Origin of the sequence: Vibrio sp. ED002 (genome assembly GCF_023277445.1) — a bacterium.
In the GTDB taxonomy this organism is placed as follows: domain Bacteria; phylum Pseudomonadota; class Gammaproteobacteria; order Enterobacterales; family Vibrionaceae; genus Vibrio; species Vibrio jasicida.
Genome location: NZ_CP080239.1, coordinates 1,785,746 through 1,843,416, shown reverse-complemented (window position 1 = coordinate 1,843,416; position 57,671 = coordinate 1,785,746). Strand labels below are relative to the sequence as shown.

At 46.0% G+C, this 57,671-nt stretch carries 51 protein-coding genes (1 of these 51 cut by a window edge); 20 read left to right on the top strand and 31 right to left on the bottom strand.

What is annotated here, in order from left to right:
* Positions 1 to 1,007 carry the 5' portion of a sodium/glutamate symporter gene (gene gltS, locus ITG12_RS24840; RefSeq protein ID WP_038869865.1) on the bottom strand. 229 nt of this gene lie to the left of the window's left edge, so 1,007 of the gene's 1,236 nt are visible here — the first part of the coding sequence; it begins with the start codon at positions 1,005 to 1,007; the stop codon falls past the left edge of the window.
* A gap of 564 nt (positions 1,008 to 1,571) precedes the next feature.
* A complete protein-coding gene (locus ITG12_RS24835; protein ID WP_038880065.1) occupies positions 1,572 to 2,204 on the bottom strand; it encodes a CatB-related O-acetyltransferase in 633 nt (210 codons plus the stop codon).
* A gap of 215 nt (positions 2,205 to 2,419) precedes the next feature.
* Between ITG12_RS24835 and ITG12_RS24830 the strand changes: the two genes are divergently transcribed.
* From ITG12_RS24830 to ITG12_RS24815, 4 genes are all read left to right on the top strand, one after another.
* Positions 2,420 to 3,193 carry a DUF4344 domain-containing metallopeptidase gene (locus tag ITG12_RS24830; RefSeq protein ID WP_248874401.1) on the top strand — a complete coding sequence of 258 codons (774 nt, stop codon included), beginning with the start codon at positions 2,420 to 2,422 and terminating at the stop codon, positions 3,191 to 3,193.
* Between the two features lie 41 nt (positions 3,194 to 3,234).
* Positions 3,235 to 3,621, top strand: a complete 387-nt coding sequence (locus tag ITG12_RS24825; protein ID WP_038869868.1) for a DUF393 domain-containing protein — start codon at positions 3,235 to 3,237, stop codon at positions 3,619 to 3,621.
* Positions 3,622 to 3,796: 175 nt separating this feature from the next.
* Positions 3,797 to 5,458, top strand: coding sequence for a methyl-accepting chemotaxis protein (locus ITG12_RS24820; RefSeq protein WP_038880061.1), 1,662 nt, complete (start codon positions 3,797 to 3,799; stop codon positions 5,456 to 5,458).
* Positions 5,459 to 5,579: 121 nt separating this feature from the next.
* Positions 5,580 to 6,074 carry a peptidylprolyl isomerase gene (locus ITG12_RS24815; protein ID WP_005448882.1) on the top strand — a complete coding sequence of 165 codons (495 nt, stop codon included), beginning with the start codon at positions 5,580 to 5,582 and terminating at the stop codon, positions 6,072 to 6,074.
* A gap of 117 nt (positions 6,075 to 6,191) precedes the next feature.
* Here the strand turns inward: ITG12_RS24815 and ITG12_RS24810 are convergent, their stop codons facing one another.
* The 9 genes from ITG12_RS24810 to ITG12_RS24770 all read right to left on the bottom strand — a co-directional run bounded on the left by ITG12_RS24810 (position 6,192) and on the right by ITG12_RS24770 (position 14,539).
* Positions 6,192 to 6,827: a DUF2268 domain-containing putative Zn-dependent protease gene (locus ITG12_RS24810; protein ID WP_038880057.1), complete on the bottom strand. Its 636-nt coding sequence runs from the start codon at positions 6,825 to 6,827 to the stop codon at positions 6,192 to 6,194.
* Between the two features lie 68 nt (positions 6,828 to 6,895).
* Positions 6,896 to 7,693, bottom strand: coding sequence for a LytTR family DNA-binding domain-containing protein (locus ITG12_RS24805; protein ID WP_038880054.1), 798 nt, complete (start codon positions 7,691 to 7,693; stop codon positions 6,896 to 6,898).
* A gap of 15 nt (positions 7,694 to 7,708) precedes the next feature.
* Positions 7,709 to 8,731 (bottom strand): sensor histidine kinase, encoded by a 1,023-nt coding sequence (locus ITG12_RS24800; RefSeq protein WP_038880051.1) that lies wholly within the window; start codon positions 8,729 to 8,731, stop codon positions 7,709 to 7,711.
* The gene (locus ITG12_RS24795) at positions 8,732 to 10,078 is read right to left on the bottom strand and encodes a hypothetical protein (RefSeq protein WP_248874398.1); all 1,347 of its coding nucleotides are present in this window, start codon (positions 10,076 to 10,078) and stop codon (positions 8,732 to 8,734) included. It lies immediately after the preceding gene.
* A 45-nt stretch (positions 10,079 to 10,123) separates the two neighbouring features.
* Positions 10,124 to 10,909, bottom strand: coding sequence for an outer membrane lipoprotein-sorting protein (locus ITG12_RS24790; RefSeq protein ID WP_038880046.1), 786 nt, complete (start codon positions 10,907 to 10,909; stop codon positions 10,124 to 10,126).
* Positions 10,902 to 12,170: an ABC transporter permease gene (locus ITG12_RS24785; RefSeq protein WP_038880043.1), complete on the bottom strand. Its 1,269-nt coding sequence runs from the start codon at positions 12,168 to 12,170 to the stop codon at positions 10,902 to 10,904. The genes ITG12_RS24790 and ITG12_RS24785 overlap by 8 nt, the downstream gene beginning before the upstream one ends.
* Positions 12,158 to 12,856, bottom strand: coding sequence for an ABC transporter ATP-binding protein (locus ITG12_RS24780; RefSeq protein ID WP_005374479.1), 699 nt, complete (start codon positions 12,854 to 12,856; stop codon positions 12,158 to 12,160). The genes ITG12_RS24785 and ITG12_RS24780 overlap by 13 nt, the downstream gene beginning before the upstream one ends.
* A gap of 9 nt (positions 12,857 to 12,865) precedes the next feature.
* A complete protein-coding gene (locus ITG12_RS24775; protein ID WP_017189795.1) occupies positions 12,866 to 13,534 on the bottom strand; it encodes a hypothetical protein in 669 nt (222 codons plus the stop codon).
* Between the two features lie 84 nt (positions 13,535 to 13,618).
* The gene (locus ITG12_RS24770; RefSeq protein WP_038880040.1) at positions 13,619 to 14,539 is read right to left on the bottom strand and encodes a LysR family transcriptional regulator; all 921 of its coding nucleotides are present in this window, start codon (positions 14,537 to 14,539) and stop codon (positions 13,619 to 13,621) included.
* 119 nt (positions 14,540 to 14,658) lie between these two features.
* Here ITG12_RS24770 and ITG12_RS24765 point away from each other — a divergent pair, with 119 nt between their 5' ends.
* The 3 genes from ITG12_RS24765 to rodA all read left to right on the top strand — a co-directional run bounded on the left by ITG12_RS24765 (position 14,659) and on the right by rodA (position 18,127).
* The gene (locus tag ITG12_RS24765; protein WP_038880037.1) at positions 14,659 to 15,708 is read left to right on the top strand and encodes an HlyD family secretion protein; all 1,050 of its coding nucleotides are present in this window, start codon (positions 14,659 to 14,661) and stop codon (positions 15,706 to 15,708) included.
* Between the two features lie 10 nt (positions 15,709 to 15,718).
* Positions 15,719 to 16,729, top strand: a complete 1,011-nt coding sequence (locus tag ITG12_RS24760) for a DUF2955 domain-containing protein (RefSeq protein ID WP_038880034.1) — start codon at positions 15,719 to 15,721, stop codon at positions 16,727 to 16,729.
* Positions 16,730 to 17,044: 315 nt separating this feature from the next.
* Positions 17,045 to 18,127: a rod shape-determining protein RodA gene (gene rodA, locus ITG12_RS24755; protein WP_038869887.1), complete on the top strand. Its 1,083-nt coding sequence runs from the start codon at positions 17,045 to 17,047 to the stop codon at positions 18,125 to 18,127.
* A gap of 84 nt (positions 18,128 to 18,211) precedes the next feature.
* On the opposite strand, the gene ITG12_RS24750 is transcribed toward rodA, so the two are convergent.
* From ITG12_RS24750 to ITG12_RS24740, 3 genes are all read right to left on the bottom strand, one after another.
* Positions 18,212 to 18,928: a YebC/PmpR family DNA-binding transcriptional regulator gene (locus tag ITG12_RS24750; protein ID WP_038880031.1), complete on the bottom strand. Its 717-nt coding sequence runs from the start codon at positions 18,926 to 18,928 to the stop codon at positions 18,212 to 18,214.
* A gap of 135 nt (positions 18,929 to 19,063) precedes the next feature.
* On the bottom strand, positions 19,064 to 19,273 hold the full coding sequence (locus ITG12_RS24745; RefSeq protein ID WP_038880029.1) for a DUF3283 family protein: 210 nt from the start codon (positions 19,271 to 19,273) through the stop codon (positions 19,064 to 19,066).
* 91 nt (positions 19,274 to 19,364) lie between these two features.
* A complete protein-coding gene (locus ITG12_RS24740) occupies positions 19,365 to 21,293 on the bottom strand; it encodes an ATP-binding protein (protein ID WP_038880027.1) in 1,929 nt (642 codons plus the stop codon).
* Between the two features lie 68 nt (positions 21,294 to 21,361).
* On the opposite strand from ITG12_RS24740, the gene ITG12_RS24735 reads away from it, so the two are divergent.
* Positions 21,362 to 22,117 carry a transporter substrate-binding domain-containing protein gene (locus ITG12_RS24735; RefSeq protein ID WP_038880024.1) on the top strand — a complete coding sequence of 252 codons (756 nt, stop codon included), beginning with the start codon at positions 21,362 to 21,364 and terminating at the stop codon, positions 22,115 to 22,117.
* A 96-nt stretch (positions 22,118 to 22,213) separates the two neighbouring features.
* Here the strand turns inward: ITG12_RS24735 and ribA are convergent, their stop codons facing one another.
* Together ribA and ITG12_RS24725 are read right to left on the bottom strand one after the other, a co-directional pair.
* On the bottom strand, positions 22,214 to 23,272 hold the full coding sequence (ribA, locus tag ITG12_RS24730) for a GTP cyclohydrolase II (RefSeq protein ID WP_081634998.1): 1,059 nt from the start codon (positions 23,270 to 23,272) through the stop codon (positions 22,214 to 22,216).
* 167 nt (positions 23,273 to 23,439) lie between these two features.
* Entirely contained in the window at positions 23,440 to 23,637 is a 198-nt protein-coding gene (locus ITG12_RS24725) for a hypothetical protein (protein WP_038869893.1), read from the bottom strand.
* A gap of 361 nt (positions 23,638 to 23,998) precedes the next feature.
* On the opposite strand from ITG12_RS24725, the gene ITG12_RS24720 reads away from it, so the two are divergent.
* Genes ITG12_RS24720 through ITG12_RS24710 form a run of 3 tightly spaced genes read left to right on the top strand, consistent with a single transcriptional unit; the run spans position 23,999 to position 26,249 of the window.
* Positions 23,999 to 24,853 (top strand): ABC transporter ATP-binding protein, encoded by an 855-nt coding sequence (locus ITG12_RS24720; RefSeq protein ID WP_038869895.1) that lies wholly within the window; start codon positions 23,999 to 24,001, stop codon positions 24,851 to 24,853.
* Positions 24,850 to 25,782, top strand: a complete 933-nt coding sequence (locus tag ITG12_RS24715; RefSeq protein WP_038880020.1) for an ATP-binding cassette domain-containing protein — start codon at positions 24,850 to 24,852, stop codon at positions 25,780 to 25,782. The genes ITG12_RS24720 and ITG12_RS24715 overlap by 4 nt, the downstream gene beginning before the upstream one ends.
* Positions 25,782 to 26,249 (top strand): hypothetical protein, encoded by a 468-nt coding sequence (locus tag ITG12_RS24710; RefSeq protein ID WP_038880016.1) that lies wholly within the window; start codon positions 25,782 to 25,784, stop codon positions 26,247 to 26,249. Before ITG12_RS24715 ends, ITG12_RS24710 begins: the two co-directional genes overlap by 1 nt.
* A gap of 310 nt (positions 26,250 to 26,559) precedes the next feature.
* Here the strand turns inward: ITG12_RS24710 and ITG12_RS24705 are convergent, their stop codons facing one another.
* Positions 26,560 to 28,530, bottom strand: a complete 1,971-nt coding sequence (locus ITG12_RS24705) for a replication initiator protein RctB domain-containing protein (protein WP_038880013.1) — start codon at positions 28,528 to 28,530, stop codon at positions 26,560 to 26,562.
* Positions 28,531 to 29,774: 1,244 nt separating this feature from the next.
* On the opposite strand from ITG12_RS24705, the gene ITG12_RS24700 reads away from it, so the two are divergent.
* The 4 genes from ITG12_RS24700 (at position 29,775) to ITG12_RS24685 (ending at position 36,235) form a co-directional block, all read left to right on the top strand.
* Positions 29,775 to 30,992, top strand: coding sequence for an AAA family ATPase (locus ITG12_RS24700; RefSeq protein ID WP_038871606.1), 1,218 nt, complete (start codon positions 29,775 to 29,777; stop codon positions 30,990 to 30,992).
* Positions 30,993 to 30,999: 7 nt separating this feature from the next.
* A complete protein-coding gene (locus ITG12_RS24695) occupies positions 31,000 to 31,974 on the top strand; it encodes a ParB/RepB/Spo0J family partition protein (RefSeq protein WP_012130357.1) in 975 nt (324 codons plus the stop codon).
* Positions 31,975 to 32,089: 115 nt separating this feature from the next.
* On the top strand, positions 32,090 to 34,108 hold the full coding sequence (locus tag ITG12_RS24690) for a GNAT family N-acetyltransferase (protein WP_248874396.1): 2,019 nt from the start codon (positions 32,090 to 32,092) through the stop codon (positions 34,106 to 34,108).
* A gap of 447 nt (positions 34,109 to 34,555) precedes the next feature.
* Entirely contained in the window at positions 34,556 to 36,235 is a 1,680-nt protein-coding gene (locus ITG12_RS24685; protein ID WP_248874394.1) for a FapA family protein, read from the top strand.
* 65 nt (positions 36,236 to 36,300) lie between these two features.
* On the opposite strand, the gene ITG12_RS24680 is transcribed toward ITG12_RS24685, so the two are convergent.
* Positions 36,301 to 36,954, bottom strand: a complete 654-nt coding sequence (locus ITG12_RS24680) for a CatB-related O-acetyltransferase (protein ID WP_248874392.1) — start codon at positions 36,952 to 36,954, stop codon at positions 36,301 to 36,303.
* Positions 36,955 to 37,046: 92 nt separating this feature from the next.
* On the opposite strand from ITG12_RS24680, the gene ITG12_RS24675 reads away from it, so the two are divergent.
* On the top strand, positions 37,047 to 37,949 hold the full coding sequence (locus ITG12_RS24675; RefSeq protein WP_045406532.1) for a LysR family transcriptional regulator: 903 nt from the start codon (positions 37,047 to 37,049) through the stop codon (positions 37,947 to 37,949).
* Here the strand turns inward: ITG12_RS24675 and ITG12_RS24670 are convergent.
* The 4 genes from ITG12_RS24670 to murQ all read right to left on the bottom strand — a co-directional run bounded on the left by ITG12_RS24670 (position 37,946) and on the right by murQ (position 42,015).
* Positions 37,946 to 38,194: a hypothetical protein gene (locus ITG12_RS24670; protein ID WP_020197822.1), complete on the bottom strand. Its 249-nt coding sequence runs from the start codon at positions 38,192 to 38,194 to the stop codon at positions 37,946 to 37,948. The two genes, ITG12_RS24675 and ITG12_RS24670, sit on opposite strands and share 4 nt — an antisense overlap.
* Before the next feature lie 224 nt (positions 38,195 to 38,418).
* On the bottom strand, positions 38,419 to 39,477 hold the full coding sequence (locus ITG12_RS24665) for a porin (RefSeq protein ID WP_104026176.1): 1,059 nt from the start codon (positions 39,475 to 39,477) through the stop codon (positions 38,419 to 38,421).
* Positions 39,478 to 39,629: 152 nt separating this feature from the next.
* Positions 39,630 to 41,084 carry a PTS N-acetylmuramic acid transporter subunit IIBC gene (gene murP / locus ITG12_RS24660; protein WP_042605086.1) on the bottom strand — a complete coding sequence of 485 codons (1,455 nt, stop codon included), beginning with the start codon at positions 41,082 to 41,084 and terminating at the stop codon, positions 39,630 to 39,632.
* Positions 41,085 to 41,112: 28 nt separating this feature from the next.
* A complete protein-coding gene (gene murQ, locus ITG12_RS24655; RefSeq protein ID WP_039973895.1) occupies positions 41,113 to 42,015 on the bottom strand; it encodes an N-acetylmuramic acid 6-phosphate etherase in 903 nt (300 codons plus the stop codon).
* 243 nt (positions 42,016 to 42,258) lie between these two features.
* Between murQ and ITG12_RS24650 the strand changes: the two genes are divergently transcribed.
* Positions 42,259 to 43,110, top strand: a complete 852-nt coding sequence (locus ITG12_RS24650) for an SIS domain-containing protein (RefSeq protein ID WP_038871584.1) — start codon at positions 42,259 to 42,261, stop codon at positions 43,108 to 43,110.
* A gap of 20 nt (positions 43,111 to 43,130) precedes the next feature.
* Here the strand turns inward: ITG12_RS24650 and mpaA are convergent, their stop codons facing one another.
* A complete protein-coding gene (gene mpaA / locus ITG12_RS24645; protein ID WP_081634997.1) occupies positions 43,131 to 43,841 on the bottom strand; it encodes a murein tripeptide amidase MpaA in 711 nt (236 codons plus the stop codon).
* Between the two features lie 171 nt (positions 43,842 to 44,012).
* Between mpaA and ITG12_RS24640 the strand changes: the two genes are divergently transcribed.
* Positions 44,013 to 45,638 (top strand): ABC transporter substrate-binding protein, encoded by a 1,626-nt coding sequence (locus ITG12_RS24640; RefSeq protein ID WP_104026174.1) that lies wholly within the window; start codon positions 44,013 to 44,015, stop codon positions 45,636 to 45,638.
* 60 nt (positions 45,639 to 45,698) lie between these two features.
* Here the strand turns inward: ITG12_RS24640 and ITG12_RS24635 are convergent, their stop codons facing one another.
* Together ITG12_RS24635 and ITG12_RS24630 are read right to left on the bottom strand one after the other, a co-directional pair.
* Entirely contained in the window at positions 45,699 to 46,283 is a 585-nt protein-coding gene (locus tag ITG12_RS24635; protein WP_248874390.1) for a flavodoxin family protein, read from the bottom strand.
* Positions 46,284 to 46,416: 133 nt separating this feature from the next.
* Positions 46,417 to 47,004: a mechanosensitive ion channel family protein gene (locus ITG12_RS24630; protein WP_038871578.1), complete on the bottom strand. Its 588-nt coding sequence runs from the start codon at positions 47,002 to 47,004 to the stop codon at positions 46,417 to 46,419.
* Positions 47,005 to 47,212: 208 nt separating this feature from the next.
* On the opposite strand from ITG12_RS24630, the gene ITG12_RS27750 reads away from it, so the two are divergent.
* The gene (locus tag ITG12_RS27750; RefSeq protein WP_009706678.1) at positions 47,213 to 47,347 is read left to right on the top strand and encodes a hypothetical protein; all 135 of its coding nucleotides are present in this window, start codon (positions 47,213 to 47,215) and stop codon (positions 47,345 to 47,347) included.
* Between the two features lie 52 nt (positions 47,348 to 47,399).
* On the opposite strand, the gene ITG12_RS24625 is transcribed toward ITG12_RS27750, so the two are convergent.
* The 6 genes from ITG12_RS24625 to ITG12_RS24600 form a co-directional block, all read right to left on the bottom strand.
* Positions 47,400 to 49,514 (bottom strand): type I secretion system permease/ATPase, encoded by a 2,115-nt coding sequence (locus tag ITG12_RS24625; RefSeq protein ID WP_038871576.1) that lies wholly within the window; start codon positions 49,512 to 49,514, stop codon positions 47,400 to 47,402.
* 18 nt (positions 49,515 to 49,532) lie between these two features.
* Positions 49,533 to 51,446 (bottom strand): LapD/MoxY N-terminal periplasmic domain-containing protein, encoded by a 1,914-nt coding sequence (locus tag ITG12_RS24620; RefSeq protein WP_038871616.1) that lies wholly within the window; start codon positions 51,444 to 51,446, stop codon positions 49,533 to 49,535.
* A 5-nt stretch (positions 51,447 to 51,451) separates the two neighbouring features.
* Complete coding sequence (locus tag ITG12_RS24615; protein WP_038871574.1) at positions 51,452 to 52,135, bottom strand: transglutaminase-like cysteine peptidase; 684 nt, start codon at positions 52,133 to 52,135, stop codon at positions 51,452 to 51,454.
* A 113-nt stretch (positions 52,136 to 52,248) separates the two neighbouring features.
* Positions 52,249 to 53,640 (bottom strand): HlyD family type I secretion periplasmic adaptor subunit, encoded by a 1,392-nt coding sequence (locus ITG12_RS24610; RefSeq protein ID WP_038871570.1) that lies wholly within the window; start codon positions 53,638 to 53,640, stop codon positions 52,249 to 52,251.
* A 113-nt stretch (positions 53,641 to 53,753) separates the two neighbouring features.
* Positions 53,754 to 54,980, bottom strand: coding sequence for a response regulator (locus ITG12_RS24605; protein WP_248874388.1), 1,227 nt, complete (start codon positions 54,978 to 54,980; stop codon positions 53,754 to 53,756).
* On the bottom strand, positions 54,973 to 56,856 hold the full coding sequence (locus tag ITG12_RS24600; protein WP_248874386.1) for an ATP-binding protein: 1,884 nt from the start codon (positions 56,854 to 56,856) through the stop codon (positions 54,973 to 54,975). Before ITG12_RS24600 ends, ITG12_RS24605 begins: the two co-directional genes overlap by 8 nt.
* Before the next feature lie 127 nt (positions 56,857 to 56,983).
* Here ITG12_RS24600 and pdxH point away from each other — a divergent pair, with 127 nt between their 5' ends.
* A complete protein-coding gene (pdxH, locus tag ITG12_RS24595; RefSeq protein WP_038879963.1) occupies positions 56,984 to 57,619 on the top strand; it encodes a pyridoxamine 5'-phosphate oxidase in 636 nt (211 codons plus the stop codon).
* Positions 57,620 to 57,671: the final 52 nt, after the last annotated feature.

The following is a 57,671-nucleotide window of genomic DNA, read 5'->3' as shown; positions in this document are numbered from 1 at the left end:
TAGTAGGTAAAGATAGCCAGAATCACCGATTGCACGCCCAGAATCACCAAGAATGGGATCGCTAGGTCGAAAATGTTCCACAGTTTCAGGCTCATCAATGCCATTGCCAAGAACAGAGACAACGATACCGTACCTAGCATATCGACCGTTTCTGTATCTAACTTACGGACTTTAGTTACTTCCAAGAAGTTAGTGATGATCACACCAATGAACAATGCGTAGACGAAGTCTGGAATCATCAGCCATTGAATATCGTAAGTGCTCACCCATTGCTCTACGTACTTAGCGCCTGTCACACAGATCAATAGGAAGAACAATTTCTCAACCACTTTTTTCGCGGTTACTTTGTCTTCTTCGTATTCGTTGTACGTCACCAATTCTGGGAATTTTTCGTGGGTTTTGGCATCTCTGCCCCCAGGACCATACTCAGATTCGATCTTGTTCTTTTCGATCAATCGCTGAGCAACCGGACTACCGATGATACCACCGATGATCAAACCGAATGTTGCTGACGCCATCGCGATTTCCAACACGTTATTTAATCCATACACGTCTTGGAACGTTTGTGACCATGCCGCACCTGTGCCGTGGCCACCTGAAAGAGTAATCGAACCTGCGATAAGCCCCATCAGCGGATCTAAACCCAATGCCGCCGCTAATGAAACACCGACACCGTTTTGTATGATGATGTAGAACGACGCGACCGCTAAGAAGATAAAGACCTTCGCGCCCCCTTTCATCAACTGAGTGTAGTTTGCTGCTAAACCAACAGTAGCAAAGAACATCAGCATAAATGTGTTCTGCAACGGCAAATCGAATTCCAGATCGATACCGTTGAAATGAAGAGCAGTAATGGCGCAGGCGACTATCAAGCCCCCTACAATCGGCTCAGGTATGTTGAATTTCTTTAAGATCGGTAGCTTAGCATTAATGAAATGCCCCAAAAAAAGCACACTGATCGCAACCAAAAAGGACTCCAGTGCACCTACAGATATCAAATGATTCATATCGCCTCTTATTATTGTTCTCTTCATCCTCCGTAATGATTGAGTGTTAGTTTAACCTTCGCTCAATAGCAAATTTTCTCGCTATATTTTTTCGAAAATACTCAAAAGGTTGTGTTAAATGCGCCTTAGGCTAGTTTAAGGGACGGTCGTTAAGCGATGTTCTGATTTATGCGCTATTCGCAAGCCCTAAAATGTAAAAGGAGCCGATTAAGCTCCTTCTTATCCGGTTCACATTCCAAGCAAAAATGACTGCTTGATGTGGATGGACATATAGTGTTGTGAGTATTGTCCGAGAGAGACTTTCTGAACCGCTATCGGGCTCCCTTACTTAAACAGAAAGTCATCCTCACTATTGGGCAAAGTTCCTTCCCGTTATAACGAATAGAGCGCCGTGGTGGCGCTCTAACATCTGGGTTTGCTTGTATCCTATCGTAGTTCAATAACTCTGACTCATGATGATTAAAACGAGCCGAATCCAAGGAAATTCTCAAGCTTGCAACAAGTGTTCTCGTTACAACGGAGCGAGATTATAACATATCGCTGAAAATTTTCCTCATTTCAGTGCTATTCGCCACTTTTATACTTTTCTTCTGCAATGATTAACTGTTCTATATCATTGTTGCAGACGAAAGAGCGAAGCGCCTCAAACTTATCTTCATCCCACGTGTAGATTTGCAGCGCGAGCAGCTTATCGATGGTGTCTTGCTCAAAGCGAAGCTTAACAGGCTTTGCCGGAGATCCTGCCACCACGGTGTACGGTGGAACATCTTTAGTCACGACGCTGTTTGCGGCAATCACTGCGCCTTCCCCAATTTTGACACCAGGCATGATCATCGCGCGCATACCAATCCAAGCCGCGTCACCAATCACGGTATCGCCTTTGCCTTGGTAAGATTGCTCAATGTCATCAAGGAACGGATACAGACAGAACCAGTCAGTCCTGTGATTGTGGTTGCCGCCCATCAAAATCACCACTTCAGCCGCGATACAAACGTAATCACCGATGTAGAGTTGATCGACTTCCCACCTCGGCTGCCACGCTTTACTGATTTCATCGCCATGCAGATAACGCACGACCGAATCTTCAAAGCCGTTATCCCAACAATCGCTGTAATAACTGTGGGTGCCTTTGATGTGGATGTTTTGGTTTTGCACCACTTGGTGCAGGTACTGAAATTTGGACCAATGTTTTTTCATGGCAATTACCTCAATAGAGTAAATGTATGCCACGGAACGATTTCTCGTGGCGTTGTTGCTGCGTTCTCAGTCAACGACGCCTATTGGATGCGGGGCTGCAGTAATAATGGATTGTTCATATACCTAAGTATCCTCAACATGCAGAGTTCAGCGTGCACCCTATAAAAACCATGTATAATTTTCAAGCAAACCAAACAAATAACAAGATTCCGAAAATGAAAAGTCACTCTGCCTTTGCCTCTCTGCTGCTGTTTGCTGCCACAGTGTCTGCGAGCGAAAACATTAAAATCGAATACCTTCCAGCGGAAACTGCCGACGATCGCTTTGCTGCGCAAGTGATTGAAAGCAGTGAAGTGAGCGACATCTTTGTCCAGCTTTCTGATAATTACTTCCCGTTTGATAACCCACTAACACTGACCTACGGTGGCGAAGACGGTCCACTTTACGATCCAGAAACCCACACCATCCATATTCCCTACACCTTCTATCTGGAATCATTCAACTACTTCACCAACAACAAATACCAAGAACGTTACGGTAAATCACCGAAAACGGGCGCGCTCGATACTTTGCTGCACACGCTATTGCACGAAGCCGGACACGCTTACATTGCCGATCAAAACATTCCGGTACTAGGCAAGGAAGAAGATGCGGTCGACAACTTCGCTAACATTTTGTTGATTGATTACGTTGATGAAGGTGCCAATGTGGCGATCAGTGCTGCGGACATGTTCGCATTCGAATCCGATGACAGACCGGACTACTACGATTTTGGCGAATACATTGACGAGCACAGTTTCGATCTACAGCGTTACTTCTCTACCCTGTGTCTGGTCTACGGCAGCGATCCAGAGCAATACAAAGCCTTATTAGATGAAGTAGAAAAAGATTACTTACGCGATCGTAAAGAGTTCTGCCAATTCAATTACGGCAACATCCGTGATAATTGGCTGCATTACTTGCAAGACAATGAACTAAAAGAAAAATAATCGCGTAAAAGGGATAAGAACCGCCAATAATGAGCTCAATCATGACCAAACTGACCGTATTTTACGATGGCACTTGTCCCTTGTGCGCCAAAGAGATGAAGGCGTTAAAACAACGCGATGCCAAGCAACAAATCAAAACCGTCGACATCTACAGCGAGGCGTTCGTCGCTTATCCGCAGATCGATCCGGAGCAAGCCAACACCATTTTGCACGCCCTCAACGATAAGGGTGAGCTGCTGCTTGGGTTGGACGTGACTCATCGTGCATGGCAACTGGTCGGTCGCGGTTGGTTGTATGCACCGCTGCGTTGGCGCGCTGTCAAACCTGTTGCGGATTGGCTTTACCTCAAATTTGCCAAAAACCGTTACCGCGTCTCCTACTGGTTAACGGGCACTTCTCGCTGCAATAACGGTTCGTGTTCACGTTAATTGTGATCCTGCTTAAAAATGCTACGACCTTAGTCTAAATTTATAAACTTCCAGTACTTCTGATTGATTAACTCGGTTAATCTCTAAGCATTACAACAATAAGTATTAATAATTTTATCAGGCAAGCTTATTCAGCTTGTCACTTGTAACGCTGCGCCGAGAGAAGGACGTCTCTATGAATCTGACGATCAGAAAACGACTATATATCCTTTCAATAATTCCAATTCTAACCATGGCAGTAGGCATGATGTGGTTCACCTATCTACAAACCACAGCCTACAACGAACACGAGATTGAGCAGACTCGAAGTCAAATGATGGAGATGAAAAAAGCCGAGCTCAAAAACTACGTCCAAATGGCGCGCTCCGCCGTCGAGCCACTACTCGCTCAAAATGCCTCGCTTGAAGAAGCACTGCCTATCTTGAAACAGTTGGAGTTTGGCCAATCCGGCTACATCTTCGGTTACGATTCAAAAGGCGTGCGTGTCGTGGTGGGTAAAAACACCAAAGGCATCGGAGAGAACTTCTATAACTTGCAGGACAAGAAAGGCAATTACCTGATTCAGGATTTGATCAAAAATTCCAAAACAGGTGCGTTCACGACTTATTATTTCCCGAAACTCGGTCAGAGCGAAGCGCTACCGAAACTGAGCTACTCGGTCTTTATTCCTGAATGGGATTTGATGTTGGGAACGGGTTTCTACACTGACGATATCGACGCCATTGTGGCAAACATGGAAGAAGCAGCGCATCAGGCCCTCAACACCACACTGACGGCAATTGCTCTGTTCTGTGTCTCGATTGCTGCGATCGTCGCGGTCTTCGCGGTGTTTGTTAACCGCAGCATCATGAAGCCTATTGAGCAGTTTGATGCTTCAATTCACTCTTTCGCGCAAGGCGATGCAGACTTAACCGCGCGGATGGAAGAATCAAGCGTGCCGGAGTTCACTCAGTTGAGCCGTAACTTCAATATCTTCGTTGAAAGCCTGCAAGGCATCATCAAGAGCGTTAGCCATGTCGGGCAAGAAGTGGTTTCAGAGACCAACGACATGTCACAGCGAGCATCGCAAGTGGACGAGTTGGCTTCAGGTCAACGTGAAGAAACCGAACAGGTCGCTGCGGCAATGACCGAGATGACAGCAACGGCGCACGAGATTTCCAGCAACGCTAACCAAGCGGCGCAATCCGCCAAAGACGCCGATGAAAATTCACAGCAAGCGAAACACATTGTTGATTCCGCAGCGAACTCCGTCGAAGCGCTCGCGCTAGAGGTGTCGGAAGCCAGCACGGTGATTTCTCGCTTAGAAAGCGATGTACAAAACATTTCTTCTTCGCTAGAAGTGATTCAAGACATCGCCGAGCAAACCAACCTATTGGCACTGAACGCAGCCATTGAAGCAGCCCGTGCAGGCGAACAAGGCCGCGGCTTCGCAGTCGTTGCCGATGAGGTTCGTAAACTGGCGAGTCGCACTCAAGACAGCACAGGCGAAATTCACCAAATGATTGAGCAGTTGAAGTCTGGTTCGGATGCGGCAGTGAAAGCCATGGGTTCAAGCCAAGCGCGCGGTGAAGCAACGGTTGAGGAAGCACGAGCTGCCTCTGCCGCACTGCAAGAAATCCAAGCCGCAATTGCTAACATCATGGACATGAACACCCTGATCGCAACGGCAACCGAAGAGCAAAGCCAAGTTGGGCAAGAGATTTCACAACGCATCGAGGTCATCTCTCAACAAAGCAGCCAATCGGCGCACCTTGCGAATCAAAACCGCGCAGGCAGTGGCAACCTAAACCACAAAGCTAACGAGCTGTACGACTTGGTCGGTCGCTTTACGGTTTAAAGCTTTCCTCACCCTTACATCATGCAAACAGCGACGACAAAACGTCGCTGTTTTTATTTCTGCTATCCTCAGAAGTCTTAGCTATAATGCCGCCAACTAAGCACCTACAAGGGCAAACCAGATGATTATTATGACCACCAATTTCGGTGACATCGAGATTGAACTGAACCTAGAACGAGCGCCGGTTAGCTCAAAGAACTTCAAAAAATACTGTGAAGATGGCTTCTACAACGGCACCATTTTTCACCGCGTTATCGACGGCTTTATGATCCAAGGTGGCGGTCACACCGAAGACATGGCAGAAAAGCCAACGCGCGCCCCTATCGCGAACGAAGCAAACCGTGGTCTTAAAAACCTTGTTGGCACTATCGCAATGGCACGAACCGACGCTCCGCACTCTGCAACAGCACAGTTCTTCATTAACTTGGAAGACAATGATTTTCTAGACCACACCGCAACCACCAACCTAGGTTGGGGCTACGCCGTGTTTGGTAAAGTGACCGCGGGTATGGATGTCGTAAACCGCATCGCGAAAGTAAAAACGACCTCTAAGCTTGGTCACGATGATGTGCCATGCGATCCAATCATTATCGAGAAAGTGACGGTCAGCGAATAAACCCATTCATCTCTTCGGAGAAATCGTCGCTATAAAACGACAAAAGCGCCTAACGTCATGTGACTTAGGCGCTTTTTGTTTTTATGACTCAGCCGATTAGTTTGGCTTGTGTCGGAGTTATTGATAGAAAAGCTCGGCTTTTGCTCCGACTAAATCAAGCTCAGAGCCTTGAAAATCAGCCAGATATTCAGCAACAAGGTTGTACCCAACCCAATACCCCATGTATTTCGGCCAGCAGCTTTCATCGCTGCCAAGAAAGTAAGCGTCGAAGTTGTAATCTAAGCTGGTCAATTTGTCTTTCATCTCAGCGTAGAAAGGACGCCAATCTTGATCTTTGATTTGCTCAAACAAGCTCGGAGTGACGCCGCCATTCATCTTACGTTCGAAATGACAAGCTAACCCTTCCATAATCAGCACATCACCAAGTGCAACGCCATTCTCTCCGGCTCGCATACGGAACAGGTGATGCGACTCATGCGCTAACACCGCAGCCAGTTCTTTCTCAATAACGTTTTTAATATCAGCACGTTGGGTATCAAGCAGAATCTCTACACGATAGGCACTTAAGCAATAGCCACCAATCCCTGTCTGCGGTACGTCATTGCGATCAAACGGGCTAACGGTCAGGTCAATGTTACTCAAATCAAAGTAACTAGAAAGCTGTGAGCTCAGATCATCAAGTTTCTGATGCAAATACTCAGAGATTGGAGACAACTCTCCTGTCGCATTTAACAGGGTTACGCGATAACTCATTTATCTTCCTTGATAATTTGGGTTAAGAGTAGCGAGTTTACAGTGTAAAGAGTGAGCAGTTCTAGCGATTACATCCCTTTGAACAAACTTTGAGATGCACGGCTCACAGCGAGCTTAGTTTCTCCAACGTGAACAAACATTCTTCCAGCAAAGTCTTTGTTTACTTTGCTAATTTTGCACACTTGCACAACGCTTGAACGGTGTACTTGCCAGAACTGTTCTGGGTTAAGCTGCACTATCAACTCTTTCAACGATGTGCGAATCAAATACTCCTGCACTTTGCCCTGTCCTTGTTGGGCATACACAGAAACGTATTTTTCTTCCGCTTTGAAATACAACACATCAGACGTGGCGATCAGATGAATGTCTTCCCCTTGCGTCGCTTTGATCCACTGAAGATATTGCGGCGTTTGTGGCGCGGATAATTGTTGTAACTGTTCTAACAGGCTGCTCATCTGCACATTACTGCTTTCTTGCTCTCGCTTGGCAAGGCGTGCTTTCACTCTTTCACACGTCGTCAGGAGGCGCTCATCTGAAATAGGCTTGAGCAAATAATCGGCGGCATTTTGTTCAAAGGCTTTGATGGCGTAATCATCGTACGCAGTGACAAACACAATCAAAGGTGGATTGGCGAGTTGATTGAGTTTTTGCGCTAGTGTCATGCCATCCAGAACTGGCATACGAATATCAAGAAACGCAATGTCAGGTTGGTTTTGGTTTTGCTCAATGGCTTGCAACGCTTGTTCACCATCGGCGACTTTGGCTATTACCTCTAGCTCTGGCCACACTTCAGCTAGGCTTTTATCAAGATGACGCCTCAATAGCGGCTCATCATCAGCAATAATGGCAGTAAACCCTGTATTCATTCCTTTCTTCCTTGATTACGATTCCATTGGCCAGCTCAGGCGAACACAAACGCCACCCTGAACAGACTCACTGATAGAGACCTCTCCTTGCCCTGCGAACAAAGCTTCAACTCGCTGCTTGAGATTACTTAGACCCACGCCAGAGCCCATGTGCCCACTAACGTGATTCAAGCCAACACCCGTGTCTCTGACTTCAATCTTCAAGTTCTGTTGTTCGCGCTTAATGAGTAAGCTGACTTCGCCACCTTCTCGCTTCGGCTCAATACCATGGATGATGGCGTTTTCGATTAAAGGTTGGAGCATCATCGGCGGTAATTCGGTTCTGCCTAACCCCTCTTCCACCTCAATCTTGTAACTGAGTCGATCACCCAAACGAGTTTGTTGGATGCCTAAGTAAGCCTCAAGTAACGCCGTTTCATTGTCTATGGTGGTGTGTTCTTCGCGTGAGCTTTTAAGCGTTGCACGCAGTAGCGCGGTTAACTGTTCTAGCATGAGCTTGGCTTTATCGACATCTTGCGACATGAGCGCACTGATATTTGCCAAAGTATTGAATAAGAAATGCGGTTCAATCTGACTTTGCATCTGCTTAAGCTGGCTCAGCAACAGCGCACGATCTTGCTCTGCTTTCTCGCGTCTGATGGCTTCCAACTCTCGTTGAGCGATTGCATGTTGCTCGCGTGAGTAGAAATAGAAAAAGCACATGGCACTGAATAACAACCCCATGAGACCAACCGACAGCATACTTGAAATACCGAAGTATTCCCCAAGCCAAAGCTGGGCGTTCACCACACCAAACAATAGGCAAGCCGTCAGCGAGATAGCCACTTCCGCCAAACGAGGAATGGTAGGAAACAGGCGGTCGACAAGCCATGAGAAGAAGATAGCCGAATAGCCAAATCCAAAGCTAACCGCTACATGAATGTAAAATGGACCGCCCCAAACAGAAAGCGTCATTGCTGCGATAAAGAGACAAAATGCCGTGGTCACTAATAAGCTACGCGGCCATCCACTTTTCACCACTGATTTTGCTGAACACATTTAGAATTTCCCTTTGATGTTAAATACAATCATATGCTTATCATTGATTTGTGCGTAAGCAGATTGGTCGTCTCCGGTTAAAAAGCGTGCGGCAACTTCCACTTCTACACTTTGATCGCCAGTATCAATCCATTGGTAGTTAAGCCACTGCGTGACAATCACACCACCATCTTGGGGCGACAACATCACATCCAACGTGGGGGTTACATCACTTAGCCAGCCCATATCCGCTTTACCGTTCCATGCAGCCCACGCTTCCACATCCCAACTCCAGTGCAGCATTACGTTATGCTGAACGATATTAGCGTGCTGAAACCCTTGGGCGTAGCTTGTCGCAAGTAGAGCGCTGCTAGCCAACAGAGAGTTGTTAGGATCAGGGATCTGAGAGAGTAATTCTCCACGCTCTATTGCTTGTTGCCATTCGTTTTTCGACCATGCTCGGCTGTCGTACCAATATTCAGCAATCACGTTGTGTCCGGCTTGGTTTGCCCAGTTCAATCCAATTAAGGCTTGGAATGCGCTGCCCTGCTCCTCAACCGAAACGGGTTGGTAAAGATCATCCTGCTGAAACTGATACCCAACACTTTGCTTTTGCCACAGCATGGAACCGTGCATGGTGATGGATTCATCCCACACCGCAATGGCACTGGCTCCGAGTAAACCTCGGCGCACATCATCGTAATAACCAATAAGTTGATACTCGGTGTCCCCCACCAGCGCGTATCGACGAATACCAACACCTTGCTGCTCTGCGGCTTGATCCAGTGCACTTTGGTCTTGTTGCCCCCAACTTGAATCCGTTGCAATCACCGTCCACTCGCCTGCCATATCGTAGTGTGAGAGTGAAAACACACCCGCACCTTCTTCTGCTACTAAGCCAACAGGATTTTGTCGATAAGGCTTAAACAGATCCAAAGGTCGGTAGCCATAACCCACGCCCCAATCTACGCGCAACTTACCCAAACTCACATCAAGAGTGGTGTCACCGACTTGCCACTCTCCTAGCCAAGCAAGCTCTCGAATCAACAGTTGGTTATCAGCGTCACTCCACCAATCACTCTTTCCTTGTTGATTGAGGTACAAACCTTGGCTATACAGAGCGAACAAACCACTGAAGTTCTGATAATTCACCTGCACATCCAACAGTGCATTAAGTGAATCACGAGAACTGCCCTGCGCCTGCATAAATGCGCTGTCACGTTGCTTGGCCGTTTCGTAACTGACAGCCCAATCCCACTCAAAACTCAGTTCATCATTGGCAAAAACTGGGGCTGATGCGCCCACACACAATGAGGCAGCAATCAATAGACTGGTGCTTTTGTTAAGATTAGGCTGGCGCAATTTCATGTGTCTTCCTTGCTCGTTTTCATGGTTCTATTTACGGAGTTCAGGTTAAAGCTGAGTCGTATTGGCTTTCGGCAAATAGCTTGGGTTGTAGAACTTGTTATCCAGCTGCCAAGGCACGATCTCTTGATACTCGATAACAGTTTTTTTGCTCGGCTGAATGCTATCAAGCAAGGTCATCTCACTGACGTAGTCTTCACCGTTGTCGCTTGCACGTCCGTATTGCGCTTGCTTGGCGAGTTTGCCTGAGCGCAAGTAGAGATCGGCTTTAATTGGGAACGCATCTTGCTCAGACAACCATAAATCGATCTTCTGATAACTCGCCCCTTTGGTTTTCGCGGTTAAGGCAAGGTGATAAGCCGCAACACTTTCTCCATTCACCGAAACAGTTTCTGTCGCTTTCCATTCACCTTGATAATCTTGGCTCCACGTCAGGGTTGAGATGTCGCCGATAGACGCTTCACCAAGCAGCTTTTGCATTGGCGTAATTCGAATAGGCCGACGGCTCTTTGGCATTTGCAGCCAGTAGTTATCGCCCATCATCAACATCTTTTGCCCTGCTTCAACCGCCGATTTGAATACCACCAGCGATTCACGATTTGGACGCGTGTACACGTGGTAAAGGCGGGTTTTATCTAACTCTTGGTCTTGATATAAGCGCACCAGTGACACCACTTTGGAAGAATCATCGTGCAAGCGGTAGCTGTCGGCTTTTTCAATCAATTGCGCGACTTGCTGTGCATCTAACGCTGTTTCATTCGCACTGACATTCATGCTTGCAACGCCAGTTACCGTTAGCAATGCAATTGGTAATAGTGATTTGAAATTAAACATAAATCAGTGCCTCCGTAATTGGCTTGTTCACCCCTTTGCGTGCCGAGAAAAACGCCGCAACCAAACAAATCATCAATACTGCAAATCCTGCTATAGCTACCAGCTCCCAAGAGAAGTAAATCGTTAATGGGTAACCTTCTGTGCGTCCTGGCGGTGGCGGCATTTGCACATCCACGACCATCAGTAAGACGGTGACTAGCGCCGTAAACAAAGCACCGATTAAGCTGCCAATCACGGCAAGTAACACTGCTTCGCGCAAGAACCCAGCAATAATTTCGCGAGGGTAGCTACCAAGTGCTGACAAGGTGCCAATTTCACGTGTGCGTTCCGTTACCGACATGGTCATGGTGTTAAACAGCGCGACAAAGACTACCAACGCCATTACTGCGCCCATGATACCGAAGATGCGGTCGTACAAATCTTTCACTTTGAGATAGAAGAACGCGCGCTCTTGCCAAGGCGTAATCTCAATATCTTGGTCGCCAAAGTTCTGCTTTTGCTTACTCAGGACCGAAGCCACTTGTTGCTCGACTTGGTTAGTTAAACTGGTATCGAACAGGAAGACCGATAACGCACTGACTTTGTCTGAACCGAGCAGCGATTGCGCGCTGTTGATGTGTACGTAAAGCTGGCGTTTATCAAGCTCAGGCACGCCTGTTGAGTAGATGCCTCGTACTTTGAAGTCATACGCATTCAATGCGCCATCGGTAGTGGTCGCCAGCAAGGTAATCCAATCGCCAACGTGCACGCTTAGGTTGTTCGCCAAATCAACGCCAAGCATCACTTCTGGCTCTGCTGGGTCATAACGCGATGCATGAATGTTGGACAGCGTTTGCCCTTCGCGCACATCCAAAAACGGTCCTTTCATATCGAATTCGCGCTCGTTCACGCCAATACCGATAAAGATCGATGATTTGTTGCCGTTGGAAATCAAACCACTGAACTCAACTCGTGGTTGCACGCCTCGCACTTCGTTTAAGCCAATCAATTGCTTGGTGATATCGTCGGCGTGAGTTAAACCGTTACTCAGTGGCATCTCTTCTTCTTTAGCGAAGTAACCCGGAGTGGTTAACGTCAGATGCCCCGTGTCACGCGCTGTCGATTCTTTCAAACTATCGTAGGTGTATAGCCCAAAACCACCCGCACTGGTTAACGCAAACACGGCAATGGCAATGATCAGCATCGACAACAAACTGCGACGGCGATTGCGTTGCAGGTTCAACCAAGCAAGGCGAACGGAAACTGGAATTAGCTTGCCCATGAAACCTCCTCCACACTTGCGTGCGTTTGGGTAATTTTGCCGTCCACCAACTCAATGGTTCGATCGCAGCGAGATGCCATACGAGGGTCGTGCGTAGCAACAATAAAAGTGGTGCCTAGCTCGTGTCCGAGCCCTTTCATAATGTCGATAACCTTATTGGCAGTTTGGCTATCAAGGCTTGCGGTAGGTTCATCGGCAATCACCAACGCCGGTTTGTGCACTAAGGCGCGCGCAATTGCCACGCGTTGTTGCTGACCGCCTGATAGGTTATCGGGCATGTGATGAATAAACTCGCCCAAACCAACGTGTTCTAGCATTTGCGTAGCGAGCTCGGTTTGCTCTGCTTTTGAAAAGCCGTTGAGGTGTAACGGATAAGCCACGTTCTCCAACGCCGTCATCACAGGCACAAGGTTGAATTTTTGGAACACAAAGCCAAGCTTTTCACGACGCATTTTCGCCGCCTGCATTTGTCCGGTTGGGTATGGGCTGCCTGCAAATGTCACCTGACCTTGGTATTGAGTATCCAGCATGCCAAGCACGTTAAGTAAGGTGCTTTTGCCTGAGCCAGACGGCCCGCACAGTGCCACCATTTCGCCAGCAAACACTTCACCAGAAACGTCTCGCAATGCACGTACGGTTTGGCTGCCAAGGGCGTAATCGCGGCTAAGTTGATTAAAAACGATCATGACGCCTCCCTAATATTTCGCTAGCAGCGCTTTCGCGGTTTGCGTTTCTAGATTGCTGTCGCCCAATTGCTCCATTTGCGCTAACCATGTTTTGGCTTGTTGAACATCTTCTGCGCGCAGTGCAGCTTCAATGGCGTAGCGATAAATCCAAGACGTTGCGGCGAAAGGTTGTTGGCTAAAACTCGGCTCATCGAGCAATGAAAGGTACAGCTCGTAGCCACGCTCAAAGTGATTGAACATGTCAGGTAGAGAAGTAAAGGTGGTGGCTGCCATGGCGGTGGCTAATTGGTATTCCGGCAAGCCTTGTAAGCGTTGTTGCTCTTGCAGTGGTACTGGCTGATTCGCCATTAAATCCAAACCTTTTTGGATTGTGGCAAGACCGCGCTCGGTGAACTTCATCTTGTTCCAAGGCATAAACGCCTCACGACCTTGCAACGTCTCCGCACTGCCCAAGTAAACCAAGGTCACCGGCGTTGCGCCCTGCTCTTCGAGTTGTTTGGATAATTCACCGTAAACGGTATCAACTAAACCAGAGTCACCCTGCGCCGCTTGGTTGAATTGACTGAGTGTGCGCTCGCTTGGGTTAGCCAGAGCCAGATTGCTGCTGAGTGCAAATGCGGCGATAAACGTACTTGCGAGTTTAAGAGCTTTAATTGAGCGAGATTGAGAAACCATCATGTACTGTCCTTAGTTGAACGTGATTTGATGGTTTCAGATTAAGGGAGAAAATCGCACGCTGCTTTTGCATGCGACCAATGGCAGTTATGTGGAGTGAATGGTATTGAGAGAGGATGAATGGTTTCGCTCCTCTGAAGCCAGCAAAATCGCTTCGACCATTAAGGTCAGCGCTTTAGGCTGATAGTTACGCTGACGATAAACCAAATAGGCTTCGCGATCCCCGCGGCTGTAGGATGTTGCGACGCGCACGAGATTCAATTCAGGCTTAACGTGGCGTAATGGGATCGACGCAATTCCCAAACCGTTTTCCACCGCTTTGATCACCGCGGTGATGTCATTGACCACTAAACGCGGCTTGCAGTTGAGCATGTCCACCAGCTTGTCTTGCTGATAGATAGGCACTTGTGTGGTGTGTGTGCTGGCTACCCAGTCTTGCTTGGCTAAATCTTGTAAGGTTTCAATATTGCCGCCCGCTTGCGCTAGATATTCAGGGCTAACAAAGAAAGCGTGCTCTACTTTAAACAATGGGCGCGCGATCATATCGTCCAAACCATCCAAATCGAACGTCACCACCAGATCGCGATCGGTTTCTGGAATCGAATTCACTTGGCTAAGCAATAGATCAATGGTCACTTTTGGATAGGTTTTGATGTAATCCTCAACCACCTTGTCGACCAAGTCATTGTAGAAGCGGCTTGGCATCACCAATCGGATTCGCCCCTCCACTTCTTGGCTTTGCTGATTGAGCTGCAAGATGCCGGATTCAATCTGAGACATCGCACTGCTGAGCTGATCAAACGCCTGTAAACCTGTCTCGGTTGCCACCAACTCACGTCCTTTCTTCTCCAGCAATCTCAATCCTAGTCGCGCTTCCAGCGCCGATAAACGACGAGACATAGTAGAGACCGGCAGTTCGAGCTTTTTCGCCGCCGCGAGCAGAGAGCCTTGCTCAACCACTGAGCAAAACAGGTACAGATCATCAACGTTTCCAAATATGGAATTCATACTTCTTCCATTGGTTATTTTTTCCAATTTTAGATGAGTATAACCTAGCCCACGTAGAAAAGAGACCCGAATATGCCGTGAACGCGGCGCGTACTAACGAATGAATACTAGGTACAGACGTGAAAGAAAATTTTTATAAATACGCGATATACACTGTTTTTTCAGCGGCAGCTTTATTCTCCGCTTTTTTAGTCACCTCAGACAATGTTTCTCCTTTCACCACCCAAGCGACACTGCATCGTAATGTCGCAACCATTGCGCCGGAGGTATCTGGCGTAATCACAGATGTGATGGTGAATAACGGTGAATTGGTTGAAAAAGGTCAGCCACTGTTTGCTATCGATGCCAGCAGCTACCAATTGAAAGTGGCACAAGCCAAAGCCGAACTGCGCCAAGCACGTGAATCAGATTCCGCGAAATGGCAACAATTGGCAGCAGCGAAACAAACCCAAAGCCAACGCGAGTTCGAATACTATAACGCGAAGCAAAAACTGACGCGTAACCAGAAACTTCGCAATAAAGGGCTAGCAACTGAGCAAGAGCTGGATGACGCGATCACTAATACACAAGTCGCCAGCAGTGCGGTGGAAGCAGCGAACGCAGAAGTGAAGCGCATTGAGGCAGAGCTTTCTACTCAAGACCGTACGGCAGCTATCGAGTTGGCAGAAGCAAAACTTGCCAGTGCGGAGCTGGATTTAAGCCACACCCAAATCGTGGCGCAAACCGAAGGCGTGGTAACGAACTTGCAACTGCAATCAGGCAGCTACATCACACAAGGCACAGCGTCATTGATGCTGGTGGACGAAGCTCATGCGTGGATCAGTGCAGACTTCAACGAAAAAGGCATTGATAAGCTAACGAATGGTCGCGAAGTGTTGGTGTCCTTCGATGCGCTACCAGGCAAAGTATTTACTGGTGAAGTCAGCAGCCAAGAGCGTGCGATTTACGATACCAACAATGCTAATGGACAGCTTTCTAGCGTAACCAATGATACTCGTTGGATCCGTGAGCAACAGAAAGTGCGTACTCGCATTACAGTTAACGAGCTGGATCCTTCGATGATTTCTGGTTCACGAGCGAGCGTGATCGTTGAAAGCGGCAATCCAATCATGGATGTCATTGGCTCAGCTTGGATTCACTTAGTGGCGATGTTCCGCTACATCTACTAGGGGGTGAACCATGTGGACCTTCGAAAGCTTGTTTCAAAGTCGTTCTGAACGCAATGAAGCATTGCGTGTTGCCCTTACTGTGACAATTTGTATGGTGCTGGGCAAACTGCTGAACCTTGATTCTCCGGTTTATCTGGCGCTGTACCCAACCATCATCATGACCAAAAACAAAGACTACTCTTGGCTTGGTTTGATCCGCACTTTCTTACCTACTGTGGCGGCAGCAAGTGCAGCGCTGGTGGTGACCGAAGTGTTTTCACAGCATCCGTTTGTGGTGTGGACCATTAGCTTGTTCTTCTTCGACTTTATGCGCCGCAGAGCGACCACGCCGCCGAAGAAAGGTCAGATGTTAATGCCAACTTTCAACTGGATTCTGATTGTGGTGTTTGCTCAGCACACCACCATGGACATGCCAATGCGCATTCATGAAATCTTGCTATCGATGCTGATTACCATGATCGTCGCAAAAATCATGGTGACTCTGTTCCCTGTTGAACGTGGCGGCAAACCACCAGCATTTGAAGAAGAGCCTGTTACGTTTGAGAACCGAGCGATCTCACTCGCGTTGATTGGTCTTGGTGTGGCGTTCTTGATGATTGTCGACATCATCTCAGCAACGTTTTGTTTGGTGCCTGTGATTGCCGCAGCAACGCAAACCACACACAAAAGCTTTATCGACGTGGTTGACCGCCGTTTTCAAACTCAGGTGGGCGGCTGTGCATTGGCTGTAGTGTTCACCTTACTGATGGCTGGGCATCAATCCACGTTCGGTTACTACACCATCGTATTGGGTCTGCTTGCCTTTATGATCACCGCATCAATGGCAAAAGCGAAAGGCCCAGCCAAAGACGTCCATGCCGATGCGTTATTGGCGACCATGTTGCCGATTCAACTGTACATGACCAGCAATGAACTGGGCTTGGAGAGCACCTTCCTCCGAGCTTGGGAGCTTACCGTGACTTTATTTGTGCTGTGGGCGTTATACCATTTCACGCACAAACCAGAAAAAGCTCAAGCCTAAGCGTGCCATCGCCTTAAGAACCCAATACTTAAGGCGCCCTTGTTCTTATCGCGCTCATTTCATTGCGCTGTCTGTACCAATTTCTATTTCACCCTTATAAAAAGTGTGGCGCAAAACCTCAGCCTGGTGTATTTATCCATCCCACGACTTTCCAGGTCAGCTTACCCATAACAGACGGCGTCGCACACTCCTCTCTTGCACACCTTTGCGTGGTGTCTGTTATTTCCAAATAGGATTCTTAGCATCGGAATAGTTTGAGCTCGCAGAGTTCTGGTTGTTTTCGCCCCGAGTTGGGGCGTTTTTAGGTTGTAGAAGATGAACAAGCGTTTCTTCCCTAGGATTGATTTGCCATTGCTAATGGCGATCATTCCGATCATGCTATTGAGTTCGCTCACTCTCTGGAGTGCCAGTGGATTTAATGAAGCTATGCTATTTAAGCACCTCGCTCGATGCGGTTTGACGCTGGTGTGTATTTTGGTCATGTCGTCGATTCCAGCGTCCAGCTATCAACGTGCAGCGCCTTATTTGTATCTGGTTGCGGTTTCGCTCTTGGCGGCAGTTGCCCTATTTGGCGATAGCACCAATGGCTCGCAGCGTTGGCTCGATATCGGCTTCTTCCGCTTCCAGCCTTCGGAACTTATCAAGCTTTCAATCCCCATTATGATCGCGTGGATGCTGCATCTAGAAGGTGGCCGACCAGACATTCGCAAAATTGCTTTCTGTTTGCTGATCACCTTTGTGCCTGCGGGCTTGATTGCCTTACAACCAGACTTGGACGGTGCTATCTTCACGGTGATCTACGCGTTGTTTGTGCTGTTCTTTGCTGGCATGAGCTGGAAGATAATTGGCGGCTTTTTGGTGAGTATTCTAACGCTGGCACCAATACTTTGGTTCTTTGTGATGGAAGCGTATCAAAAAAGCCGTGTAACGCAGTTCTTGCACCCTGAATCGGATCCATTGGGTTCGGGCTACCAAATCATCCAATCATTGATTGCGATTGGTTCTGGCGGCATGAAAGGTAAAGGCTGGATGAATGCCACTCAAGGTACACTAGGCTTTATCCCTGAAAGCCATACTGACTTCATCTTCTCGACCTACGCAGAAGAATGGGGCTTTATTGGTTGTGTGGTGTTGTTAGCGCTGTATTTGTTCATTACGGCACGTGTGATGCTGCTGGCGTGCCAATCTGAGCATTTCTTCAGTCGCTTAGTGAGTGGCGCATTGGCAATGAGCTTCTTCCTTTATGCCTTCATCAACACAGGTATGGTCAGTGGTTTATTGCCAGTAATGGGGAGTCCACTGCCATTCTTTAGCTACGGTGGTACGGCGATGCTGACTCAAGGCATCTGTTTTGGCGTGATCATGTCGCTGTGTTATTCCAAGTACCGAAACACCTAAACGCTAGTCACAATAGAAAAGACAAACAACACGATCAAAAAAGGCTTCCCTCGGGGAAGCCTTTTTTACAACTGGAGAACCGAATTACAGTTCGCCGTTGTGGTATACCTGCTGAACGTCGTCACAGTCATCTAGAAGGTCTAGGAACTTCTGGAATTTCTCTGCATCTTCACCCGCTACTGGCGTGTGAGTTTGCGGAACGAATGTGATTTCTTCAACGTCGATCACGAGATCTGGGAATGCTGCGTTAAGTGCAGTTTTCGTTTTGAAGAACTCTGTATGAGGAGCAAATACAGTGATCACGCCGTCTTCTAGTTCAACGTCAGTAACATCAACCTCGTCCATCATTAGCGTTTCAAGAATGACTTCATCATCTTCGCCTTTGAACTGGAATACTGCTTGGTGATCGAACATGTGAGAAACTGAACCTTCAACACCGATCTTCGCGCCTGTTTTAACGAAACATTGGCGAACGTCTTGGAAAGTACGGTTACCGTTGTCTGTTAGACAGTCAACAATCACACTTGTGCCGCCAGGGCCAAAACCTTCGTAACGTGCTGGTGCGTAATCTTCACCGCCACCGCCGTTCGCTTTATCGATCGCTTTATCGATAACGTGTGCAGGTACTTGGTCTCTTTTCGCTTTACTGATCAGGTGCTTCAGAGACAAGTTCATGTCTGGATCACCGCCACCGTTTTTAGCGCACATGTAAATTTCTTTACCGTATTTGGAATAAACTTTAATTTTTGCGCCTGCAGTTTTCGCCATAGAGGCTTTGCGCACTTCAAAACTTCTTCCCATCGGGATGTCTCTCTAAATTCAAATTTAATGCGAAGGATTTTAGCAAAAAGCGAAACTTTTTCCATTTCGCCCTGCAAAGGAATGGGGAGGTCACCTCTTCCGCCGCGGTAATTTCATTTACCGCCACGATTCGCTTTACGCGACACCCATTACTCGTTTGTACTTATCGACTGCCTGTTGAAAAAACACTTTTTCGCCAGCGTCGTTAATCTTAGACAATTGTTCTTCTATCGCCTCAGGACCAGATTTGGCCTCTTTGAGTTTCCAAACTAAAAACGACGCTTGTTTATCAAGTTCGATTTTATTTTTCTCGTTAGGCGGCAACAAGGATAGATTGAACGACATTCACAGCCTCAAGGTACTTTAAATACTAGCCGCGCACTATAACATACAGAATTACCATTTAAGAATAGAAACGCGCTTATCTTGATCAATTTCAAGTTGCTTCTTTAGGTTTATCCCGAGTTTGCAGCTCTTGTGGTAAGTGCTGCTCAAAAATTTGCTGCAACCGCTCCTTCGTCACAGGCTTAGAGACAAATTCATTCATTCCGACATCAAAACAACGTTTTTGGTCTTCTTTGATGACATTCGCACTCAAAGCAATGATTGGCACTTGTTTGCCCCATTCGCTCATCTGTCTAATATTTTCTGTGGCAATAAAGCCATCCATGACGGGCATCTGACAGTCCATGAGAATGAGATCAAAATGGTTTGCTTCGCATAGTTCTAACGCTTCTTCACCGTGCTCAGCCACACTGACTTGCATACCCAATTTTTCCAACATGATGCGTACAACTTTCTGATTCACAGCCGTATCTTCGACCACTAGTATCCAAGGTTTACTTTCATCTCTTGGGGAGGAAGGCACGCTCTGCGTTTTACTTTCTCCGTTCGGAAAGTCGAGAATATTGGGAATGTTGGGCGTGCTCGGAGAGATAGGCTTATCACTGACGACAATCAAAGGAATGGTGAACTCAAAACAACTACCAAGTCCGGGCTCACTCGTGAGACGAATTTGCCCTCCCATCACTTCAACTAACTTCGCACAAATGGCTAATCCTAATCCAGTGCCGCCATATTTACGTGTGGTGCTGCCATCTGCTTGCTGAAACTTCTCAAACACCGCTTGCTGGTTTTCTTTGGCGATACCGATCCCAGAGTCCACAACTCGAAAGTGCACTTGTGCGAGCTTATCTTCTTTGCTCACAAGGGAAACCATTAGTTTCACGTGGCCTCGTTCTGTAAATTTCACGGCGTTGCTGAGTAAGTTACTCAAGACTTGCTTCAGTCGGCCAACATCCCCTTCCACCTCAGACGGCAGTTGCGGATCAATATCGCACACTAACTGTAAATGTTTTTGCTGTGCTTTTACTGTGTGCAAGCTGCCGACTTCATTAAGCAACTGCAGCAGATTGTAGGTCGCCGCTTCGAGTTCGATCTTACCCGCTTCAATCTTGGAGAAATCAAGAATATCATCGATGATCACCATTAGTGAGCCGGATGAACTGTTGATGATGTCGACATATTCGTGCTGCTGATCATCTAACTTAGTATCACCGAGTAATGATGCAACTCCAATGATACCGTTCATCGGCGTACGTATTTCGTGACTCATTGTGGCAAGGAATTCACTCTTCTTGCGATTGGCCACTTCGGCTTTTTCACGTGCGTCTTCAATTTCACTTTGGTGTTCACGAACTCGTTCAACGCTTCGATTATATTTGTGTTCTAATAACCCTACTTCATCAAAGAACCAACGCTGAGGCAGTTGCAATTTGCTTGGCACATGCCCGCCACTGAAATCGCTCACCGCTCCAGAGAGTAATTGCAATGGTTTCACCATCAAACGAAAGGTAACCCAAAGCACCCCAAGAATGAGCAAGAAGATCTTGATCGCCTCGGCGATCACAAGGAAAAAGAAAGTTTGCCATAATCCTTGGTAGATCGGACTCAGATCCGATTGCACCGTAACCTCTGCAAGATCATAAGTTTTGACGCCCATGTCATACTGTAATGGCCACTGGCGCTTGATACTGTCGGATCCTAATGGCGATCCTAATTCCACGATCACTTCATCCGGCGTAGCAATGAGTAAATAGTCGACCGAAGGTAAACGCATCGCCCCTTCAGCCTGTGTCAATAATAGCTCTCGATCTTCCACCCATAAGCTGGCAGAAAAACCAGACAAGTAGCTGGTTTCAACCTGCTTCAACTCCATATCTAAACGAGCAAGGTCATCATTGAAATCACGATACAAACTCAAAGAAGAGATAATCACGGTAAAGATAAAACTCAACGCAAAAATCGCCAACATAAGCTGGTTGCCGATGCTAAACCGACGTTGAGTTCGCTCTTTTTTTTCCATATGAAATTACTCCCTTAATCTTGCGCTACTATAAATATAGTCTGGTCACGACAATAATCGAGGTTAGGATGAAAGGACTCTTACGGACATTGGGCTTTAGTTTCATAGCCCTAAGCACGCACAGTATGGCAAGTGAAGTGAACTACTACGTGATTTCTGAACAAGCCAGACCATTTCAAATAGAACAACAGGGTGAACAACATTCCGGAATTGTGACGGACATCGTCAGTGAAATTTTTGCCGAGTCCAATTATGAAGTGAAATACCATACTTATCCGTTTAAACGCATGCTCTCCGTTTTGGAAGCGGGCGGAGAAGAGAATTGGGTGACTTACGGCAGCCCAAATTGGGGCAAGGTACAATCAGAAAATTTGTCAGAGCAACCTATTTACACTGTAAAACATGTATTGGTTTCCAGCAGTAAAGCACCATTTAAATTCAGCGATATGGAGCACATGCAAGGCCGCTCAATCGTACTTCTACTCGGCTTTGATTACCCAAACCTCAGCCCGTTTTTTGATAACGGCACCGTGAATGAAATGCGCGTCAAAGATTACGATGCAGCGTATCGAGTTCTGCAAAGAACCCCTGGCGATACCGCATTTGTTGAAATGGAATCGCGGGTGGTATACAACATCAAACGTTTAGAGCTTCCGATGAGCGATTTCCAGATCCAATCTTTTAGTAATGTGATCCCAGATTACTCTATCTATCTAGCCTTCTCTCCGAACATGAAGCCGGAAGTACAGAGCTTCATCAATAAGCGCCTAGCAGAGCTCAAAAGTTCGGGGCAAATCGACAACATCATCAAAAAATACATCTAACCACTCATACCTAACCAATCATGAAAAAACCGCCAGCTTATCGAAGCTGGCGGTTTCATTTTTATATCTTCTCTGTGATTAATCTTGTTCGAGCGCTTAATCTTGTTCGACAAATTTGGGATCGAACATATGGCCGAGCTTATTGGCTTTGGTTTGTAAGTAGTGTTGGTTGTTTGGGTTATTGCCCTCTTGCAGTGGCACCCGCTCAACAACTTTGATATCGACCTTTTTCAACGCTGCAAGCTTACGTGGGTTGTTGGTCATCAACCTTACTTCACCAATACCAAGATGCTCCAGCATCCCTTTGCAAAACGCGTAGTCACGCATATCTGCGGCAAAGCCAAGACGTTCATTGGCTTCGACCGTGTCTGCGCCTTCGTCTTGCAAGTGATACGCACGAATCTTGTTGATTAAGCCAATCCCCCTACCCTCTTGGCGCAGATAAAGCAACACACCGCAGCCTTCTTCGACAATGTTTTGCAATGCACGGTTAAGCTGGAAGCCGCAATCACAACGCGTACTGAACAGCGCATCACCAGTTAAGCATTCTGAATGCAGGCGAATCAGCGGCGCTTTAGTGTTTGTAGGGTCGCCATACACCAAGGCGAGATGTTCTTTCCCTGTCGCGTTCTCGATAAAACCGTACATTACAAACGTGCCCCACTGAGTCGGTAATTTGGCTTTATCAATAAACCTCACCAAGCTGCTGGGCTCGATATGTTTTAATTCAGCACGTACGTTCATCAGAATCTCCCCTAAATGGTTTTCACCAGAGCCATCACCGCCATCGCCCCAGAAGGCATCTTTGTGTGAATGTTCGGTAAGACAGGCGTTTCCTGTCTGCATCAACTGTTTGGCAAGCTGAGGGTTTTGCAAAAACTTCTCACGCACAACAAACGCCATCACAGAGAGTTTGTCGTCATCCCAGTCTTCACGCACGAAGTGTTGATATTGACGACTGAGGGCGAAAGCTTCATCAGGCGTCTTCGCTGATTGGATTTTACTTTGCAGTTTGAGGTCGTTGAACTTTTGGGCTTGGTAGTAGTGTTCGCTGGTGGGCCAAGATTGAGCTGAGACTTGAATCGGGGCATGACAGAAATTAGAAAGAAAGCCGTGAGATTCATCGGGCTCATAGAAAAGGATCTGATCAACCATAATCGTACTCCTGACGTTGCTGTTTTAATAGTCAACAAAAAGCATATTGCTATTGATATAATCTTTAGTAACGCTGTAGGAGAAAGTCAAACAATTGGTTGTAAAACAAAAAATGAAAAGGGCAGTCTTATGACTACCCCATGATTGGTATTACCGTAGTGCGAGAATTAGTGAATCAAGCCAAGTTCCCTTGCTTCTTCGATGCTCAAACCGCTTTCACGGATTTCACGAAGTGCTTCAATGCGTCGTCTTGCTTCTGCTGACTTCACGATTTTCTCAGGTCTCACAACGGATTCTTCTTCTGGGAGTTCCCATTTGTGAGCGATGTTGCTCATCTCTTCATGGTCGATAGAATTAATGGACATATTTCCTCCGAACACACCATGTTTTCGATGGGTAATCTATAGCAAACCCCCAATGCAGAGGTAAGAAAAACAGTGGGGAAATGTGACCCCTCCCGACCTTTCATCAACTCGTTAATAGATTCATCATTTAGTTTTTGCAAACCACAGTTTTAGCGATTAAATTTGAAGAATTCCCCCTACGAAAAGTGAGCTGATCCAGCTCTCATTTTTCCCGTGATTCTTCACACTTCTATAACCGAAAAAATTCTTTTTATTACACTCAACTTTCGAGTCACTTCACTTATTAGACGGTTCTGTCTTTCGTAAAACTCGCACACCTGATAATGATAATAATTATCTTTTGTATTGGTAAGGTATTTTTATGAGTGACATAAACCTGATTCAGGCATACCACTCTGATCCGGTCATCCAGATCAGAGACTTATGTGTGGACTACATCACCGATCACGGCGACTTTAACGCAGTGAAATCGGTAAGCTTCGATATTGGCAAAGGCGAGATATTTGGCCTCGCTGGTGAGTCTGGCTGTGGTAAAAGTACCATTGCTTTCTCTATCAACCGTTTACACAAGCCGCCAGCGTTTATCTCAGGAGGCCAAATTCTATTTGAAGGCAAAGATATTCTGAGTCTATCCGACAGTGAATTAAACACACTGCGTTGGAGCGAGATTGCGATGGTGTTCCAAAGTGCCATGAACTCCCTCAATCCAGTATTAACCATTCAGGAGCAATTTGCCGACGTACTGCGCCATCACAAAGGCATGACCAATGAACAAGCCAAGGACCGCGCAGAAAAGTTGCTCGACTTGGTCAACATTCCCCGCGATCGACTTGGCGAGTACCCACACCAGTTCTCCGGGGGCATGCGCCAACGTTTAGTGATTGCCATCGCCCTTTCTCTCAACCCAAAGATGATCATCATGGATGAGCCAACCACAGCGCTTGATGTCGTGGTACAGCGTGAAATCTTACAGCAAATCTATCAACTGCGTGATGAGTTCGGTTTCTCTGTGCTGTTTATCACTCACGATTTGGCACTCATGAGCCAGTTGTGCGACCGCATAGCCATCATGCGTCACGGTAAGATTGTCGAAGTAAACAGTTCATACGAAATTCGCAATAACCCTCAGCATTCTTACACTCAAAAACTATGGGCTTCATTCCCGAATATCCACGACGTGCATAAAGAATCAGCCACTGAAGGAGCGTTATCATGAGCGAACCAATCATCCAAATGAAAAACGTGATCAAAGAATTTAAAGTCGGTGGTGGTTTCGCGAAAGAAGAAACCTTCCGTGCGCTTCAAGGCGTGAGCTTTGACCTTTATGCAGGCAAAACTCTCGCGCTGGTTGGCGAATCAGGTTGCGGTAAAAGCACCTGTGCGCGATTAATTACCAAGGTGTATCCGGCCAGCGATGGTGAAATCCTTTTTAATGGAAAAAACATCAACGATATTACCGCTCGCGCAGAAATTCAGGACTATCGCAGCAAGGTACAAATGGTGTTCCAGGACCCATTTGGCTCTTTGAACCCAACCCACACGATTCGTCATCACCTGACTCGCCCACTTAAGATTCATAAGCAAGTTAAAAGCGACAAAGAGATCCCGGGCAAACTACTCGAACTCTTGGATCTAGTGGAGCTACCAGAAGAAACATTAAATAAGTTCCCACATGAACTGAGTGGTGGACAACGTCAGCGCGTTAACTTGGCGCGCGCATTGGCAGTAGGCTCCCAAATCATTCTTGCCGATGAACCAACATCAATGTTGGACGTTTCAATTCGTCTGGGCGTGTTAAACCTGATGCAGCGAATGAAACAAGACTTGGGCATCGGTTTCTTGTACATCACCCACGATCTGGCAACCGCTCATTACATCGCCGAAGAAACCGCCGTGATGTATAAGGGCCAGATTGTTGAGTGGGGTGACACGCAAGCGATCTTGAAAAATCCGCAGCATCCATACACTAAGTTATTGATCTCTGCGGTACCAGATCCTGATCTGCCATTTGGCAATCTCGTGGAAAGTGAACCAAACTATTCAGTAAATGCAGATGAGATCCGAAACCGCAGCAGTATTGTGGTAGAAGACTTTGATCAAATTGGACCAAACCACTTTGTAAAACAATGGACTAAGGCAGCTTAATGGACTTGAATACTTGGCAAGATCTTATTTCGGATTGGTACGAAAACCGGAAGCATGATCAAGTTGAAAGATTGGAAGCGATCCTGTATCAGGCACCGGAATCAGTGTTTGGTCCTGAATTGACTGACGAGCAGAGCAAAGCGATCGCTTGTTGGCTCGATGGCTGCTTAAGAGTATTTCAATATGCCAGGTATCAAAACCATCAAAAAGCCTATCAGACCTTGCAATACACGAGTGCCAAGCTCGAACAAGCTGCATGTCAACCAATGACAGACATTCTGATTAAAGATTGGAGCTTAAAACGCTTACAACATTTAACGGTATTAGCGTTGGAATTTTGCAATCAGCAACAAGATCAAAGCGAATGGCAACAACAAGCGAATTGCTTGATAGAGTCGCATGTAGCGTTGATGCGATCGTTGAATTGGAATGAACCAAGGAAGCATGATCAAGGCTTATGTCATTAATTCGGAAGAATGATCAAGCCGTTGATGACTATAAATTAGGTTTTGAGCGGAATTTTAGATAAAAAAAAGCGAGTTTCTTGAGGAGAAACTCGCGAAGTCTATTCAGAATGAATGTAACAATATGAGCCAATCTATTAATCATCAGAAAGGACAAAAGGTTGTCTATTCGGGATAAATCTTAGTCTGCCATCCGATCATCAATGTCAGTGGTTTGTAAGAGTTAAGTCTGATTTCCATCAGTGCAATTCATTGTTACATTCTGAATCAATTGGTCATGCTTATTACTTAAAAAGCATCGACCCAACACATGTTAAATGGCCATTTCATCAAGTGCTCTGAATACCATCTCGTCCATGTGCCCATCAAAAATCTGACGACATACCTTCCGACGAACGGCCAAGCCCGCAATCAAACGTTCAATGGTCAAATGCTTTACATCATTTTGGCTGTTGAACAGCTCCACCGTCTTACTCAGTGTCTCGTATGGCAGAGGAACATCCCCTACTCTCAAGAAATCAAGCTTCTCAATGAAGTCAGAACACTCTTCTTTGATTGAGGCATACGAATGCCCTGTCATCGCTGACAAAGCCGTTACACTGCGTTCTAGAGCCTCTGGAGAGGTATATTTGGATAGAGTAATGGTGATCTCGTCAGCATTGATCTCAACCAAGTGCTTTTTCTGCTTCACTCGGCGGCCTAAATTGCCACGAGGGGACGGTGCTTTACGCTGAATAGGCTCAAATTCGCCGTCTATGATGCCTGAGAGCTCGTCTAGCTGCTGCCTTGTCACCATCTCATTGCGAAGTGGATTTGGCAGTGTAGGCGCCATATTGCGCTTACCAGCGTTGGTTGTACGTGCTCGTGAGTAACGTAAGACCTCTTCGACATCACATTTGATGTCGATTTGGTAATCCATCACCTTACCGTTCTCGATCATCGTTTCGATCGTTAGGTGATAGCCCCAAAGATTGACGACAAAAAGATCTTCCGTCCCCTTGCCGTCTGACAAACGCTTCAACTCGCGGATCAAATCCATTGAGAATCGGCGCCATTCGATATTACGTGCCAATTTCTGGTTTAACTCGCTCAACAGCATGCAATCAGTATGCTTGCGTACTAGGCGACTACGGAAGAATGAGTACATCTGGAATACCAGCGTATGCTGCTTCAGAATTTCTGGCGGGAATAGGAAGAAGTAATCACGAGTGAGCAATTCTTCGTAGAACGAAGGCTCCCAAACCAAGATGTAAAGATTAGGTTTGATTCGAATCTCACCATCCAGACCTTCTGTAGGCGCTTCTTCCGAGGCAGTAATGGTTCGAGCGATAAACCGGAAACGATCACTCTTAAACCCTTCAGGCATGTTCTCACTGAGCCAACGGCCAGTCAGTTCATGCAACTGGAAATCGGTAAATTCAATACGATCAATACTGTCACGAATAGAATCTCGAGCAGGCCCACTGTCTTTTTTGCCACGCAAAGACAGAATATCGGTAATGTACAACGGCGTCTTGTTAGGGACATGCGCTGCATCCATGTGGTACTGATCTTTGTGATGATCATGGTATTGAACTGTAAGCGTAAACAACGCAAACAAGGTCATCAGATCATCAACGGTCATGATGTTTTTAGAAGATCGCGTTTCAATCACGGCTTTGGTGCCAGAGATCGATACCATCGATTTCTGATAACTCTTACGAGTACGAGGTGGTGCGAGGGCTTGGTCAATGATCCCTGCCCAATTGGTCGGTGATACGATGAATTGATCCGCTTCATCTTTCATCATTGGAGGTGTGTTAAGACCGTGCTCATTGAGCAAGCGTTTGTTCACTTGTGTTTGTGCTAACGCTTTGGAACGCTTTTGCTTCTCGCTTTGACGAACCTTTTCTGTCACTAGGCTGGTGGCTCCCAATGCCGAAATTAATTGGTTCGGGTTTACGAACTTATGCAGCATGGTTTTACCAGCAAGGCCTTCTTCAAAACGGACTGGTGTTTGCGTAAATAAACCAATATTCACCGCTGCTCGTAAACGTTGCTGTAATGCAGCACGCGTAAGTTGACCGTCGGTAGCACCAACAATTTCTGTTGTTGAAACTAATCCATCTTTGCTGCTGAATCCACGCAGTGAAATAAGATTAAGCAGTTCTAAGATGCTTTTGGTTACCCCTTTGAAATGTTGGTATTGTTCTACCCAATCTGCAGAAGATTCGTGTACCTCAAAAAGGTGCCCATCCTTATGGCTTCTTGGCGCTTTAATCAGAATTTTTTCATCAGCCGTCATTTTAGATCCAGATCACACTAGCCGTAGTTTCGCTATGGTTCCGAAGAATAAAGAAAAACAGATCATAAATAAAGAAAAAATCTTTGTTTTTTAAATAACTGATCTTTTTGATTAATCTGATCTTAATTGATTATATGATCTAATGATCTGGACATTTTTAGCGTCGTAAGTAGCTGTTTAACTTAGATATTTTCAATCGCCATTTCGGAACTATGATCATGTAACTATCGAAAGTATGATCATCGAAAGTCAGAAAGCATGATCACAACTCTCCGTAAGCATGATCATTAAGTTTATGAAAAGATGATCAAAACAGGGCTGAAACGATGATCATGATGTTTATACAACTTATCCACAGAAGCTAGGGCTTCACTTGGAAAACTCATCGTGTGTTATTGCTTACTTGTTTTCATATTAACGTCGGATCGATGATCAAGAGAGAAGATTTTCATCGTTCTGCTCTCAATATCGCGCGGAAATTATTCAATTGATGAAAACGCCACCATTTTGGTTGAATCTCGCTACTTAACAGGGCTTAAGATGAAATCAACGGAAGCATGATCATGATTGTCTTGTCTACATTTTACATGATGCTTTAATTCATCGTTCCGGCTTTTACGCTCTGGTTTTCTCTCTATCCCCCAGTCTATCTACATTCTTCCGTAAATTAGAGGGAAAAATACATGCTTCCGTGTTAAAAACGTTCTTGATCATTTTTCCGATAAATTGATCTGATTGAAAAATTAGCCCGATATGTAAATAGAAGCATGGTTTCCTTGATCATGCTTTCAGTTTTGATGCTTACCTCGGAAGAATGATCATGTACAGTCCTTGATCATTCTTCCAATAGAAACCTCATTCCCTACAAAAAATAGCACTGGACGCATGATCAAGGGTTAGTTGGGAAGAACTCTTTTGACTTAAAGCCACATAAACACTCCAATACCTGATTGATCTCACAGTGCCCGTAATTTAGGGCTGTTTTATAATCGTTCCGAGATAAATGCTAGATTTACATTGTAAATACGTGACGATGTAACATTTTTAATTTCATCGAGTTTGAATCTCTTTATTGGCAAGTATTTGATTAAATTTTGTGATGTTTTCATGGGAGAATCATAAAAGTGGCGTTTGTGAGTGTTTTTTTATGTGATGGTTATTCAAAATGTTTGTTCACCTTTTTGTTGTTTTAGAATGCTAGTGCTGTACAATTAAAATCAGATATCCTTCCAACGGAATTTGGCATGAAAAGAGAAAAAACGATTGAAAATCTCCAGGAGTTAGCGGAACTGACGCAGCAGGTTCAAGCTGACCGTATTGAGATTGTTTTGGAAGAGCGAAGTGACAATTACTTCCCACCAATGTCTAAAGCGATGATGGAAACCCGCTCTGGTTTAACTCGTCGTAAGCTGGATGAAGCTATTGGTAAAATGGAGGCAGACGGCCATCAATTTACTAAGAATAATGCTAACCATTATTCAATCACTTTAGATGAAGCGCACATGCTAATGGACGCGGCAGAAGTGCCAAAATTCCATGAGCGTAAAAAGAATTCAGAAAATAAACCGTGGATTATCAACGTACAGAACCAAAAGGGTGGTACGGGTAAATCAATGACTGCGGTTCATTTGGCTGCATGCCTAGCACTAAACTTAGATAATCGTTACCGCATTTGTTTGATTGACCTTGACCCTCAAGGTTCATTACGTTTGTTCTTAAATCCACAAATCAGTGTGGCAGAACATGACAACATTTACTCTGCCGTTGATATCATGCTTGGTAACGTGCCAGATGGTGTGGAAATCGATCGAGAATTCCTACATAAGAACGTACTGCTACCGACGCAATACCCGAACTTGAAGTCGATTTCTGCTTTCCCAGAAGACGCAATGTTCAACGCAGAAGCATGGCAAACACTCTCTGAAGACCCATCGCTAGACATCGTTCGTCTGTTGAAAGAGCAGTTGATTGACAAGATTGCGAATGACTTCGACGTGATTATGATTGATACCGGTCCACACGTTGACCCGCTAGTATGGAACGCAATGTACGCATCAAATGCGCTATTGATTCCTTGTGCAGCGAAGCGTCTTGACTGGGCTTCAACAGTAAACTTCTTCCAACACCTTCCTACGGTTTATGAGATGTTCCCAGAAGATTGGAACGGTCTTGAGTTTGTTCGTCTGATGCCAACCATGTTCGAAGACGACAACAAGAAGCAAGTTTCTGTTCTAACTGAAATGAACTATCTTCTAGGTGACCAAGTTATGATGGCCACTATTCCTCGTAGTCGTGCATTCGAAACGTGTGCTGACACCTACAGCACAGTGTTTGATTTGACCGTAGGCGACTTCGAAGGTGGTAAGAAAACGCTCGCTACTGCACAAGATGCGGTACATAAGAGTGCACTAGAACTAGAGCGCGTACTGCACTCTAACTGGCCGTCATTGAATCAGGGGTAATGAATAAATGGCATTGAAAACGTCTGAATTAAACGCGAAATTATTTGGTAAAACCAATAAGCGTCGTGTTGCGACACCTCAAGAAGCGCAAACGGCGGCAAAAGACAAAGCACAAACTATCGAACTTGCTGTCGCAGGCGAGAACACCGTTCAGTTTGAATTGGTCCGCATTCCTGCGGATAAAGTGGCGACAGACACCAGCGTATTTGCAGAGAACGCTCGTGAGCAATCTTTCCTAAACGAACACGCTTTATCGGATGTGTTGGTGACGTTGAAAGAACGTGGTCAACAATATCCAGCGGTTGGTCGTCGCACTGAAGATGGCAAGATTGAAGTATTGGACGGTAGCCGCCGTCGTATGTCTTGTATCTTAGCAGGACAGGATTTCTTGGTTTACGTTGGTGACGGCATCAACACGGACCACGCGAAATTCCTTTCTGATGTTGCAAACGCGCACAAGCCACTGTCTCTATACGAAAAAGGTAAAGAGATGCAGGCGAAGCTTGAAAGTGGCGAAGCTGAAGACCAAAAAGCACTAGCAAAAATGTTCCAGTGCAGTGAAGCCTTGGTGAGTGGCGCATTAAAAGCCGCTGCACTTCCGCTTGAACTTCTGCAAGCTTACCCGAATGTTGGTGATTTAGGTCGTCCAACGATTGTTAAGCTGCATAAGCAGTTCTCGACATTGAACGGCGAACAACAACAAAACTTGTTGGATAAGTGTCGTACGTCGGAAGGTTATTTGTGGCAGCGCAGTACAGCTCAAGGTGTGGCTCGTCTTACTAAAGAAGTGACAGAGAGCATTGAAAGTTGGATTGCAGAACTTGCACCAGCGAAGCCAGCTAAGAAAGCGGAAAAAGTTGATCTAGTTAAAGGTCGTGCAAGCTACAGCCGTAAAGGTAACAACCTTGCTCTTAACTTGAAGAAAGTTGACGACAGCTTGATGGAAGAAATTCTTGCTTTCGTTGAGAGCAAAATGAAGTAAAACTGTTCTTGTTTGAAACCGCCTCCGGGCGGTTTTTTTATGTCTGCAATTTGGCAAAGTCTCCATGAATCGAGATGTGATAATATGGCGTCAGTTTAATGCTTGGATATACGTAATGCTCGCACAACCTGAATTCCTTTCTCAGCTTCAGCTCCAATCTTACAAAGCCTTTCAACGCAATGGCGTGGTGATTTATGGTGATGCCGATTGGCAAAATGCCTTGATTACCGACTTTCATCAAAAGCAACAAAATCAAACGTGGTTCTGTGTTGGGGATTGGCAACTAGAAAATGCCCTCTGCGTAAATGCAAAGCAAGGTAATATGTTGCTCGGCCGTGAATGTGACGTGCTGCTGTTTGACGCGAGAAAAGAGTTTGACGCCAACAGTTTTACCTTGGCTCTTGGTGCACTCGTCGGCGGTGGGCTATTGATTGTGGTTGCCAATAGAGACCAAGACGCGGATGACGCCGAACTGTGGCTGCAAACGCAATGGCAACAACTCACCGTTATTAAGGAGAATGTACCATTACCTCCGTTGCCAGATTTCATCCAAGCGGAAAAAGCACAACAGTATAGTGAGCAAACTGAAGCGGTTTCTTTTATCGAAAAAGTGGTGACAGGGCATCGCAAACGTCCTTTAGTATTAACCGCCGATCGTGGTCGAGGAAAAACCAGTGCGTTAGGTATTGCGTGCGCGCAGCTTCTAGAGCAAAAGCCATTACGAATTCTCGTCACAGCGCCAAGCATCAAAGCTGTTGAACCTGTTTATCAGCACTCGCTCAGATTGCTATCAACAGCAGAGCGCGTTAAGAAAGACCGATTAGAAGCGGGGCAGGGCTACATTCAGTTCATCGCACCGGATGAATTACTCTCTACTTTACCTGAGTGTGATTTGTTGTTGGTTGATGAAGCTGCTGCGATTCCGGTTCCTATGCTTAAGCAGATTACTGAGCAATATCATCGTCTCGTATTCTCAACCACCATTCATGGTTATGAAGGTTGTGGCCGTGGCTTCACGCTTAAGTTTGTTGATTGGCTACAAAAGCAAAGACCTGGAATGAAGCTTTGTCATCTTCAACAACCTATTCGATGGGCAGTAAATGACAACTTGGAATCTTGGTTGTACCAAGCATTTTTACTGGATGCAGAACTTACCCCGGGTCAGCCGTCTAAGCTTGGCGATATTTCATTAATCAACCTCCGTAAGTCAGCGTTGATTTCTAATCCTTCCGTATTGAAAACGTGCTTTGCGTTACTTGTGAATGCGCATTATCAAACCTCGCCAAATGATTTGCTGCATCTTCTGCAAGATGAACATTGCCAGATCTACGTGGCTCAGAATAACAATGAAGTCGTCGGGGTGATGTTAACTGTGGAGGAAGGCAACCTCGATTCGAATCTCGTTAAAGATATTCAGCTTGGGAAACGTCGTCCGAAAGGGCACCTGACGCCAGTGACTATTATCAATCAACTTGGTTACGCCGATGTGGGTGCGCTTTCTACTTTGCGAGTGATGCGAATTGCGGTGCATCCAGATTTGCAAGGGCAAGGTATTGGCCAACAAATGTTAAAGCAGTTGGAACAAACTACGCCGCCTCATATCTCTTATTTGTCCACTAGCTTTGGTGCAGCAGAAGAACTGATTACGTTTTGGAACCAATCTGGTTTTGAATCCATTCGTCTTGGAAGTATGCGAGATGCGGCAAGTGGGTGTTACTCATTGTTGATGGTTCGTCAGTGTGGCTCACAACAAGCTTGGATAAACGAAGCCAAATCGCTATTCGAAGAACTGTTGCCATTGAGTGCGGCGTCTACTTATCCTAAGTTAGAGCCAAGTTTGCTTCGTGCGCTATTGCCAGCCTCGGTATCTACCTGTCAGTCCCATTTAACGAAGCGCACTTTAATCGAGTGTTATGCTCAAGGTGGGAACAACTTTGAATCGGTCTCTGTTTGGATTCAGCAATGGTTACTGCAATGTGGTTTGGCTGATGTGTCTGACTTGATGATCAGTAAATTATTCTTAAACAAAGACTGGAGTGCGTGCGCTAAGCAATATGGCTTGCCGGGACGTAAGCAACTTGAAGCGCAGATAAGAAAAGAGCTACAAGTTTTGATTGCTAAATTTACAGTGTAAACGGAGCAAGCAATTTACACTGTAAAAGTGGTTAATGGGAGGAGAGGGTTTACACTGTAAATCATCTCCTTTTTTGTTTGCCACCTTAACCACGGTTTTCGGTTGGGATGTAAAGCCAATCTCGATTTACACTGTAAACACAAGTTGTGTGCAATGAGCTATCTGTGAAGTGAGCTAAATAATAAATTGTTAATAAAGTTAGATTGTTCATTAAGGAGGCTTTCCCATATATTCAAATAAAGATCGTGATGCTTTGGTTATGAAGGGACAGTTCCGCCCAAAAATGAATCCTAACGTGATTTAGAAATTCTGTGCCTGTCTACCTCAACCTCAGAAAAAGCGGGGCTTCCTTTAGTGATGTGAGCCTGATTCTGAGAAGTGAGAGGTTTGTTCAGAAAATGAATTTGGTTAGACTGAATTGGGTGATGGGTAGTAGATGGATTGGTTATGTGGAAGATATGCCTTGAATGGTCGGAAGACAAAACGAGGATTTTAGCTCGCCTATCGGGAGATATTGAAATCGGAGGTGAGCTAAATCAGAAGGAGTTACCTGAACAGCTTCAAGCAATGAATGCCAGTCAGGCGTTCGTTGATGACGCTGAAGTGGTTCGATTCATTAACTGTGCTCGTGAGCGTAAAGCAGAAGCATACGAAGGTATTGTCGTTGCGCAGATTAAGAATGCTCTGGTAGAAGTTGAACTGTCGAACAACGACATGCTCGCGAGCATGAAGATTGTAGGTGCTTATGGTGGCCGTGGTTTGCGTGGCCCTGAAATCGTTCAAGCACTTGCTCATGCGAGAGTATCGAAAGGCATTAATAAGTTGGCGCTTAAAAAAGTAATGGTCGTCAGCAATCAACTCAAACCCGGAGAAACCTTCACTCAACCGGTCGCCGTTGGTAAACAACCAGTCAAAGGTAAAGACGCCATCTTTACGCCTCTCGTTAAAGACATCACCAAACGTATCCTCAAACCAAAAGAAGGCCAAACCACTAGCGACAAAATTGATTTACGAAACTTAGGTGAAACCATTGCCGTGGACGTGGGTGATGAGGTCATGCGTCGAACACCTGCTACCAAGGGCGTTCCGGGTTTTACTGTCCAAGGGCGAGTGATTCCTCCTCAAGCCGGTAAAGACAGTCCTATTAAACCGGGTAAGGGGACAGAAATTAGCAAAGCCGATCCTAATCTTCTGATTGCTTCTGTATCTGGTACGCCTCTCATCAAAGATAAAACCATCGAAGTTGATAGCGCTCTGTGTTTAAACAGTGTGGGTGTGAACACAGGGCACGTTAAGTTTAAAGGCAATGTCATCATCGGCGGCAACATTGAATCTGGCATGATCGTCAAAGCGACAGGCTCTATTACCGTTGGTGGGTTTATTGAATCCGCGGACGTGCAAGCTGAAGGCGACATCCAAGTCGCGAAAGGCATTATTGGCCACACAGTGAGTGATGGTCAGCCGAAAAGCTGCCACGTTCGAACCAAAACATCGATTCGTGCTAGTTACGCCCAGTATTGTGAATTGCAGTCTGGCGAAGACATAGAGCTGGCTGTGCACAGTATGAATAACGACATTGTGTGTGGACGCAACCTGACGGTACTTGATGCCAGCGGTAAAAACGGCACTTTAAGCTGTGGTGATGCCAAAGTAGGAAGTAAGGTACTTTGCTCTCAGCTTGGTGTAGAAGGTGATACCGCAACGAAAGTCGAGGCTTTTGCCTGTTACGCTGTATTCAAAGAGCGTATCGCCAACTTAAAAGAAGAATACAAATCCGCCCAAGAAGGCACGATGGATGTGATTCGTAAGGAACTTGAATTTAAGAAGCGTCCTAAAGCAGAGCGTACCGATGAAGAGCAAGCTCAAATCGAAGTAATGAAAGCGCAAAACAATGCTCGCCTTGAAGAAGTTAAACAGAAGCTAGAACACACTGAGCAGGAGTTTGAAGTCTCGCTGGAAGAGAATATCGTTGAAGCCAAAGATCGCGTATTTACGCGCGTTACAGTGCAATTTGGAGACGAACAGGTGACAACCAAACGCACACATGGCGGTTGTGTGTTTAGCTTTAACCAATACGAAATCAAAGTGGCGGCAAATTTAGAGGAAGAAGACGTCGTCGCGATTTAACTCTTTCATTGGAAGAATGAAAAAGCCCGTGTATTGAGAGGTACACGGGCTTTTGTTTTTAAACATCAGGCAATGTGTTCTTGATAGTAAGCACCAAGGGCACGTACATCACTGCTGCACATGATCTTCATTGCTTGTTTAATATGGCTAATGGGCCAATCCCACCATTTGATTTCTGACAACATGGCGACACATTCGTCGTTAAAGCGCTGGCGAACAATATGATTGTGACCAACAACAATCGAGTAGGGCGGAACATCTTTTGTGATGACTGAGCGCGCACCAATCACGGCACCATCTCCAATTTTCACGCCCGGCATGATCATCGCTTCGCTGCCAATCCACACATCATTACCCACAACAGTATCATCGGCGCGTTCAAACCCGCTTTGTACATCTTCTCCAAACTCTTCAGGAGAAAATGGAAAGGTAGAAATCCAATCTACCCGATGGCCTTGATTGCCAGCCATCATAAAGGTCGCGCCAGAAGCGATTGAACAGAACTTGCCAATGATCAGTTTGTCCACTTTTCCATAAGCACCATCTTGCCACTCTTGTTGGGTAACGCTGTCGCCCATCAAATAACGAACTGATTGATCTTCAAATGTTTTACCGTGATAAAACCCCGAGTAATAACTGTAATCTCCCACCTCGATATTCGGGTTAGTGACATGGTCTTTGATCACTTGCCCTTTTAACCAAGTATCGAATGCGTTCATTCGTGATTCTCCGTTCCAATTTTAAGTTGTAAGCAGTGTAGAGCCTTTCTATTATTTCCAGTAGATTGTTTTTAGAGATTCATAATTACTGTATGGAAATAAAGTGGCTAAGCTACGTGCCGATGTACATTGCACTATGTGAAGAGAAGAGTATTGCTGGTGCGGCGAAAAAACTGCGTTGCTCAAATGCGCACGCGAGTCGTCAACTAAGGCAGTTGGAAGAGATTCTGTCAGTACAGTTGATTCAACGTACAACAAGGCAGTTTAATCTTACTTACGATGGGTTGCGTTTCTATCAGCAAGTAAAGGGTTTGATGGACGGGGCGGAGAAGATTAATGAACAAGTGATGGAAAGTGACCGAGTCGCTGGGCATTTGCGCATCGCGGCGTCGGCATCATTTGGCGCGGCGTTATTGAACCGAGCATTGATCGAGTTTCGCCAGTTATATCCGGAAGTGACGTTTGAAGTGATCTTTTCTGAAACGCCTTTGGATCTTATTGAGTCTGGCTTTGATGTGGCGTTTTTCTTCACGAACAATCCACCCGAGGGTTATATCGGTCACCATTTGCGCTCTTTACACTGTAAACCGTTCGCACATAAAGCGTACTTGTCCAAGAAACCAAAAATAGCAATGCCGGAAGATCTTCATCTGCTTAACCATATTGTGTATCGCAATGAAGTGTTAAACCTCGATACGTGGCACTTTCATCATATCGAAACCAAGCAGAAAGTTTCAGTGGTTTTGCAAAGTGTACTCAGCTTTAATTTGGTTCAATCCATGCTTGAAGCCACTCTTGCGGGATGCGGCGTTGCAATGTTGGATGAATTCGCATTGGAGAAACTCAGCGGTGAAGAGCGATCGCAACTCGTTCCGTTACTCCCTGAGTGGCAAACGGATGCGATCCTACCGCTCTATATTCTTTATCCTAAACGTGAGCATTTACCAAAGCGAACGCAGGCGTTTATTGAGCATTTCAAACAGCAATCATTTTAAACTGATAGGTTGTCTTGAGCGTGTAGGTCTTTAATCTCTGCTGTGCCTTGAAAGTGTTGATTACAAGTGCGGCAGTAGAATTGAGGTGTTAACTCGTGATAGTGGTTACCGGTAAAACAGCGTGATACCAACACCATTAAACGGGCTGTTTTGCCGTTGATGTTTTCTGGTTGAGTATTGATGCGTTTCATCACGCGTTTGTGTTCAGTCGGTTTGTTGCAGTGTGAGCAGAATTTTACAGGCATAAGGCTCTCATATTGATTAAGCGTTTATTAATTGACGAGAGAGTACTTTGCTTAATGATGAAAAAGTAAACATGCATGTAATGATAATTGACAGCAATGCCTACTGGGGAATTCATAAAATGGCTAGTCATTGAAAAGATGGAAGATTTCACTCCTCGACATTTTAAAGGCAGGAAAAATATCGAGGAGGAAATCTTAGCTAACTAAAACGAGTGTATGGACATTTACAGCTCGTAACGTAGCCCGAAGTGGTAGTAGCTTTCATCTGCATGTGCACCACCAAACGAGACTTCTTGTGCGTTGTCGTAACCGCGCGAGCCATTACGGTCAACGTAACTGGTGTAGATAGAAGAGCGAGGGGTCAGTTTGTATTGCACTTCAACGGTTGTGTCTTTCAGTTCCAGCTCGTCGCCGTCGCTGTTTTCTAGAGAGCGGTAACCTGCACGTAACGCCCATTTGTCATTTACACTGTAAACTGCGGTCAGCTCCATGACTTTATCGGTACTGGTTTCAGAGAAGTAACCTTCTAGCTCATCTTCTGAGTAAAGCGCACCTAACATCAAATCACCCAAGTAGTAACGCGTACCCGCCCCCCAAAAGGTGTAATCGGTATCGTTGTTTTCACGTGCATCGCCTTTACTTTTTTGCATTGCGACTACTGGGGCTAATGTACCCAAATCGCCCATTTCAAGGGTGTAACGTAATGCGGCGTTGTAGCCGTAATCGAGTTCAGACGTGTTGTTACCTAGGATGTAAGCCACAGATGCATCAAAGTTGCCAATACGGTTCTGGTATTGCAGCGTACCGTCTTGACGGAAAACTTGTGTCGCGGTTTTATCCACTTTATTTGCTTGGCGCGCCATAGAAACGTCTGATGACGCGAACACATCACCAATGTCGGTGAACATGATCAATCCTGATGCAACACGGCCACCTGTGATTCGACCGTAATCTTGTGCATCGATACCAGCCCAAACGTAACGCGCTGTCAGAGAAGGCTTGTCGTTCACTTGGTTGGCGTATTCTGCTGCGCCTACTTGGTATTGCGCTTGGCCAATCACAGAAGCATGTTCGTTGATGGTTTGTGAGCCATTTAAACCAATACGGCCATCAAATTCGCCATTGGTATCACCGTGTTCATCATTTTTATTGGTGACGTTAAAGCCAAGACGAGAGTAAATGTTCAAAACCGACCCGTCTTCTGCTTGGTAAAGTTGAGCGGCCATCGCTGCGTTCGATGCCATCAGAGTAGGGAGAAGTAGAGTCAAAATGTGCTTTTTCATGTGAACGACCTTTTCGTTTCTATTGTTTTTAAGCACGACAAAGCCCCTTCCGAATAACGGAATAAAATCAATGTCGTGAGAAGTAGAGAGAAGGTGCGCCCTTGAAAGCTCAAGGACGCGAGCTAGTTCATTCCTATAGGGGTTAGAATGATTTAGCTTAAATCAACGTCTTTGCAGCCAAAGAAATAGGTAGCTAGGAAGCCGACAATGTAAGAGATAAGCAGTCCAACGATGAACACCATCATGCCAGCAAAGATGCCACTGTCTGATGTCATCAGAGGAATCGCAACGATACCTGATGGACCGAATACGGTATTAAGGCCAACAGGTAAACCAAGGTAAGAGACTAAGCCGATAAAGAAACCACCTGCAGCACCACCAATACAAGCGGTTACGAACGGTTTAACACGCGGTAGCGTCACGCCGTAAATCAGTGGCTCACCGATGCCAAGTAGACCTGGAATGATGGCACCTTTTACTTGTGTGCGTAGCAGCGCGTCTTTTTTAGCTTTGAAGTACAGTGCCATAGATGCACCCACTTGACCGCCACCCGCCATTGCTAGGATAGGAAACAGCGAGTTAAAGCCTTGTGCTTCCATCAGGGCAAAGTACACTGGCACAAAGCCTTGGTGGATACCAAATACCACGGAAATCAAGAATAAACCTGCCAGAATCGCTGCGCCTAATGGGTTGTCATTCAAGTTTAGGAACAACCAAGACATGCCCTTGAATAGCTCACCACCGATTGGCATGATGATCAAGAAGGTGACCGCGCCCATGATCAAAAGAGTAACAACAGAAGTTAAGATCATGTCCAGGTCGTCAGGCATATACTGACGCACTTTTTTCTCGACCTGAGCACCAACGATCGCTGCCATCAACACGCCAATAATGTTGCCCCGAGGATCAATCGCAAAGCCGAAGAACTCGTTCATTCCGGCGTAAATACCTGAGGTTGCATCTGGGTTGTAACCCAAAACAAATAGGGAAGCGAGTATGGCACCATTGACGCCGGAGCCACCAAACGCTTGCTGTGCGTTATAGCCAATCAAAATACTTAAGAAAGCGAACAAACCTTTTCCAAACACTTTCATGTAGGCGATCAGGTCAACCATAAACTGGCTTGGCGTTTGGTCGAGCACGAATATTTGCTCTAGTAATGTGGCAAAGCCGAGCAGCAAACCCGCAGCAATAAAGCCGGGAATCAGTGGTGTAAATATGGTGGCAAACTTACTCAGAAAACGCTGAACCGCACTGGTTTGCTTACTCTTCATCTGTTTTTTCTGCTCTGCAGCGACAGCAGAAAGATCCTGTTGTGGTGCATCAGGCTCTTCGCTGTCACCAGAGATTAAGCTGTCGATCAACTTATTCATCATATCGGCGGCTTGCTGAGCTTTACCGGGACCAAGAATGATCTGGAATTGCTCGTCGCTTTCTACCACACCCATTACGCCGGGAATTTGTTTAATGACGGATTGGTCCGCCAAGCTGTTATTCGCGAGAGATAAACGCAAACGCGTCATACAGTTACCGCATTTACTTACGTTGTTACTGCCACCCACTGCGGCGAGCAATTGCGATACTGTGTTAGAGGTAATTTTGGCCATAGGGACTATCCTTCAGGACTAGGGCTATTTAGTTATTATTTAGTGCTGCACGAATAAAACCGTTGTGCTCGGCGAGGCGAGATTTAGCTTGCTCTGCATCCAAATCAGCCAGAATCATTAAAATTGCGGTCTTACAGTGACGTTCACACGCTTCAAGGGCTTTTTCTGCTTCTTCTTTTGGTGCACCGGTTGCTTCAACTACGATGTTGGTTTGACGCTGAATCAGCTTGGCGTTGGTGGCTTCTACATCCACCATTAAATTGCCAAACACTTTACCGCTGCGAATCATTGCGCCAGAAGTCAGCATGTTCAGCACCAATTTTTGTGCTGTGCCCGCTTTCATACGTGAAGAGCCGGTGACTACTTCTGCGCCCACTACCGGAAGAATCGCGATGTCTGCAGCTTCTGCCATTGCGCATGCTGGGTTACAAGCGATTGATGCTGTTGTAGCACCGACAGATTTTGCGTAATCCAAACCACCTAAAACATAAGGCGTACGGCCGCTGGCGGCGATGCCAACCACAACATCATACTGAGTCAGATTCAGCGTCTTTAAATCGTCTTGGCCCATTTGAGCGTTGTCTTCTGCGTTTTCTACCGCTTTCAAAATCGCTTGATGACCACCAGCAATTAAACCGATAACCATATCTGGGTGTGTGCCATAGGTTGGAGGACATTCACTCGCATCAAGAATACCAAGGCGGCCAGATGTACCTGCGCCCATGTAAATCAGACGGCCACCATTGGCGAACGCTGCAGTAATGGCATCGACGGTTTGCGCGATTTGTGGCAATACTGCTTGTACTGCTATAGCGACTTTCTGATCTTCTTGGTTGATGACTTGCAGCATCTCGATGGTAGAAAGCGTATCGATCTCTGCGCTCGCTGGATTGCGGCTTTCTGTCACCAATCGGCTTAAATCAATTTTCATGTTCTGTGTACTCTTGTAAATGTTCAATCTGAGGGCGATTCTATGGAATAAAATATTCAATTTAGGTGATAAAAATCACACTTGAGGTTATTCTTTGTTCAGTGAAAGTTTGGAATAATGGCTGGAAATACTGACGCAATATCTTACGTAGATATAAGGGTTGTTAAGTTAATCAGTCAGTTAAAGAAAAGTGTGATTATTTCTGTTTTGGAATAATTTATTTAAAGTTTTTGGAATTTTGTCGTGTCCGTTATCAATAAAATCGTCGCAAGACGTACTCAGCTCTCTCACAGTGGTCGTCTGGTTGGCGATTGGATTGTCGAAAATGCAGAAAAAGCCGCGCAATTGACCAGTCAAGAGCTTGCTGAACAAGTGCAAGTGAGCCAGTCGAGCATTGTTAAATTCACCCAGAGGATTGGCTATAAAGGCTATAGCGAGTTCAAACTGGCGTTGAACGAAGATATTGGCCGCAAACAAGCGATGCAATCTACGCCACTCCACAGTGATATTTTGGCGGATGATCCGATTGCGGTGATTTCGCAAAAACTGGTTAAAGCGAAAACCGACGCTATGTTCCAAACGACCAATGCGCTCTCTTATGAGGCGTGTCATCAAGCGGTGAAGTGGTTAAGTGAAGCGCGCCGTGTGCAAGTGGTGGGCATTGGCGGCTCTGCGCTTACTGCAAAAGATTTGAGTTTTAAGCTGCTTAAGCTTGGGATTACCGCGCTATCTGAGCAAGACAGTCACGTACAAATTGCGGTTGCGCGTACGCTTTCTTCAGAGGACGTGCAGATCGCGATTTCTTTTTCAGGAGAGCGAAAAGAGATTCTGGTGGCTGCGGAAGCGGCGAAAGAGCAGGGAGCAAAGGTGATTGCTTTGTCTGCCCCGGGGAGAAGCCGCTTGAGAGACATTGCCGATATCACGTTTGATACCATCGCCAATGAAACAGAGCATCGCAGCTCTTCCATTGCTTCGCGCACAGCACAAAACGTGATTACGGATCTGTTGTTTATTATTTTGGTACAACAAAGAGACGAAAGCGCACGCCAGTTGATCAGTGATATCAGTACCGATATCAAGCAGATCCTTACTTGATCGCTTCGTATAGCTAGAAATTAAAGATCTGGATCGTGTTGCAGCAGCGCAATAAACGCATCTAAGTGTTCTTCAATCGTCAGATCCGCCGAGATCGGGGGCAATTCCACCGTAATACAAGGCAACTGGCGTTCATTACACCAAGTTCCGAAAGACCCTGGCGTTTCGTAATCAACATCGTCAACGATGGGTAGATTGAATTGCTTGCCGAGCCATTTGGCCAAATCAGAATGAGCAGGGTCGTCGACAAACGCTAATGGTTCATGAAACGAGACCACAAATTTTGGTCTGCGCAGTTCAATCAAACTAATTAGTGCTTCAACTTCTGGCTCTAGCTGTTCTTTGCTGCCTGTTTTTACTTTCACGTCTCGAACAGGTGTATGCGAGCTCCAGCGATAGACTGTGCCGTGCTCTGTCCAATTCTGCGTAGGAAACGCACGGTTTAGATCGACTTGATTGGCGTTGGCTCGCGTACCCAGTTGGTTTGCGTCTGGGTTCATCGATAAAATCACATCGTGCTTCAGACACTCCGCTGGCAAGCTTCTTAACGCGCACGACAATCCGGCGATTGAGGCTGTCTCGTCACCGTGTGTCCCAGCGAGAATAAGGCCTCGCGAGTCATTTTCTACTTGTGCTGGGAAGTACAACAACGGCGCACCTAGTACCGATCTTCCATATGATGTTGGCGTAATTAAAAATGCCGCTCTTTCCGTTCTTGGAATTAGACTCACCGTAATCTCCTGATTGTTCAAGTAGTATCTATATATAACTCAAGTCATAGCCGTTGAACTTAGCATTTTGATATTACTCGGATATAAACTGAACACTTAAAGTTCGTCAATGCTTGTATGATGATTTGTGGTACTTGCTTCAAAAGACGTGTTAGGAGAACAAAAATCGATATGGAATTTAAAAAACACTCAACAGCCTTACTAATATCCTCTCTATTGACCCCATTTATATCCGCTTCTGCTTTAGCTGACTCTTTACCTGATGGTGTGCAACTCGCGCCGGAACAACATCTAGTGCGAGCAAACGACGCCGAAGCGGCAACGCTAGATCCTGCAAAAGCCGAAGGCTTGCCAGAAATGCACGTGATTCGTGATTTGTTTGAGGGATTAGTCATTCAAGACCGCGATGGCAATATCGTTCCTGGTGTTGCGGAATCTTGGCAAACCGAAGATAACCAAACCTTTGTGTTCCAGCTGCGTAAAGACGCAAAATGGTCGAACGGCGATCCTGTGACAGCGGATGATTTTGTCTATTCACTTCGTCGTGCAGTGGACCCGAAAACGGCTTCACCCAATGTTTGGTATCTCAAACTCACTAAGATCAAAAACATCGCCGACGTAGCAGAAGGTAAAAAGCCACTGGATGATCTCGGTATCACCGCCGTCGATAAACATACTCTGCGCTTCGAGCTTGATAGCAAGGTACCGTATTTTGTCGCAATGACAGGCCACACTTCGATGATGCCGGTACACAAAGCAACGGTTGAGAACAGCGAAAAGCCGTGGAGTGACCCACAGCAGTTTGTTGGCAATGGTGCATTTGTTCTGGATAAATGGGTGGTGAATGAACGCATTGAACTGAAAAAGAACCCAAATTACTGGGATAGCGCGGATACTCATCTCACTGAAGTGACATACATTCCGTTTGAGAACCAAAACGCATCAATTAATCGTTATGCGGTGGGCGAAGTGGACATCACCTCAGATGTACCAACCCACATGGCGCAAAAGCTGAAGAAGGATTACGAGCAAGCGTATACCGCGGTTCCGCTACTTTGTACCTACTACTACGCGTTTAACACAACGCGTCCTCCTTTCGATGATGTACGAGTTCGAAAAGCCGTGTCTTATTCGATGATGCGTGATGTGATCACGAATGGTGTCACACAAGTGGGTAATCTGCCTGCTTATACGTTTGCACACCAGTACACGGCTGGCTTTGATGCGACTCAGCCAGAATACAGCACATGGACGCAAAAACAGCGCGATGAAAAGGCGCGTGAACTGCTTAAAGAAGCAGGCTACAGCGACGACAAATCTTTAGATTTCAAATTGCTGTACAACACCAGTGAATCGAACAAAGCCATTGCGGTGGCCATTGCCTCCATGTTGAAGAAGAACTTAGGTGCGAAGGTCGAGTTAGAAAACCAAGAGTGGAAATCTTATCTTGTTTCGCGCAGACAAGGTGATTTCGATGTCATGCGTGCCTCTTGGTGTGGCGATTACAACGAAGCGTCTACCTTCTTGAGTCTGTTACGTTCTGGTTCGTCAGGTAACTTTGCTCGTTACAGCAGTGAAGCCTACGACAATGCGATGAACGGTGCATTGGCGGCAACCGATGAGAAAGCGCGTCAAGGTTTTTATGATCAAGCCGAGCAATTGTTGGCGGCGGATATGCCAATCGCACCGATTTACTACTACATGCAAGCGCGTTTGGTTCGCCCTACGGTTGGCGGTTTTGCCAAAAACAACGTAGAGGGTCGTATTTACTCGAAAGACCTCTACATCAAGAAGTAGCACTCAAACAAACGATAAATATGAAGCCCCGTAGATATGTCTTACGGGGCTTCTTTATTGCTAGCGAGTGGAGAGCTTATTCACGAGCATCGCGACTCGTTTGCCAAGATACTCCGCTGTTGCAACGTCTGAGGCATGCAACTGGCCGTCTTCACCACCTTGTGCAACAATGCCACTTTGCACGCCGTAGCGATTCAGATTTAGCTCGCCAGAATTGCTGATCTTATCTAATCCGACCCATATCATGCCGTGCTGGTTAGTGAGTGTTTGTAGATACTGCAACGTCATTGACTGATCGCCATTCATTGCCCCACCACTAGTAAAGCCAGCCGCGATTTTGCCCGCCCATTTTTGGTAATACCAAGATTCACTGCTTGCATCTGCAAATGCTTTAAACTGTGCTGCTACGCCGCCCATATAGGTCGGTGAGCCAAAGATAATCGCATCGCACTCAGCAAGTTCATCCATTAGGCTAGGGTTCACAAAACGTCCCTCAATAATCTCACTGCCTTCAATACGGTGAGAGAGAATTTCAAATCCACCTTGTTGCTCAATGCCTTGTTGTTCAACGCCAGCGGCAATCGCGCGAGCTAGCTGGCCTGTAACGTCGGTTTTAGAGAAATAAATAATCGTAATTTTGGACACAATGGTTCCTTTTTCATTGTTGATTTTGAATCATGCGAATGAGGCTAAAACCTCAAGCTTAGTTGAGGTCAAGAGATGGTTTGAAATGAGTACAAACAAAAAGCCGATGTAGATACATCGGCTTTTTAGTGGGCTATTTCTTTCTGCGGGTATAAATGCGTGAGGTGGTTTTTGGCTCCTCAGGCTTGGCTTTTTCTTTTGCCAGTTTTAAGACCGCTTTTTGAAGCATCAAGTTGTTCGGGTAAGTGATTAGGTTGCCGTTATCGTGCTTGATCAACACATGGAACATACGAATTTCCTGAATCTCACCACTGATGTCTTCGTCTTTATCTACCACTTTAATTCGGTCACCGACACGGTATGGGAAGACAAAGAAAATCAGAAAGCTTGCTGTAATGTTACTAAGAATCGACCATTGCGCGATGAAAGCCACACCTAATACTGCGAAAATCGATGATAGGAACAGCGACACATCGCCATAGCCAATACCAGTAACGATCGCGAAAATCGACACAAACACGAACAAAAAAGCGACGTTGAAGCAACGCTGTATAAAGCTCAGGCGTGCTTTTTTAACCCCTTTGGATTCTGCTAAATTCAGAATGGCACGGTTAGCGATTTTCTTCAGTACACGATAAGCAATCAGAATGATGACGCCCATCAACACTTTATAGCCAATAGAGCCAGCCGTGAAATACTGGCTGATTTGCTCTAGATGCATCCAATGATTCATTTCTTCAACTCGAGAATATTAAGAAGGCGCGTGTTATAGCCGATTTTGTCTCTCAAGTAATTATAAATTTCGTTTCCGCATGAGATTTGTTTTGAACAAATTTTGAGCTATATCTCAGTTCCGAATTGAGAATAGACGAACTCTAATATCTGGTGTGTTGGCTGCTGCTAATCTAGAAACGGAGCTTACGATCGTTATGGAAAATGGTAGGGATGCGATGGAAGAAGATGAAAGGGCAATCATGGGATTAGTGGTTATTGTTGGTTTTGTGCTGCTTTGGATATTCCTTGAAGAGTTTGGATACTTTGGATTACTGACTATCAATAAATAAGCCCCGCGAAACGCTGTGTTCAACGGGGCTTTGATTTTCTGTTTGTGCGGTTTTAGCTCACGGCACGAACTTTACCTTGCTTCAAGTCGTTCAGTACTTGCGCTTTCGGACCATCAGCAATCACGCTGCCTTTTTCCATCACTATTACGCGATCAACAATATCGAGCATTGAAGTTTTGTGAGTAATCAAAATCAGCGTTTCGCTCGGTTTTAGCTGTGCTAACTGATGTTTGATGTGCATTTCTGAACGGTTATCCATTGCACTGGTTGGTTCATCCATTAAGAGCACTGGAGGACGCCCCAAGAAAGCTCGTGCAATTGTCACAGCTTGACGTTGACCACCAGATAACATGCCGCCACCTTCGCCCACTTGACGCTCTAGACCCGCGGGATCTGATTGAGTAAAGGCGGTGACACCTGCACGGTTTGCGGCGTCTAATACGTCGCGGTCATCGGTGAGCGGACGACCTAGGGTAATATTGTCGCGAATAGAACCGAAGAACAGATTCGAATCTTGCGGTACACAGCCAATATTGCGTCGTACGTCCACATGGTGAAGCTGTTCGATGTCTGTGTCATCAATACGCACGTGACCCTCTGTCGGCTTGTACAGGCCCATTATCAGGCGTTCTAACGTGGTTTTACCTGAACCAATACGACCGATGATTGCGACTTTTTCACCTGGATTAATCGTTAGGCTTAAATCACGAATCGATGCCACTGGCGCATCTGGGTAATGGAAGGTCACTCGGTCAATCTCAATCTTACCTTGAACGATAGGACGATGAATGTAGCGTTTACCTTCTTCTTGCTCGTCTGGCATTTCCATCACTTGATTAATGATGGTCATCGAAGACTTCGCTTGGTTGTAGCGTGTAGACAACAATGAAAGCTGAACCATTGGACCAATTGCACGACCACTTAGCATGGTTGCTGCAATCAAGCCACCCATCGTCAAATCGCCGTTTGAGATGAGATAAACACCCAGAATGATCATGCCGACGTTACTACTTTGTTGAACAAAGCCCGCTGCGTTTTGAATGCTGTCGGTAATACGACGGCTCTTGATGTTCCAGTTTGCCATGTGTGCAACGGCTTCTTCCCAACGGTATTGGAATTGGCTTTGTGCACTCAGCATTTTCACGGTTTCTAGGCCGGAAAGGCTTTCAATCAGGTTGGCGTATTTCTGCGAAGCAAGGCGAGAACCTTCTTCAATTGAGCGGCGCAGTGGACCTTGAATCAACGCCGAGTGAATCATCAGAATCACCACACCAATCATTGGCACGTAAACTAGATCGCCCGCCATCAGCCAGATGATGACTAGGAACAAAATCGCGAAAGGTAAGTCGATCAGAGCACTCACGGTTGCAGAGGTGAAGAACTCACGAATCGATTCGAACTCTTGTAAGTGGCGAGCAAACGCACCCACTGAAGGTGGTTTGGACTCCATTCGGATGCCCATCACTTTGCTGAAAAGCTTTGAAGAAATCAGGATGTCGGATTTCTTACCCGCAACATCAATAAAGTAGTTACGCAGTGATTTGAGCAAGAAATCGAACAAGAACACTACGAAGATACCACTTGCCAGCACCCATAGAGTTTCAAATGCGAGGTTAGGGACTACTTTGTCGTACACCAAGCGAGTGAACATTGGTGCGGCAATGGCGAAGATGTTGATGAGGATAGAAGCGATAAGTACATCGCGGTAGATGCGTTTAGACTGCCATAAGGTTGACCAGAACCAGTGGCCTTCTTTGGTTTTGAGCACTTCGGGAGAGCGCTCATCATATCGAAATTGTTTTTTAACTAAAAAGTAGCGACCAGTGTACTGCTCAAGTAGTTCTTCTAGAGGGATTGAGATGGGCACCAAACCGCTTTCTAGGGTGGTGATCTCTGCTTCTTGTGTCTCCAAATTAATACTATTGAGAACGCAAGAGTCGCCACCTTTAAGAAGTAAGATAGCCGGCAGAATTAGGCTTGAGATTTTGTCTAATTCTGCACGGTTTTCCTTGGCAACCAATCCGGCCCTTTCCGCCGCTCTCGGTAGCAGAAACGGTGTGAGCTTACCCTCAGAGAGTGGAAGCCCATTAATTAGCGCTTCCGGAGAGTTGGCTAAACCGTAATAACGGCTAACGTAAATCAGCGAGTTCAGTAAAGGGTCTTTCATCCTTGGTATACCTTTTCTTTATTCCTTGTCGACGATGAAACCTTGGAAGACCTCGACGAAGTGCTCGGTGAGGAAGTCCAACTGAATCTGCGTTTCTACACGTGATGCAATCGTCGTGATACCCAAGTTGTGAGCGGTTCGCGAGATCGAAGTCAGCGTGAATTTCTGTTTTTCGTCATGCAAGTTGTGCGTGAACAGGTAATCCAGTTTTACGTAATTCGGGCGGAACTCCTGAATGTACTCAAGTGACTGGAAGTTACGACCATAGTTATCAACACCGAATTCTGCACCTGACTGACGAATGGCATTACACAGTAGTGCTGTATGGTGTGGATGGTCGATGAAACACGCTTCTGGAACCTCAAAGTGCAGCATTGGCGCAACTTTCGAGTGCTTCTCTAGCATGCTGGTGGTCCACCGAATGAACGAAGGTTGCGACAGACTGCTTTGTGCAATGTTGATGGCAACAGGTTCGTTCAACTCACCGCTTTCTAGCATTTTAATCATCGACTCAATGACGTATTGGTCGAAGATGTTGGTGGCATCAAGCTGCTCTAAAGCAAACAGGTATTGGTTGGCACGGAAGGTCTCGCCATCTTTTTCGATACTAGAGAACACCTCGTTGTGGAATACCTTGCCCCATGTGTTTTTCGCAGATTGAAAACGGAATTTAATCCAATCACCGTGAATCGCTTCTTCAACCAGCGCTTTCCATTGCTGCTTACCCATTAGGTTAGAAGAGTTTTCACCACCCACGAAGCCGTAAGCTCTGTCTGGTTGTGCTTTTGCTTTCGATAGTGCGTTATCCACCATAGAAAGCACTTCTGAGCGTGTTTTCTGATCTTTACTGTGTGCCACGCCGAGCGAAGCTTTTGGTTTAGCAAGACCGGTTGGGTCTGTGTTCAGACCATTCACACAGTTGACGATGCTATCCGCTAGGATGCGCAGTTCGCTTTCATCCATGTGTGGGAATAACAGACCGAATTCGTCGCTTGATAGACGAGCAATGGTTGCTCCTGGTACATCGATGGTGTTTTTAAGACGTTGAGACAACTCTTTCACGTGGGCATCAGCGCGTTGGTAGTCTTTCGTTTCGTAGATGTCACCAATGTACTCAGCATGGAGTAGCGCGATACCCCCTTGCGTTTGTTCTGCCAACCATTGGTCCACTTGGTTGATGTAGAACGAGCGGTTACCCAGCTTGGAGATCGGATCTAGGTAAGCTTGTGCACGTAGGCGCTGCGCTTCTTTCGCTTGTTCTTTGAATGACAGTTCAATCTGAGCCGACATCATATTGATACCGTCTACGACTGCAATGAGGTCTTTGGTCTTTGGACGAGCAAGTGGGTCACCAAATTGGTTGTTGGCGATTTCGTGCATTTTCTTAACGATGGCTGCTAAAGGTTTGAGTGAGCGACGTAGGATGTAAGAAATCGCGACTAAACCCGCTAGGAAGATAACGCCAAATGCCGATAGCAGGCGAATAAAGCCTTGCCACAACTGTTCGTAAGCAGCACCTGGGTGGCTGATGATTTCTACTTCAGCCAGTTGCATCCAACCACTGGTTACGACGCGTTTATCGTGAATCGCTTTAAATAGATTCAGGTCGATAAACCACTGTGGGACATGGCTTGGCTTTACTGGGTACGAGCGCACGATCTGGTAATCCGAATCTAACGCGGTGAGACGTACGACAGAATAAGTACTGCCGTCAAACAACGCATTAATCACGGACTCGACTGCCACCTTATCTTTATCTTTTAGATACGGTGCCAATGCTAAACCAACGGTGTTAATGGTGTTGTTGACCTCTGAACGTTGCTGCTGCTCTAAGCTGTCTCGAGTAGTGTTGAATTGGATTACGAATACTGATGCCATCAAAAGTAAAAAGACCGTAACCATTCCCACTACAAGCTTCTTATATAGGGTCATGTTTTTCACTCGTCATAGTTAATTTTAGGTTTCTTTAACTGCAACTTACGTTCGCGCGAGCGTAAGTCATTCCAAAGACTCAAACGTGAGGCTTTTCCTGCTAACTCTCCAGTGCCAGCAGAAGACTTCATTAGCCATAGGTTTGAACCATTAAAACTGTAAATCGGTAGCAAGTCGCTACGTTTGGAGGCTCGAACAATGTCTGGGTTGATATTGTCGAGAATGAGCGGCTCAGAGCTTGGGGTCGGGTAGTAAGCCAATACCATGTGGAATTGATCCAGTTCGATGGCTTTAACATAGATCAAGCGCATCTTAGAATCGGGTATACCTAGCTCCAGCAGTGAGAAGTACTTAGCAATGGTGAAATCTTCACAATCGCCCGCATTACTGCCCAAAAATTCGAGCGGTGTTGCCCAGTAGTCTTTCTTTCCCCAAAGTTTGATGTCGTCAACGAAGTAAAGTTGGTTGAAAAAGTCGTTAACGCCTGCAAGCTTCTCATGAGTCTCCAGTGTTTTAAAAAAGTCGATGTTTTCCCGCCATGTTTTCACGCGCATTCCTGCTCGCTCACCATAAACTGAAGTGACCGTATCGACCCATCGCTGTTCCTTGCTGTTGAGCGCCCCAATTTGGAACGAAAAACAACTGATGCTGATTAATAATGTAACTTTACGCTTCAATTTGGGTGGCATATTCGACTCACATCACAAGTGTACCTTTGAAATGCGTTCGTGGGTGAGAAAAGTGCTTTTTATTTAACCACTTGTCGTCACTTAAGAACACATTATTTGTACCTTGCAGATACTTACTCCTTCAGTGCGTTGGTTTTGGCGCTCAAAATCGGTTTAAGCAAGTATTCCAAAACGGTTCGTTTCCCTGTGATGATATCGACCGATGCTGTCATTCCGGGAATGATTGGTAAGTCAGCATCCTGTCCAAAATTGGTTTTATCGGTACGGACTCGAACAATGTAGAAGCTGTTGCCTTCTTCATCTTGTGTGGTATCCGCACTGATGTGTTCTAGTTCACCTTCTAGACCGCCATATTTGGTGAAATCATACGCGGTAAACTTCACGATGGCGTGAAGGTCTGGACGCAAGAAAGCGATGTCTTTTGGGGCTATCTTTGCTTCGACCAATAAAGTGTCTTCGGTTGGAACGATTTCAACAATGTCCATACCTGGCTGAATAACACCACCAACGGTGTTCACGTTGAGAGTTTTGATGGTGCCGGTTACTGGAGAAACCACCACAGTGCGGTTTACTCGGTCTTCTAGGCCTACCGCGGATTCTACGAGTGCGGACAGTTGGTCTTGAGTGCTATTGAGCTTTTCTTGTTGTTCAGAGCGGAATTTCAATGCCACATCAATACGGTTAAGCATGGATTCTCGTATCGCAGAACGAAGCACTGGAATTTTCAGTTCGCTAGAGGTCATCTCACGGCGAGTATCGTTTACTTGGCGTTGAAGTTTGAGTAGCTCAATACGAGGTACGACACCTTCGTCTGCCAGTGGCTTCGTGATGTCTAGCTCTTTCTTCGCGAATCGGTAGCTTTGGCGCAAGTTGTTAACTCGAGCCCTAATTTCAACCAAATCTTGTTGTTTCTGCTTAACTTGCTGATCGATAACTGACAGCTGGTTGCGTAAGTTGTCGAGATCTTCGCGGTACTCTGCTTTTTGGCGTTGGGTGAGGCGAGGTTGGTTCTCTTCAAGTGTCGGTGGGAATGTCAATTTACCGTAATCGAGTAAGACACTTTGTTCCCAGTCTTTGTCTTCAAAATCACGGTTCACTTCTACACTGCTGATGGAGGCTGAAAGCTGCAACACCGAAGCCGTTAAGTTCGCTACTTGTTGTTCACGTTCTCGAAAGTCTGAGCGAAATCGCGTGTCGTCAATCAGCAACAGCTGCTGGCCTTTCTCTACTTGCTCGCCTTCTTTTACTAAGATCTCTTTGACCAAGCCACCTTCAAGGTTTTGTACCACTTGGATTTGAGAAGAAGGAATGACTTTGCCTTGACCAACCGTCACCTTGTCGATTTGCGCCCAAGATGCCCAGCCAATAGCAGCAACAAAAAACAACACCATAACCCACAACATAAGGCGGGCACTACTCGGCGTGTTCAGGAGCAAAGCAGCGGTTTTATCGTCAACAAAATCCAACTCGTCGTTGCTTAGCTTGTTGTAGTTGTCTCGGCTCATCACATTCCTTGTTTTATAAAGACGGTTTATCTTTTTGATCTTATTATTATTAACCGACCATGTCAGCATGCTCGGTTAATAAAAATGTGTGAAAGGGGTAGATGGCCCCTCTTTTACAGTGCCTTGAACTTTGTTTTATCCAACTGATGTCGTTTTAGTTTGTCATACAAGGTTTTTCGCGACACCTGTAATTCTAGTTGAACCTCTTTGAGTCTGCCTCTATGTCGTTGTAGTGCATCGAACAATAAGCAATATTCAAAGTGTTCTGTGCGTTGAGTCATACTTTGGATTTCAATGCTCTTTTCACTGTTCCAGTCTTCCATGCGAAACGCATCTGGTTTGAGGGCGCGCAATTCCGCAAACTGCCTCAATTGTTTGATGTTTTCTGGCCAAGCCAGTTCTGTTATTCGTTTTACTTCTGCCAAACTGATTTGTGGTGGTTGCAACTGATAACGACTGGCAGCATGGCGAACAAAATGTTTATACAGCGGGCCTATGTCTTCTTTGCGCTCGTCCAAGCTCGGCATGCGAATCAACTTAGCCAATGTCTCGACTCCTTGCACTACTTTGTTTGCGGCCCCAAACACGCGTTGCAAGCTTGGGTGCTTAAACAGGCATTGCCATTGTGGTAATGAGATGTGTTCGGCACTGTGAAGATACAAACTGCAATGTGGCCTCCCTTGTGACAAATGATAAATCGCTTTGTCGAACGCATCCGAGCTTAATTCATATAAATCTTCACCAGACGCGACGATCATTTCACTGTCTGACGTGGCATGAATATCGTGGGCAAATTGCGCAGCGAGTCTTCGTCCTGTGCCATCTTCGCCAAAAAAGATCAGTGGCTGGTGGAGTGAGGCGCTGATTAAGGTTCGGCGAATATCGACTATAACTTGGCTATGACCAATCATTTTTGGCCCCACGTGCGTTTGCATATCGAGCTCTTTTTTCAACCAGACGTTTTCTTGCAATAGAGTCAGTTTGTCACTGGCGTTATTCAGTGATTTTAACAGTTGCTCTGTCGAGAATGGCTTTTCGAGAAAGTCATATGCGCCACTTTTCATCGCCTCTACTGCTGTTTTTACATCACCGTGGCCCGTGAGAACAATAAACTGAAAGTGATTGTTTTTGCTCAGCAGCGTGCGCATAAACTCTAAGCCGTTCATCACTGGCATATGGATATCGGTAATGATCAAGGCTGGTGTGTGCGGGTCGATAACGCGTAGTGCTTCGACTGCATTGGGAAAACAGGTTACTTCGATATCTTCAATTAAAAGCGCTTGTGATACAGCATCACGAATATGCGGTTCATCATCGACAAAGAAAACGGGATTATGCATAGGTGTTTTCCCCTAAGGACGGTGTTGTAGCGAGTGGAACCGTGATAATAAAAGTCATACCGTTTACTTTTTGTGTTTGAGCGTCTAGATGTTGGTAAGCGCTCAAAGCACCTTGGTAGCTCTCTAAAATACGTTTTGAAATGGTTAACCCTAAGCCCAATCCCTCGGGCTTGGTAGTGAAGAATGGGTCGAAGACTTTTGCTAAGGCACTCTCGGACATGCCTGGGCCGTTGTCGGAAACTAAAATATCGCAGTGAGTTTCTTCACATTGCACGGCAATCGAAATTTGTGGATCAATGCAGTAGCTATCCATGGCTTGCGCCGCATTATGAAAGAGGTTAATCAGCACTTGCTCAAGCTCAACGCTGTGAATCGCTAACCTCACGTTATATTCAATAGTTGGCACTTTTAATGTTACGCCTTGCTTGATTAGCTTGTTACTCAAAATTCGCGTGGCGTTGTGTACAGCATCATGCAGGATGGCGACTTCGCTGTGTTGGTTGCTGTCGGTTTTGCGTGTAAAGACTTTTAAACGAGCAATGACTTCGGCAATCGTGTTGTTGAGTGACAGCATCTTATCCAAATTGCTTGCCACCATAGGGTAACGCTCCTTTGCCATCAAACGTTGTGAGTTTTCGGTGTAGGTTCGCAGCGCGGCAAGCGGCTGGTTAATTTCGTGATTGATGCTGGCGGACAGCTCCCCAAGCAGTGCGAGTTTGGCTGCTTGCGTCAACTCTTGTTGAGTTTGCTTGAGTTCTTGCTGACTCTTCTCATATTGATGCACGGTTTGCTGCAATTTGTGGTTGGCTTGGCTGAGGACCAAAGTTCTTTCCGAGACTTTTTCTTCCAAGTTCGCGTTCACATTCGCGAGGCGTGCTTTGTTGACCAGCATTTGGAACCAAGCCAAAGCAATTAAACCAACCAAGGCATACAACAGCAGATAAATGACATCGGCTTGAAGAACGGCGGTGAGTACTTCTTGCTGGCTGATCAGTGCTACAACACGAAAGCCTTTTTCAAACAACTGGGTCGCGTATGCTAGATAGTTTGGAGAGAGTAGAAGTTGATTGTTTTCAAACTGCGTCGCACCACTTTTCCCGGTTAACTCACCACGATATTCTGGTAGGGAGTGGCCGTATTGTTGGGTTTGACTGAGTTCATGTTTTGCTGCTTCGGAAAGTGGGAACAATGCGCGATAACGCCAATCCGGTAGATTACTCATGAAAACGACGTCATGCACGCCTGTGACGAGTAAATCTCCATCGTCTTGAACCAACCTTTGTTCAAGTTGTTCTAAGTTGACTTTAACCGTAATCACTCCCGCGACTTTGTCATCAACCCAAAGCGGAGATGAGAAGAAATAGCCCCGCTTATTAGAGCGAACGCCTAATCCAACGTATTGGGCTTTCTCGCCATTGAGCGCGTTTTGAAAATAAGGGCGAAAGGCAAAGTTAGAGCCCACAAAACTGTCGTCTTGCTGGTAATTACTTGATGCGATTACTAAGCCCGTTTTGTCGTGGACATAGATGGTATCGGCCAAGCTTTGTGTGAGCCATTCCGCCAACAAACGGTTAAGTGCATCAGACGGTTTTCCGATTTTTACAGCGTCGAGCAATCTTGGGTCGTGGCTGAGTAGATTGGGGATTTGTTCAAACTTAGCCAACTCATAATCGATCTCCTGAGCAACTTGCGTGGCTTGGGTTTGAAGTTTTTTTTGCCATTGATCATGTTGATGCTGGGTTGCGTACTTATGAGTCGATATTAGCCCGACCATACCGATGGCGAGCAACACCAGCAAAAAATGGCGCAGAGCTTTGGGGTTGAGTAGGTTCACGGTTGGCTCACTCGTTTTTAACGCCATGTTATCAAAAGGCATTTAACGATGCTGTGAGCCGCAGCGACAACGTGACACAACACAAATCGCAATCAGAGTTATCGTTTGCTGTCCTTGAAATTGAGTATCATCGGGCGCACAATCGGAAAAAACGAGTGAAGGAGTGAAGATGGAACTTGCTGATATTCGTCGTGAGTACACAAAAGGTGGCCTGCGTCGTAAAGATTTAAAAGCAGATCCTGTCGATCAATTTAATTTGTGGTTGGCGCAAGCGGTAGAAGCTGGCTTGACCGACCCTACTGCAATGACCGTTGCCACGGTTGATGAGAATGGCATGCCATTTCAACGTATCGTACTACTGAAAAGTGTCGATAAAGATGGTTTTGTGTTTTACACCAACTTGGGCAGCCGCAAAGCACAGCAGCTTGGGCACAATAGCAATATCAGCCTACATTTCCCTTGGCATCCGCTTGAGCGTCAGGTCCATATTACGGGCGTTGCAGAGAAGCTGTCACCGATGGAGAACATGAAATATTTCACTTCTCGCCCGAAAGAGAGCCAACTTGCTGCGATCGCCAGTAAACAGAGTAGCCGTATTTCCGCTCGAGGCGTGTTGGAAGGCAAATTCTTAGAGCTGAAACAGAAATTCGCCAAAGGGGAAATCCCAATGCCAACCTTCTGGGGTGGCTTCCGTGTGAAACCGCAAAGTATCGAGTTTTGGCAAGGTGGCGAGCACCGCTTGCATGACCGTTTCTTGTTCTCAAATCAAGAAGGTGATTGGGACATCGACCGTCTTGCGCCGTAGTCACTTCGATGAAGAGATAAAAAAACACCGCCGAAATTGGCGGTGTTTTTGT

What these genes read in the sequence shown, in the direction of transcription:
- ITG12_RS24685 (WP_248874394.1), top strand. Translation starts at nt 34,556, where the DNA reads ATGTGGAAGATATGCCTTGAATGGTCGGAAGACAAAACGAGGATTTTA.
- ITG12_RS24780 (WP_005374479.1), bottom strand. Translation starts at nt 12,856, where the DNA reads ATGATCGTTTTTAATCAACTTAGCCGCGATTACGCCCTTGGCAGCCAA.
- pdxH (WP_038879963.1), top strand. Translation starts at nt 56,984, where the DNA reads ATGGAACTTGCTGATATTCGTCGTGAGTACACAAAAGGTGGCCTGCGT.
- ITG12_RS24795 (WP_248874398.1), bottom strand. Translation starts at nt 10,078, where the DNA reads ATGAAATTGCGCCAGCCTAATCTTAACAAAAGCACCAGTCTATTGATT.
- murQ (WP_039973895.1), bottom strand. Translation starts at nt 42,015, where the DNA reads ATGAAAATTGATTTAAGCCGATTGGTGACAGAAAGCCGCAATCCAGCG.
- ITG12_RS24700 (WP_038871606.1), top strand. Translation starts at nt 29,775, where the DNA reads ATGAAAAGAGAAAAAACGATTGAAAATCTCCAGGAGTTAGCGGAACTG.
- ITG12_RS24810 (WP_038880057.1), bottom strand. Translation starts at nt 6,827, where the DNA reads ATGAGTTATCGCGTAACCCTGTTAAATGCGACAGGAGAGTTGTCTCCA.
- ITG12_RS24815 (WP_005448882.1), top strand. Translation starts at nt 5,580, where the DNA reads ATGATTATTATGACCACCAATTTCGGTGACATCGAGATTGAACTGAAC.
- ITG12_RS24745 (WP_038880029.1), bottom strand. Translation starts at nt 19,273, where the DNA reads ATGTCGTTCAATCTATCCTTGTTGCCGCCTAACGAGAAAAATAAAATC.
- ITG12_RS24695 (WP_012130357.1), top strand. Translation starts at nt 31,000, where the DNA reads ATGGCATTGAAAACGTCTGAATTAAACGCGAAATTATTTGGTAAAACC.
- ITG12_RS24785 (WP_038880043.1), bottom strand. Translation starts at nt 12,170, where the DNA reads ATGGGCAAGCTAATTCCAGTTTCCGTTCGCCTTGCTTGGTTGAACCTG.
- ITG12_RS24710 (WP_038880016.1), top strand. Translation starts at nt 25,782, where the DNA reads ATGGACTTGAATACTTGGCAAGATCTTATTTCGGATTGGTACGAAAAC.
- ribA (WP_081634998.1), bottom strand. Translation starts at nt 23,272, where the DNA reads ATGGTTGATCAGATCCTTTTCTATGAGCCCGATGAATCTCACGGCTTT.
- ITG12_RS24705 (WP_038880013.1), bottom strand. Translation starts at nt 28,530, where the DNA reads ATGACGGCTGATGAAAAAATTCTGATTAAAGCGCCAAGAAGCCATAAG.
- ITG12_RS24630 (WP_038871578.1), bottom strand. Translation starts at nt 47,004, where the DNA reads ATGCATCTAGAGCAAATCAGCCAGTATTTCACGGCTGGCTCTATTGGC.
- ITG12_RS24640 (WP_104026174.1), top strand. Translation starts at nt 44,013, where the DNA reads ATGGAATTTAAAAAACACTCAACAGCCTTACTAATATCCTCTCTATTG.
- murP (WP_042605086.1), bottom strand. Translation starts at nt 41,084, where the DNA reads ATGGCCAAAATTACCTCTAACACAGTATCGCAATTGCTCGCCGCAGTG.
- ITG12_RS24775 (WP_017189795.1), bottom strand. Translation starts at nt 13,534, where the DNA reads ATGATGGTTTCTCAATCTCGCTCAATTAAAGCTCTTAAACTCGCAAGT.
- ITG12_RS24835 (WP_038880065.1), bottom strand. Translation starts at nt 2,204, where the DNA reads ATGAAAAAACATTGGTCCAAATTTCAGTACCTGCACCAAGTGGTGCAA.
- ITG12_RS27750 (WP_009706678.1), top strand. Translation starts at nt 47,213, where the DNA reads ATGGAAAATGGTAGGGATGCGATGGAAGAAGATGAAAGGGCAATCATG.
- ITG12_RS24720 (WP_038869895.1), top strand. Translation starts at nt 23,999, where the DNA reads ATGAGTGACATAAACCTGATTCAGGCATACCACTCTGATCCGGTCATC.
- ITG12_RS24725 (WP_038869893.1), bottom strand. Translation starts at nt 23,637, where the DNA reads ATGTCCATTAATTCTATCGACCATGAAGAGATGAGCAACATCGCTCAC.
- ITG12_RS24665 (WP_104026176.1), bottom strand. Translation starts at nt 39,477, where the DNA reads ATGAAAAAGCACATTTTGACTCTACTTCTCCCTACTCTGATGGCATCG.
- ITG12_RS24600 (WP_248874386.1), bottom strand. Translation starts at nt 56,856, where the DNA reads ATGCCTTTTGATAACATGGCGTTAAAAACGAGTGAGCCAACCGTGAAC.
- ITG12_RS24620 (WP_038871616.1), bottom strand. Translation starts at nt 51,446, where the DNA reads ATGACCCTATATAAGAAGCTTGTAGTGGGAATGGTTACGGTCTTTTTA.
- ITG12_RS24675 (WP_045406532.1), top strand. Translation starts at nt 37,047, where the DNA reads ATGGAAATAAAGTGGCTAAGCTACGTGCCGATGTACATTGCACTATGT.
- ITG12_RS24625 (WP_038871576.1), bottom strand. Translation starts at nt 49,514, where the DNA reads ATGAAAGACCCTTTACTGAACTCGCTGATTTACGTTAGCCGTTATTAC.
- ITG12_RS24760 (WP_038880034.1), top strand. Translation starts at nt 15,719, where the DNA reads ATGTGGACCTTCGAAAGCTTGTTTCAAAGTCGTTCTGAACGCAATGAA.
- ITG12_RS24615 (WP_038871574.1), bottom strand. Translation starts at nt 52,135, where the DNA reads ATGCCACCCAAATTGAAGCGTAAAGTTACATTATTAATCAGCATCAGT.
- ITG12_RS24680 (WP_248874392.1), bottom strand. Translation starts at nt 36,954, where the DNA reads ATGAACGCATTCGATACTTGGTTAAAAGGGCAAGTGATCAAAGACCAT.
- rodA (WP_038869887.1), top strand. Translation starts at nt 17,045, where the DNA reads ATGAACAAGCGTTTCTTCCCTAGGATTGATTTGCCATTGCTAATGGCG.
- ITG12_RS24750 (WP_038880031.1), bottom strand. Translation starts at nt 18,928, where the DNA reads ATGGGAAGAAGTTTTGAAGTGCGCAAAGCCTCTATGGCGAAAACTGCA.
- ITG12_RS24820 (WP_038880061.1), top strand. Translation starts at nt 3,797, where the DNA reads ATGAATCTGACGATCAGAAAACGACTATATATCCTTTCAATAATTCCA.
- ITG12_RS24715 (WP_038880020.1), top strand. Translation starts at nt 24,850, where the DNA reads ATGAGCGAACCAATCATCCAAATGAAAAACGTGATCAAAGAATTTAAA.
- ITG12_RS24805 (WP_038880054.1), bottom strand. Translation starts at nt 7,693, where the DNA reads ATGAATACAGGGTTTACTGCCATTATTGCTGATGATGAGCCGCTATTG.
- ITG12_RS24830 (WP_248874401.1), top strand. Translation starts at nt 2,420, where the DNA reads ATGAAAAGTCACTCTGCCTTTGCCTCTCTGCTGCTGTTTGCTGCCACA.
- ITG12_RS24610 (WP_038871570.1), bottom strand. Translation starts at nt 53,640, where the DNA reads ATGAGCCGAGACAACTACAACAAGCTAAGCAACGACGAGTTGGATTTT.
- ITG12_RS24670 (WP_020197822.1), bottom strand. Translation starts at nt 38,194, where the DNA reads ATGCCTGTAAAATTCTGCTCACACTGCAACAAACCGACTGAACACAAA.
- ITG12_RS24770 (WP_038880040.1), bottom strand. Translation starts at nt 14,539, where the DNA reads ATGAATTCCATATTTGGAAACGTTGATGATCTGTACCTGTTTTGCTCA.
- ITG12_RS24740 (WP_038880027.1), bottom strand. Translation starts at nt 21,293, where the DNA reads ATGGAAAAAAAAGAGCGAACTCAACGTCGGTTTAGCATCGGCAACCAG.
- ITG12_RS24735 (WP_038880024.1), top strand. Translation starts at nt 21,362, where the DNA reads ATGAAAGGACTCTTACGGACATTGGGCTTTAGTTTCATAGCCCTAAGC.
- ITG12_RS24690 (WP_248874396.1), top strand. Translation starts at nt 32,090, where the DNA reads ATGCTCGCACAACCTGAATTCCTTTCTCAGCTTCAGCTCCAATCTTAC.
- ITG12_RS24825 (WP_038869868.1), top strand. Translation starts at nt 3,235, where the DNA reads ATGACCAAACTGACCGTATTTTACGATGGCACTTGTCCCTTGTGCGCC.
- ITG12_RS24605 (WP_248874388.1), bottom strand. Translation starts at nt 54,980, where the DNA reads ATGCATAATCCCGTTTTCTTTGTCGATGATGAACCGCATATTCGTGAT.
- ITG12_RS24790 (WP_038880046.1), bottom strand. Translation starts at nt 10,909, where the DNA reads ATGTTTAATTTCAAATCACTATTACCAATTGCATTGCTAACGGTAACT.
- ITG12_RS24800 (WP_038880051.1), bottom strand. Translation starts at nt 8,731, where the DNA reads ATGTGTTCAGCAAAATCAGTGGTGAAAAGTGGATGGCCGCGTAGCTTA.